57 protein-coding genes (1 of these 57 running past the window's edge) are annotated in these 57,671 nt (G+C 37.4%); 39 read left to right on the forward strand and 18 right to left on the reverse strand.

The genetic code is table 11. The annotated features are described in order from the left end of the window. The coding region (locus DRF60_RS15605; protein ID WP_238640224.1) for a DUF5686 family protein at positions 1-665 on the forward strand (665 nt) is incomplete at its 5' end. Positions 666-819: 154 nt separating this feature from the next. Here DRF60_RS15605 and DRF60_RS21960 read toward each other — a convergent pair. The 3 genes from DRF60_RS21960 to rplU all read right to left on the reverse strand — a co-directional run bounded on the left by DRF60_RS21960 (position 820) and on the right by rplU (position 2,034). Further along, positions 820-987 carry a bacteriocin-like protein gene (locus DRF60_RS21960; RefSeq protein WP_449384870.1) on the reverse strand — a complete coding sequence of 56 codons (168 nt, stop codon included), beginning with the start codon at positions 985-987 and terminating at the stop codon, positions 820-822. A gap of 201 nt (positions 988-1,188) precedes the next feature. Further along, the gene (gene rpmA / locus DRF60_RS15610) at positions 1,189-1,446 is read right to left on the reverse strand and encodes a 50S ribosomal protein L27 (RefSeq protein WP_111953703.1); all 258 of its coding nucleotides are present in this window, start codon (positions 1,444-1,446) and stop codon (positions 1,189-1,191) included. 12 nt (positions 1,447-1,458) lie between these two features. Further along, entirely contained in the window at positions 1,459-2,034 is a 576-nt protein-coding gene (gene rplU / locus DRF60_RS15615) for a 50S ribosomal protein L21 (protein WP_116012935.1), read from the reverse strand. Positions 2,035-2,229: 195 nt separating this feature from the next. Between rplU and DRF60_RS15620 the strand changes: the two genes are divergently transcribed. From DRF60_RS15620 to DRF60_RS15655, 8 genes are all read left to right on the forward strand, one after another. Then, positions 2,230-3,117, forward strand: coding sequence for a neutral zinc metallopeptidase (locus DRF60_RS15620; protein ID WP_116012936.1), 888 nt, complete (start codon positions 2,230-2,232; stop codon positions 3,115-3,117). A 112-nt stretch (positions 3,118-3,229) separates the two neighbouring features. After that, the gene (locus tag DRF60_RS15625) at positions 3,230-4,318 is read left to right on the forward strand and encodes an acyltransferase family protein (protein WP_116012937.1); all 1,089 of its coding nucleotides are present in this window, start codon (positions 3,230-3,232) and stop codon (positions 4,316-4,318) included. A gap of 75 nt (positions 4,319-4,393) precedes the next feature. Further along, entirely contained in the window at positions 4,394-4,972 is a 579-nt protein-coding gene (gene miaE, locus DRF60_RS15630; protein ID WP_116012938.1) for a tRNA-(ms[2]io[6]A)-hydroxylase, read from the forward strand. 24 nt (positions 4,973-4,996) lie between these two features. Continuing rightward, a complete protein-coding gene (locus DRF60_RS15635) occupies positions 4,997-5,614 on the forward strand; it encodes a DUF502 domain-containing protein (protein ID WP_116012939.1) in 618 nt (205 codons plus the stop codon). A gap of 93 nt (positions 5,615-5,707) precedes the next feature. Continuing rightward, a complete protein-coding gene (locus DRF60_RS15640) occupies positions 5,708-7,084 on the forward strand; it encodes a tryptophanase (protein WP_116012940.1) in 1,377 nt (458 codons plus the stop codon). A gap of 241 nt (positions 7,085-7,325) precedes the next feature. Beyond that, entirely contained in the window at positions 7,326-8,405 is a 1,080-nt protein-coding gene (locus DRF60_RS15645; RefSeq protein WP_116012941.1) for an FAD-dependent monooxygenase, read from the forward strand. A gap of 2 nt (positions 8,406-8,407) precedes the next feature. Further along, positions 8,408-9,565, forward strand: a complete 1,158-nt coding sequence (locus DRF60_RS15650) for a pyridoxal phosphate-dependent aminotransferase (protein WP_116012942.1) — start codon at positions 8,408-8,410, stop codon at positions 9,563-9,565. Between the two features lie 162 nt (positions 9,566-9,727). Further along, positions 9,728-12,160: a TonB-dependent receptor plug domain-containing protein gene (locus DRF60_RS15655; protein WP_116012943.1), complete on the forward strand. Its 2,433-nt coding sequence runs from the start codon at positions 9,728-9,730 to the stop codon at positions 12,158-12,160. A gap of 82 nt (positions 12,161-12,242) precedes the next feature. Here the strand turns inward: DRF60_RS15655 and DRF60_RS15660 are convergent, their stop codons facing one another. Then, positions 12,243-13,460: a PQQ-dependent sugar dehydrogenase gene (locus tag DRF60_RS15660; protein ID WP_116012944.1), complete on the reverse strand. Its 1,218-nt coding sequence runs from the start codon at positions 13,458-13,460 to the stop codon at positions 12,243-12,245. Positions 13,461-13,566: 106 nt separating this feature from the next. Here DRF60_RS15660 and DRF60_RS15665 point away from each other — a divergent pair, with 106 nt between their 5' ends. The 3 genes from DRF60_RS15665 (at position 13,567) to uvrB (ending at position 17,523) form a co-directional block, all read left to right on the forward strand. Beyond that, on the forward strand, positions 13,567-13,938 hold the full coding sequence (locus tag DRF60_RS15665) for a BlaI/MecI/CopY family transcriptional regulator (RefSeq protein WP_116012945.1): 372 nt from the start codon (positions 13,567-13,569) through the stop codon (positions 13,936-13,938). Positions 13,939-13,940: 2 nt separating this feature from the next. Further along, positions 13,941-15,383, forward strand: coding sequence for a M56 family metallopeptidase (locus DRF60_RS15670; RefSeq protein ID WP_116012946.1), 1,443 nt, complete (start codon positions 13,941-13,943; stop codon positions 15,381-15,383). Between the two features lie 148 nt (positions 15,384-15,531). Next, positions 15,532-17,523 (forward strand): excinuclease ABC subunit UvrB, encoded by a 1,992-nt coding sequence (gene uvrB, locus DRF60_RS15675; protein ID WP_116012947.1) that lies wholly within the window; start codon positions 15,532-15,534, stop codon positions 17,521-17,523. A gap of 76 nt (positions 17,524-17,599) precedes the next feature. Here the strand turns inward: uvrB and DRF60_RS15680 are convergent, their stop codons facing one another. The 4 genes from DRF60_RS15680 to DRF60_RS15695 form a co-directional block, all read right to left on the reverse strand. Next, on the reverse strand, positions 17,600-17,827 hold the full coding sequence (locus DRF60_RS15680; protein WP_034701224.1) for a DUF3820 family protein: 228 nt from the start codon (positions 17,825-17,827) through the stop codon (positions 17,600-17,602). 2 nt (positions 17,828-17,829) lie between these two features. Further along, positions 17,830-18,912, reverse strand: a complete 1,083-nt coding sequence (locus DRF60_RS15685; RefSeq protein ID WP_116012948.1) for an AI-2E family transporter — start codon at positions 18,910-18,912, stop codon at positions 17,830-17,832. A 19-nt stretch (positions 18,913-18,931) separates the two neighbouring features. Beyond that, the gene (locus tag DRF60_RS15690; protein ID WP_116012949.1) at positions 18,932-19,669 is read right to left on the reverse strand and encodes a beta-carotene 15,15'-monooxygenase; all 738 of its coding nucleotides are present in this window, start codon (positions 19,667-19,669) and stop codon (positions 18,932-18,934) included. Positions 19,670-19,741: 72 nt separating this feature from the next. Further along, on the reverse strand, positions 19,742-20,464 hold the full coding sequence (locus tag DRF60_RS15695) for a hypothetical protein (RefSeq protein ID WP_116012950.1): 723 nt from the start codon (positions 20,462-20,464) through the stop codon (positions 19,742-19,744). Between the two features lie 46 nt (positions 20,465-20,510). Between DRF60_RS15695 and DRF60_RS15700 the strand changes: the two genes are divergently transcribed. Together DRF60_RS15700 and DRF60_RS15705 are read left to right on the forward strand one after the other, a co-directional pair. Then, positions 20,511-21,488, forward strand: coding sequence for an aminodeoxychorismate synthase component I (locus DRF60_RS15700; protein WP_116012951.1), 978 nt, complete (start codon positions 20,511-20,513; stop codon positions 21,486-21,488). Then, positions 21,472-22,098, forward strand: coding sequence for an aminotransferase class IV (locus DRF60_RS15705; RefSeq protein ID WP_116012952.1), 627 nt, complete (start codon positions 21,472-21,474; stop codon positions 22,096-22,098). The genes DRF60_RS15700 and DRF60_RS15705 overlap by 17 nt, the downstream gene beginning before the upstream one ends. On the opposite strand, the gene menD is transcribed toward DRF60_RS15705, so the two are convergent. Next, positions 22,095-23,771, reverse strand: a complete 1,677-nt coding sequence (gene menD / locus DRF60_RS15710; protein ID WP_116012953.1) for a 2-succinyl-5-enolpyruvyl-6-hydroxy-3-cyclohexene-1-carboxylic-acid synthase — start codon at positions 23,769-23,771, stop codon at positions 22,095-22,097. The genes DRF60_RS15705 and menD overlap by 4 nt on opposite strands. A gap of 84 nt (positions 23,772-23,855) precedes the next feature. On the opposite strand from menD, the gene DRF60_RS15715 reads away from it, so the two are divergent. Beyond that, positions 23,856-24,806, forward strand: a complete 951-nt coding sequence (locus DRF60_RS15715) for an isopenicillin N synthase family dioxygenase (RefSeq protein WP_116012954.1) — start codon at positions 23,856-23,858, stop codon at positions 24,804-24,806. A 381-nt stretch (positions 24,807-25,187) separates the two neighbouring features. On the opposite strand, the gene DRF60_RS15720 is transcribed toward DRF60_RS15715, so the two are convergent. After that, positions 25,188-25,460, reverse strand: coding sequence for a bacteriocin-like protein (locus DRF60_RS15720; protein WP_116012955.1), 273 nt, complete (start codon positions 25,458-25,460; stop codon positions 25,188-25,190). Positions 25,461-25,705: 245 nt separating this feature from the next. Here DRF60_RS15720 and DRF60_RS21395 point away from each other — a divergent pair, with 245 nt between their 5' ends. Further along, on the forward strand, positions 25,706-25,867 hold the full coding sequence (locus DRF60_RS21395) for a bacteriocin-like protein (RefSeq protein ID WP_167443742.1): 162 nt from the start codon (positions 25,706-25,708) through the stop codon (positions 25,865-25,867). 90 nt (positions 25,868-25,957) lie between these two features. Here the strand turns inward: DRF60_RS21395 and DRF60_RS15725 are convergent, their stop codons facing one another. Both DRF60_RS15725 and DRF60_RS15730 read right to left on the reverse strand, forming a co-directional pair. Beyond that, positions 25,958-27,004 (reverse strand): PA0069 family radical SAM protein, encoded by a 1,047-nt coding sequence (locus DRF60_RS15725; RefSeq protein WP_116012956.1) that lies wholly within the window; start codon positions 27,002-27,004, stop codon positions 25,958-25,960. Positions 27,005-27,124: 120 nt separating this feature from the next. Then, positions 27,125-27,319, reverse strand: coding sequence for a hypothetical protein (locus DRF60_RS15730; protein WP_116012957.1), 195 nt, complete (start codon positions 27,317-27,319; stop codon positions 27,125-27,127). Positions 27,320-27,493: 174 nt separating this feature from the next. On the opposite strand from DRF60_RS15730, the gene DRF60_RS15735 reads away from it, so the two are divergent. Continuing rightward, positions 27,494-27,844 carry a hypothetical protein gene (locus DRF60_RS15735; protein WP_116012999.1) on the forward strand — a complete coding sequence of 117 codons (351 nt, stop codon included), beginning with the start codon at positions 27,494-27,496 and terminating at the stop codon, positions 27,842-27,844. A 54-nt stretch (positions 27,845-27,898) separates the two neighbouring features. On the opposite strand, the gene DRF60_RS15740 is transcribed toward DRF60_RS15735, so the two are convergent. Both DRF60_RS15740 and DRF60_RS15745 read right to left on the reverse strand, forming a co-directional pair. Beyond that, positions 27,899-30,544 carry a hypothetical protein gene (locus tag DRF60_RS15740; RefSeq protein WP_116012958.1) on the reverse strand — a complete coding sequence of 882 codons (2,646 nt, stop codon included), beginning with the start codon at positions 30,542-30,544 and terminating at the stop codon, positions 27,899-27,901. A gap of 37 nt (positions 30,545-30,581) precedes the next feature. Then, entirely contained in the window at positions 30,582-31,376 is a 795-nt protein-coding gene (locus DRF60_RS15745) for a DUF2797 domain-containing protein (protein ID WP_116012959.1), read from the reverse strand. Positions 31,377-31,462: 86 nt separating this feature from the next. Between DRF60_RS15745 and DRF60_RS15750 the strand changes: the two genes are divergently transcribed. From DRF60_RS15750 to msrA, 9 genes are all read left to right on the forward strand, one after another. Continuing rightward, positions 31,463-32,485 (forward strand): GDP-mannose 4,6-dehydratase, encoded by a 1,023-nt coding sequence (locus tag DRF60_RS15750; RefSeq protein ID WP_116012960.1) that lies wholly within the window; start codon positions 31,463-31,465, stop codon positions 32,483-32,485. Positions 32,486-32,626: 141 nt separating this feature from the next. After that, positions 32,627-32,848: a DUF2795 domain-containing protein gene (locus DRF60_RS15755; protein WP_002662059.1), complete on the forward strand. Its 222-nt coding sequence runs from the start codon at positions 32,627-32,629 to the stop codon at positions 32,846-32,848. 127 nt (positions 32,849-32,975) lie between these two features. Beyond that, positions 32,976-36,050 (forward strand): preprotein translocase subunit SecA, encoded by a 3,075-nt coding sequence (gene secA / locus DRF60_RS15760; protein ID WP_116012961.1) that lies wholly within the window; start codon positions 32,976-32,978, stop codon positions 36,048-36,050. A gap of 155 nt (positions 36,051-36,205) precedes the next feature. Beyond that, a complete protein-coding gene (locus DRF60_RS15765) occupies positions 36,206-38,371 on the forward strand; it encodes a TonB-dependent siderophore receptor (RefSeq protein WP_116012962.1) in 2,166 nt (721 codons plus the stop codon). Positions 38,372-38,411: 40 nt separating this feature from the next. Continuing rightward, on the forward strand, positions 38,412-39,608 hold the full coding sequence (locus tag DRF60_RS15770; protein WP_116012963.1) for a PepSY-associated TM helix domain-containing protein: 1,197 nt from the start codon (positions 38,412-38,414) through the stop codon (positions 39,606-39,608). Then, on the forward strand, positions 39,608-41,725 hold the full coding sequence (locus DRF60_RS15775) for a TonB-dependent receptor (RefSeq protein WP_116013000.1): 2,118 nt from the start codon (positions 39,608-39,610) through the stop codon (positions 41,723-41,725). The genes DRF60_RS15770 and DRF60_RS15775 overlap by 1 nt, the downstream gene beginning before the upstream one ends. A 51-nt stretch (positions 41,726-41,776) precedes the next feature. Continuing rightward, on the forward strand, positions 41,777-42,988 hold the full coding sequence (locus DRF60_RS15780; protein WP_116012964.1) for a PepSY-associated TM helix domain-containing protein: 1,212 nt from the start codon (positions 41,777-41,779) through the stop codon (positions 42,986-42,988). 84 nt (positions 42,989-43,072) lie between these two features. Continuing rightward, the gene (locus tag DRF60_RS15785) at positions 43,073-44,041 is read left to right on the forward strand and encodes an ROK family protein (protein WP_116012965.1); all 969 of its coding nucleotides are present in this window, start codon (positions 43,073-43,075) and stop codon (positions 44,039-44,041) included. Positions 44,042-44,344: 303 nt separating this feature from the next. Next, complete coding sequence (msrA, locus tag DRF60_RS15790; RefSeq protein WP_116012966.1) at positions 44,345-44,899, forward strand: peptide-methionine (S)-S-oxide reductase MsrA; 555 nt, start codon at positions 44,345-44,347, stop codon at positions 44,897-44,899. Between the two features lie 49 nt (positions 44,900-44,948). Here the strand turns inward: msrA and DRF60_RS15795 are convergent, their stop codons facing one another. Further along, the gene (locus DRF60_RS15795; RefSeq protein WP_116012967.1) at positions 44,949-45,803 is read right to left on the reverse strand and encodes a hypothetical protein; all 855 of its coding nucleotides are present in this window, start codon (positions 45,801-45,803) and stop codon (positions 44,949-44,951) included. Between the two features lie 400 nt (positions 45,804-46,203). Between DRF60_RS15795 and DRF60_RS21400 the strand changes: the two genes are divergently transcribed. The 10 genes from DRF60_RS21400 to DRF60_RS15830 all read left to right on the forward strand — a co-directional run bounded on the left by DRF60_RS21400 (position 46,204) and on the right by DRF60_RS15830 (position 53,935). After that, complete coding sequence (locus DRF60_RS21400; RefSeq protein WP_167443741.1) at positions 46,204-46,347, forward strand: hypothetical protein; 144 nt, start codon at positions 46,204-46,206, stop codon at positions 46,345-46,347. A gap of 45 nt (positions 46,348-46,392) precedes the next feature. Beyond that, on the forward strand, positions 46,393-48,054 hold the full coding sequence (locus DRF60_RS15800; protein ID WP_116012968.1) for a tetratricopeptide repeat-containing sensor histidine kinase: 1,662 nt from the start codon (positions 46,393-46,395) through the stop codon (positions 48,052-48,054). Between the two features lie 13 nt (positions 48,055-48,067). Further along, positions 48,068-48,733: a response regulator gene (locus tag DRF60_RS15805; RefSeq protein ID WP_116012969.1), complete on the forward strand. Its 666-nt coding sequence runs from the start codon at positions 48,068-48,070 to the stop codon at positions 48,731-48,733. A 123-nt stretch (positions 48,734-48,856) separates the two neighbouring features. After that, entirely contained in the window at positions 48,857-49,306 is a 450-nt protein-coding gene (locus DRF60_RS15810; protein WP_116012970.1) for a hypothetical protein, read from the forward strand. 19 nt (positions 49,307-49,325) lie between these two features. After that, positions 49,326-51,029 (forward strand): hypothetical protein, encoded by a 1,704-nt coding sequence (locus DRF60_RS15815; protein WP_116012971.1) that lies wholly within the window; start codon positions 49,326-49,328, stop codon positions 51,027-51,029. 10 nt (positions 51,030-51,039) lie between these two features. Then, positions 51,040-51,213 (forward strand): hypothetical protein, encoded by a 174-nt coding sequence (locus DRF60_RS21225; RefSeq protein ID WP_157967973.1) that lies wholly within the window; start codon positions 51,040-51,042, stop codon positions 51,211-51,213. After that, the gene (locus tag DRF60_RS15820; RefSeq protein WP_116012972.1) at positions 51,213-51,728 is read left to right on the forward strand and encodes a hypothetical protein; all 516 of its coding nucleotides are present in this window, start codon (positions 51,213-51,215) and stop codon (positions 51,726-51,728) included. The genes DRF60_RS21225 and DRF60_RS15820 overlap by 1 nt, the downstream gene beginning before the upstream one ends. A gap of 2 nt (positions 51,729-51,730) precedes the next feature. Then, on the forward strand, positions 51,731-53,281 hold the full coding sequence (locus DRF60_RS15825) for an AAA family ATPase (RefSeq protein WP_116012973.1): 1,551 nt from the start codon (positions 51,731-51,733) through the stop codon (positions 53,279-53,281). 118 nt (positions 53,282-53,399) lie between these two features. Next, positions 53,400-53,570, forward strand: a complete 171-nt coding sequence (locus DRF60_RS21405; RefSeq protein ID WP_167443743.1) for a hypothetical protein — start codon at positions 53,400-53,402, stop codon at positions 53,568-53,570. Positions 53,571-53,635: 65 nt separating this feature from the next. Further along, a complete protein-coding gene (locus tag DRF60_RS15830; protein ID WP_116012974.1) occupies positions 53,636-53,935 on the forward strand; it encodes a hypothetical protein in 300 nt (99 codons plus the stop codon). Between the two features lie 39 nt (positions 53,936-53,974). Here DRF60_RS15830 and DRF60_RS15835 read toward each other — a convergent pair whose 3' ends face one another. From DRF60_RS15835 to DRF60_RS15845, 3 genes are all read right to left on the reverse strand, one after another. After that, entirely contained in the window at positions 53,975-54,424 is a 450-nt protein-coding gene (locus tag DRF60_RS15835) for a GNAT family N-acetyltransferase (RefSeq protein WP_116012975.1), read from the reverse strand. Continuing rightward, positions 54,417-55,040 (reverse strand): ribosome biogenesis GTP-binding protein YihA/YsxC, encoded by a 624-nt coding sequence (gene yihA, locus DRF60_RS15840; protein ID WP_116012976.1) that lies wholly within the window; start codon positions 55,038-55,040, stop codon positions 54,417-54,419. The genes DRF60_RS15835 and yihA overlap by 8 nt, the downstream gene beginning before the upstream one ends. Before the next feature lie 66 nt (positions 55,041-55,106). Continuing rightward, positions 55,107-55,868, reverse strand: coding sequence for an alpha/beta fold hydrolase (locus tag DRF60_RS15845; RefSeq protein WP_116012977.1), 762 nt, complete (start codon positions 55,866-55,868; stop codon positions 55,107-55,109). Between the two features lie 272 nt (positions 55,869-56,140). Between DRF60_RS15845 and mraZ the strand changes: the two genes are divergently transcribed. From mraZ to DRF60_RS15860, 3 genes are all read left to right on the forward strand, one after another. Next, the gene (gene mraZ / locus DRF60_RS15850) at positions 56,141-56,599 is read left to right on the forward strand and encodes a division/cell wall cluster transcriptional repressor MraZ (RefSeq protein WP_116012978.1); all 459 of its coding nucleotides are present in this window, start codon (positions 56,141-56,143) and stop codon (positions 56,597-56,599) included. Positions 56,600-56,641: 42 nt separating this feature from the next. Then, on the forward strand, positions 56,642-57,535 hold the full coding sequence (gene rsmH / locus DRF60_RS15855) for a 16S rRNA (cytosine(1402)-N(4))-methyltransferase RsmH (RefSeq protein ID WP_116012979.1): 894 nt from the start codon (positions 56,642-56,644) through the stop codon (positions 57,533-57,535). Positions 57,536-57,655: 120 nt separating this feature from the next. Then, positions 57,656-57,671: the start of an FtsL-like putative cell division protein gene (locus tag DRF60_RS15860; RefSeq protein WP_040992842.1), read on the forward strand. Its footprint extends 350 nt past the window's final position; the window shows 16 of its 366 coding nt (coding positions 1-16); the start codon lies at positions 57,656-57,658; the stop codon falls past the right edge of the window.

The following is a 57,671-nucleotide window of genomic DNA, read 5'->3' on the forward strand; positions in this document are numbered from 1 at the left end:
TTACTTTAAGTTTAATTGCAAGACCCGGAGCAAAATTCTCCCAGACAGGAGTTGACCGCTACGAACACGGAACACTGGCTCCAACTATTATCCTGAAGTACACTAGAGGAATTGAAGGGCTTTTTAACGGCGATTTCAACTATAACCGCCTTCAATTCATGTTCTACAAGCCTATTCTGATCGGAAGCTGGGGTAAAACTATTGTTAACTTTGAAGCAGGAAAAACTTTTGACACAGTTCCTCTGGCACTGCAGAATGTAATCCCGGGAAACCAGTCATACAGCCTTGCGCAGAATACATTTTCACAGCTTAATTATTATGAATTTGTAGCAGACACCTACTCAACGCTTCATCTTGAACATCATTTCAATGGAAAAATACTTTCATTCATTCCTTTGATTAAAAAGCTGAAACTTAGGGAAATTGCATTTATCAGAACCGCTTACGGAACTTTAAGTGATGCCTCTAAATCCATTAATGTAGACGGGTTCAAATATTCAGCGCCAAGCGAACAGATCTATTTTGAATATGGTTTCGGAATTGAAAATATCGGAATCGGAAACCTCAGGATATTCAGGGTAGATTTTAACTGGAGAGGAAATTATCTTGACAGACCCGATATTTCCACATTCGGAATAAAAGCAGGATTCCAGGTAGGATTTTAAAATACAGCTCTTTATCCTAGTTGACAAGAGATTTTTTATAATCAGATAAAAGGTATCTGCAAAACATAACAGGTTTTAAACTTTTACTGGTATATTCTTTAATACAAAAACCTCAGCGTTGCTGAGGTTTCCTTTTTCAATAACTTTATTTATTTTAACATCCACATGGTTCCGGATCTATAATCATATTACGGCACATTAATCTCTGTTGTGGAGTCCATGTGCACCATTCTACGCAGGTAGTTGCTGGAGGAGGACATGCTAAAGCACCACCATCAATTGTTCTCAATTCTTTTTTAGATAGCTTTTTTAGATTTTTCATAGTATTTTGTTTTAATTTGTCGCCTACTCTATCTGCTTTTCGGCTTCCGCAAATGATTTGTTAGTTGATAGTTAACAAATATATAAATATTTCACTACAATAAGAATATTAGCGAAAATATTTTTCTTTTTACAAAAATTAAACACAAAAAAAAACCTCAGCCATTGACTGAGGTTTAAATTTTATAAAACGCTTAAATAATTACGCGTTTGGCTCTACAGATACGAAAGATCTGTTGTTTGCTTTCTTTCTGAAAACTACTTTACCGTCTACTAATGCAAACAAAGTATGGTCTTTACCAATACCCACGTTTTCACCTGGGTGGTGTTGCGTACCTCTCTGTCTGATAATAATATTTCCGGCAATAGCTTCTTGTCCTCCGAAAATCTTCACACCTAATCTCTTAGAGTGAGACTCTCTACCGTTCTTGGAACTACCGACTCCTTTCTTGTGTGCCATTTTATTACTGGATTATTTGTTAAGTGCTTTAAATTGATCAATATTCTTAACGATAGCAGCATCCACTTCTTCGTGAGTAAGAACATTCTTTTCTAATTCAACTTTAACCGCCTTACCTAAAGTAATTAAAGTTTCTCTGTTTTCTTTAGACTGAGACAGGTTGTTTTTCTTTAAGTGATAGTTCAGTTCGTGATCTTCACCAAAGTTAACAGTTGCATGGTCTGAAAGAACTTCAGCTTTTACAGTTTCTTTTTTAGCAGCTTTCTTAGTACTTCCGTCAAAACCAGTGATACCAGTGATTTTAATTTGAGTTAAAGATTGTCTGTGACCGTTCTTTACCTGATAACCTTTTCTTCTTTTCTTTTTGAAAACGATTACTTTATCAGCTTTTACGTGGTCTAGGATCTCTGCATCTACAGTGATTCCGTTTACAGCTGGGGCGCCAACAGTGATTGAACCGTTTACAGTAAGAAGAATTTTGTCAAAAGAAACTTTGTCTCCTTTTTCTCCTTTTAAACGGTTTACAAACAACTTCTGGTCTTGCTCAACTTTGTATTGAAGCCCTGCTATTTCTACAATTGCAAACATTGTTTATAAATTTTTAGTTATTTCGAGGTGCAAATATATGAATAAAATTCTAAATACCTTACAATCAGTCCCGTATTTTTTTAGTAAAAACATGATAAAAAATCATTTCACTATGATTTGAATAATTTTCCATATTAATATGCTCATAATTAAGAGATAATTTTATACCTTCGTTATCACCAAAAAATATTTTATATGAAAAGAAACTTTAAATTCTGCTTATTTGCAGGAGCCATTGCCGCTTTTTCATTAACAGCGTGCCGTGATGACAAAATGGAAGAATCTGTCCTTCCCGAATCTCAATCTGTAAGTTCAAAGATCGAGCAACCCGGAGAACTTCAAAAGAGCTGCTCTTATGTAGATCAGTACTGGAGCTCAACTGCAATACTCAAAACCGGCCTTCCGAACACAGCAGATACCAACTTCATGAACTCCCAGATGACTAAAATCGCCAGTCTTTGGGGAAGAAGCAACCCTACTCTTCGTTTTGTAGACGATCCGTCCAATTTCAACTCTACTTACAATGCAATCTCTTATTCCACAGGAAAAATTTATTATGGTTACGCAATCTATGCAGACGCAAAGAACAAAGGAGGAGATATCGTGAATGCCATGATCCTTGCTCATGAATATGGCCACCAGCTACAGTACATTTTCGGTCTTCCCACTGTAAGCGAATTTACAGCAAGGCCGAACGAACTGGAAGCGGATGGTTTCGCAGGATATTACTTAAGAAGGCCAAACGGATACAACAAAACCAGTTTCGCTGAAATTGCAGCAGCTTATGAGTTCGCACAGAGTATCGGAGACTACCAGACCACCAGCGCTAATCACCACGGAACTCCCCCTCAAAGAAGATCTGCCGTACGGTTAGGCTTCCTTCTTGGGCAGTACGATCTTAACGCAGCCAATTTTGACTACAATTTCTTCTACTATTATCAGGGCGTATTAAACGGCACATACAAAATGGGGAAAAACACTATGAACCCTGAGATCGATGCATATATGAGCCAATATATCGATGAGCTTAGAAAGATCCAAAGCGGAGAGATTTCTGAAGAAGAATTTAAGCAACTTAAATAACATTCATTTTTAGCATATTTAACAAAGGAGACAGGCAGCAATGTTCTGTCTCTTTTAATTTATTCAATAAATATCCCAAAGTTTATTACTTTTGAACCATATCCTACAATAAATGAATAGAGATCTCTACATCGACTTTGCAAAGGGAATGGCAACCCTCTCCATTATATTCATCCATACCGCTTTTTGGTCCGGGCAGTTTTATATTCCTGCCGAGGTCAGAGTATTTTCCCTGGTATTTGACGTAGCCCTCTTTTATGCTTTAAGCGGAATTACTTCAGGATCGAACATCGAAAAAACATTCTACAGGTTATTAAAACTTCAGATCACTTATATGATCTTTGTAACATTTCTGTTTTTTCTGGATTATTTTTTCAAAGTCTTCGGATTAACATTCTTTTCTATGGAATGGCTCCAGAACTTCTATTCAACCTTTGGCTCAAAATATGCAGCGACCAGCGTATCAGATATTCCGCAATGGCAGAATCTGGGGAACTGGTTTCTTCATCAGTACACCAACGCAGACACTTTTCCGGTTGTCATGGGAAGCTTCTGGTATCTGAAAGTATATTTCATTCTGGCGGTTTTCGGAGTGCTGATTTTAAGATTCTTCCCAAAACATGTCAACTGGTTTACAGGACTATGCCTGGCTCTGACTTTAATATTCAATATTTTTCCGGAATATTATCCTGGAGGGCAGGTAGGCTATGTCGCCTTTTATCTTGCCATCTTTTTAATTGCCAACAGAATGCGTGGTAAAAAAATCCCCGCAAAAGTAATTCCTGTTCTATATGCAATAGTCGCAGCAGCCTTGATCTGTATGTTCTGGTATTACGGAAACGACATCTTTTATAAAATCAATAAGAACAAATTCCCACCAAAAATCCCTTATATCATTTGGTCATTATTTTCGTTAACGACATTATTTGTACTCTATAACAGACTAAAAATTACAAAAGAAAATTTCGTTACCTACATTGGTAAGAATGCTATATTCTTTTATTTCGCACAGGGTATAAGCTCATCTCTCGTATATTTTATTGTGGTTACTTTACAGGAAGACATACCGTGGTGGATGCTCATGATCTTAATTTATATCATCAATGTAATCCTTGCTTTCATTATTGCGTTCGGATTGAAGAAAGTGGATGATATGGGCTGGAAAATTCTGGAATTTTTAAGAAAAAAAACAACTTCTTAAAGCTTTAGCAATCAATTTGAAATAAAATAATTTTTCTTATCGCAATTTATTTTAATTTTACAGAAAATTCAAAGCATGTTTAAGTTGAAACTTCCCACCGATCCAAGATGGGCAAATATTGCAGAGGAAAACATTGAAGAAATTTTAACGGATCACGCGTGGTGTGAGCAGAAAGCAGCAACCAATGCTATCGGCTTAATCACTATGCTTCCCGAATATCCTGAAATCGTTACGGAGCTTCTCGCCATTGCGCAGGAAGAGCTTGATCATTTCAATCAGGTGCACGAAATCATAAAAAAAAGAGGCTATGCTTTTGGAAGGCCGAGAAAAGATGATTATGTGAATGAACTGGCCAGATTTATCATCCAGGGAAGCAGGGAAGATCTAATTGTAGACAAAATGCTTTTTGCTGCTATGATAGAAGCCAGAAGCTGTGAAAGATTTAAGGTTCTTACTGAAAACATTAAAGATGAAGAGCTCAAGACTTTTTATAAAGAGCTTATGATCTCTGAAGCTAACCACTATACAACATTTATAGGATTTGCAAGACAGCTTGGAAATCCTGAAAAAGTAAACAAACGCTGGGACGCGTGGCTGGAATATGAAGCCAATATCATTAAATCTTACGGAAACAAAGAAACAATCCACGGTTAAAAATAAAAAAGTAAAGAATCCGCGTTGAAAAAACTGACCTTCGAAAATATTGCCAATTTTTTTCTGAAAAACTTCTTTCAGGGGCTGGTTATTATTGGCCCAATCGGGCTTACCATCTTTGTGATCTGGTATGTTGTAAGCGCTGTTGACAATATTATTCCCTCTGTCGCAAAAGAGATTCCGGGTCTGGTTTTTGTTTCAACACTCCTCATTACAGCAGTTCTGGGATATCTCGGAAATAAATTTGTAGTAGGGAAATTCTTTGTCGATACCATGGACAGCCTTCTGGAAAAAATTCCGGGAGTAAAGCATATTTATACCCCTACAAAAGACGTCATGTCATCATTTGTAGGAGACAAAAAGAAATTCAACGATCCTGTCTGGGTAAAGACGAATGAAAATCCTGAGATCTGGAGAATCGGCTTTCTGACCCAAAAAGAAATGTCGGACGTTGAAAAGCACAATTACGTTGCGGTATATCTGCCCCATTCTTATGCTATTTCAGGATGGGTAATTGTTACTGAAGAAAAAAACATCAAACCTGTAGTGGGAATGACAGCTGCTTCTGCCATGAAGTTTGCGGTAAGCGGCGGTGTCGCAGGATTCCATTCAGATGACAATATATTTAAAGCTCCGGAATAGCTTTTTCTGTTCCTTTTAAATATACATTGATGGATTTGAAATTATTTTCAAACAGATTTTCTTTACAAACAATCTAATAAAATATTTTAACGCATGAAATTACCGTACGCGGAACCATTCCGTATTAAAATGGTTGAGGAGATCTACCAGTCCACAAGAGAAGAAAGAGAGCAATGGCTGAAAGAAGCCAATTATAATCTTTTTAATCTAAAATCATCACAGGTTTTTATTGACCTTCTTACCGATTCCGGAACAGGAGCCATGTCTGACAGACAATGGGGCGCACTGATGACCGGAGACGAAAGCTATGCTGGATCCCGCTCTTTTGAACAGCTTCACAACACCGTTGAGAAGATCACCGGTTTTAAATATTTATTACCCACCCACCAGGGAAGAGCCGCAGAAAATGTTCTCTTCTCAGTTCTTGTTAAAGAAGGTGATATAGTTCCCGGAAATTCCCATTTTGACACCACAAAAGGTCACATCGAGTTTAGAAAAGCACATGCTATCGACTGTACTATTGATGAAGCTTTTGACATTAACGACTTACACCCTTTTAAAGGAAATATCGATTTAGAAAAATTAGAAGAAGTTTATAAAAGCTATCCTAAAGAAAAGATCCCCTTCTGCCTGATTACGATCACCTGCAACTCTTCAGGGGGACAGCCTGTTTCATTGGAAAATATGAAAGCGGTAAGAGAACTGTCCAACCGTTATGGAATTCCAGTTTTCTTTGATTCAGCGAGATTTGCAGAAAATGCTTATTTCATCAAAAAAAGAGAAAACGGTCAGGAAAACAGAAGCATTAAAGAAATCTGTAAAGAAGTCTTCTCATATGGAGACGGAATGACGATGAGCTCCAAGAAGGACGGCTTGGTTAATATCGGAGGATTTATTGCCTTAAACAGTGAGGAAATTTTCAGAAAAGCGTCCAATTTTACAATTATATATGAAGGGTTCATCACCTATGGAGGAATGGCCGGAAGAGATATGGCCGCTTTAGCTGTAGGTTTAAATGAAGCGACTGAGTTCACCTACCTTGAAAGCAGAATTTCACAGGTTGAATATCTTGGAAACAAGCTAATGGAATATGGAATTCCAGTTCAGAAACCAATTGGTGGTCATGCGGTATTCATTGATTCTCTAAATTTCCTTCCAAAAGTATCCAGAGCGGAATATCCTGCACAAACCCTAGGACTAGAGATCTACAAAGAAGCCGGAATCAGAACGGTAGAGATCGGTACGCTACTAGCAGACAGAGATCCCGAAACCAGGGAAAACCGTTATCCAAAACTGGAACTGGTACGCCTTGCCATTCCAAGAAGAACATACACGAACAATCACATGGATTATATTGCGGCAGCAATCAAAAATGTTTATGAAAGGCGTGAGGAAATCTCAAAAGGATATAAAATTACTTGGGAGCCGGACCTGTTAAGACACTTTACAGTACAGCTTGAAGAAGCATAAAAATAAAACCGGGATTTATTTCCCGGTTTTTTTATCTACTACTATTGAATAAAATATTAATTCCACTTCTTCAAAAACACATAAAACGTCATGCTTTTTATTTTATTTTCAAATAATTTTAAGCCAAATTCAATTATCGCCTTAAATTAATTAATGTTTTTACTTTACATTTGCACTTTCCAAAAAACGATATTAAGAAATATAACAGAAACACTAACTGAAAAAATCCATTATTCCGAAAGTGAAGAAAATTTCCGTCGTGGGCGCCGGCATCTCCGGTTTAAGCATAGCGAATTACTTAGAAAAACACCAATTAGATTACCACATTTACGAAAGGAGAAAACAGGATGATCTTACCGGTCATGGCTTTCTTCTTCCCAAAGAAGGGATAGAATATCTTTCACAGATTATTGACCTTTCCTTACTCTATAAACAGGGTAAGTTTTTAAAGAAATACATCCGGTACTCACATACAGGGAAAATACTTGCAGAAAAGGATCTCCATGATGTTTTTGTTATCTCTAGAAACTCTCTGATCAAGATTCTCGCCCAGAATATTCCGGCTGAAAAGATCTCATATGAAGAAACAATATCTCCATGCAATCTCCAAAAAGGGAAACTAAAAAAGCATGACGGAACCTATTTAGATTCTGATTTGGCAATTATTTCAGACGGCTCAAGAAGCAGAATCAGAAGAAAAATTTTTGAGGATGAAAAAATGAAAGCCGTTTTAGAAAATGAAGTGGTCAATATTATCGAAAATGAAGAAATTGCCAGCAGACTTGAAAACAATTTTTTGAAATTTCATCATGAAAACGGCGGACTTACTTTCGGAGTATTAAAACTTTCCTCTACAAAAATCCTTTGGTACTGCCAGTTTGATATAACCAGATTCTTCATCAATGACGATTATACCCCAGACTGCATCAAACAGTTCATTGTAGATAATTTCGGAGACTGGAATCCTCTTATCTCTTCGATCATCAATGATTCCACCTATGAAAATGCACACATATGGAGGGTGTATGAATTGGAAAAACTCAACCCTTTTTATTACGAAAACGTTGTATTCATAGGTGATGCAGCTCACCCCCTGATTCCTTTTACAAGCCAGGGTGTTACTTCGGCTCTAAAAGATTCTTATGTTTTAACAAATCTCTTACTGGAAGGGAATAATCTCCCGGAAACTTTTCAAAAATATGAGGAAGTGAGAAAAGCAGAAATTGAGATCCACATCAAAAACGGAAGAGCATTACTGAACCAGTTTCTGCTGCCATTAAACGAGCAGCAAAAAAACACCTTACCAATTTCATACAAATAAAAATGTTTACAAATAAAGATATCAATTTCGAAGCCCTGAAAAGAAAAGCGTATAACGGAAGATGGGCGACTCTGGAAAACGGGATTATTCCTTTAACAGCAGCAGATCCGGATTTCAGAATGTCTCCCGAGATCGAGCAAGGAATTATTGAATACATTAAAGACGGATACCTCAGCTATGGACCGTTTTCAGGAATTCCCGAATTCAAAAAAAGCGTTACAAAACATTTTAATACGGAAAAAAACGGAAGTTTCAAACCGGAAAATATCTTAGCTGTAAACAGTGCCGCCCAAGGGATGTTTCTGATTGCCAAATATGTTCTGGGGCCCGGGGATGAGGCTATTATTTTCGACCCTGTTGATTTCCTGTTCAAAAAAACAGTGGAAGCAGCGGGTGGAAACATCAAATTATGCGCTGTTGATTCCAGAACAGGAGAGATAGATTTTGAAATGCTGACTTCTTTAATCTCATCAAAAACAAAACTGATTAGCATCTGTAATCCTCACAATCCGGTGGGACGAGTTTATTCAAAAGAGGTTTTAGTAAAAATTTCCGAAATAGCTGAAACTCACGATCTGTGGGTAATGAGTGATGAGATCTGGAGTGATATTATTTATGATAAAAAACAATTCAATACCTATTCTTCAGTATCAGAAGCTGCAAAGAAAAAGAGCTTTACTATTTTTGGTTTTTCAAAATCATTCGGAATTGCCGGCTTAAGAATTGGAGCTGTTTTGTGTAATGATCAGGAACTTTTAGATGATTTCACCGAAAAATCCCAGTTCAACTCTACCATTGAGGGTGTTTCCACATTATCACAAATTGCAGCAAGTGTAGCTATTGAAAAGGCTAAACCCTGGTTTAGTAACTTCCTTGATCACCTGCAGCACAACAGGGATCTTGCCTATAGTATATTGAGTAATTCCGGTATTTTAACCCCTAATTTACCCGAAGCTACTTTTGTTATCTTTCCGAAAATTGAAAATGGATTTTCAAGCGAAGCCTTTACACAGCACGTTTTAAAAGAGGGAAAAGTAGCAGTTGTTCCCGGCTCTGAAAGATGGTTTGGAAAAGGTGCTGAAGGTCATATCCGGATCTGCTTTTCTACTTCCACGGAAATTCTGGAAGAGGGACTTAACCGCATTATCAAAAGTTTTTAAAGTTAAAAAATTTCGTGTTTTTTATATTATTAATTAAAATTTTTCTTTATTTGGTGAAAATTTAACGTAATTTAAATAATTCTTACACAATAACATATTTTCGTATTGATTTAACAGTTAATTTCAATATTTTTGATACAATCACTAACATAAATACGAAATATGAAATTGAAGTACACAAGTGTTCTTTTTTTAGGAACAGTATCCATGCTGTATTCGCAAAATACAAATGATACAATTTCTAAGGAATCAAAAATAGAAGAAATTTCTATTACCGGAAGCCGGAATAAAAAAAGAACTGTTACCAACACTCCTGTTCCCGTTGATGTAATTGATATCAAACAGGTTAGCCAGTCGACGGGGCAGATAGAAGTGAACCAGCTTCTTCAGTTCAGTGCACCTTCCTTTAATTCCAATAAGCAGTCTGGGTCAGACGGCGCTGATGCAACAGACCCTGCAACCCTCCGAGGACTTGGGCCAGATCAGACCCTTCTTTTACTGAACGGAAAAAGATATCATCAGTCCTCACTGATCAATGTCTTCGGAACAAAAGGAAGAGGAAATACAGGATCGGATATGAACACCATTCCGATCGGGGCAATAAAAAGGATTGAAGTACTTCGGGACGGAGCTTCTGCACAATATGGATCTGACGCAATAGCCGGAGTTATCAATGTTATTCTTAATGACCGTAACCATGGTTTTGAGGGGAATGCTTTTTATGGAATGAATCTTTTTAAAAGCCCGGGGAACAAAGATGTGGTGTCGGATCATAAAGTAGACGGAACTACTTTTGATTTCAGCGGAAATCTGGGAACCCAAATAGGCAACAAAGGAGGTTTCGGTAATTTCACTGTTGAATTTGTCAATAAAGACCGTACCATACGGAATGCCAATCCGGAAAAGTATTCATCTCCGAGAGAAAGGTTTGGGGATGCAAAATCTCAGAATATTTATTTCTTCGGAAATATAGAGCTTCCTCTGTCTGACGGCTTGAAATTCTATTCCCGCCAGGGATTTTCCCATCGTAAGACGAATGCTTATGCATGGACAAGATCAGCAGATGCGGACGGAAACGTTCCGGAAGTATATCCCAATGGATTTAATCCTATGCAAAATACCAGCATTACGGATTTCACTTTCGACAATGGACTGAAATTTAAAGTCGCTGACTGGGATGTCGATTTTTACAATGCATTTGGAAGCAACAGATTTACTTATCAGATCGACAATACCATCAACGCAACTCTGGGAATAAAATCTCCTACGAGTTTTAATGCCGGCGGACATTCTCTTTTGCAGAATACAACCGGTTTTAATGCTTCAAAACAGTTTAAGGTATTGGAGGGGCTAAACGTTGCTTTCGGATCCGAGTTCAGGTATGAAGAGTTTGGGATCATCAAAGGAGAAGAAGCATCCTATGCAATGTATGACATTAACGGAAACATTGTAACAACCGATACTCCTGAAGACCTGCTTGTTACCAATCCTTTATCAGGTGATGTACGTCCCGGCGGTTCTCAAGGGTTTCCGGGATATTCACAGGAATTTAACAAAAACAGGAATAATTTTGCGGCTTATGTAGACACTGAACTCGACATTACCAAAGACTGGATGATCAGCGTGGCAGGAAGGTTTGAAAACTACAGTGATTTCGGAAGTACTTTGAATGGTAAATTTGCGACACGGTATGCTATTACTCCCCAATTTGCATTCAGAGGTTCGGTTTCTACAGGATTCAGAGCTCCTTCTCTCGCACAGAAGTATTACAGTCTTCAATTTACAAACTTTCAAGGGGGAAACCTTGTAACGATACAGCTTGCAGCTAATGATAGTGACCTGGCACAAACAGTTGGAATTCCACAATTAAAGCAAGAAACCTCGTTAAATGGAAGTGCTGGCTTCACTTTCAATACAGGAAAGTTCACGGCAACAGTGGATGGATATTACATTAAAGTAAAAGACCGAATTGTATTGACAGGAAATTTCACACAGGATGATGATGCTATAGGCCAAATACTAGCTGATAACCATATCGACCAGGCCCAGTTTTTCACCAATGCAATAGATACCAGAACAAAAGGTGTTGATATTATCTTAAGCTACACGGAAAATATTGGTTCGGGAAAGCTTTCCGCTACTTTAGCAGGTAACTACAACGAAATGGAAATCACCAGGATAAACACTTCAGAAAAATTAAAAGGAAAAGAAGATGTCTATCTGAGTGCGAGAGAAAGAGCATTTATTTTAGCATCCGCTCCTAAAACAAAGGTCAATCTGAATTTAAATTACAAAATTGATAAGTTCAATGCCAATCTTCAGCTGGTAAGATTTGATAAGGTAAAGCTGATAGGCTACAACGGTGCAGATGACTACCAGCTTTATGGTGCAAAAGTGACTACCGACCTGTCCTTCGGCTATGAGTTTTCTAAAAGCTTTAATCTTACAATAGGAAGCAAAAACCTTTTTAACCGCTATCCTACTCTGCAGACGGCACATGTAGATGGTAATACAGAATCCGGAGGTATTTTCGATCCTGTACAGATGGGTTTTGCAGGAAGGCAGGCTTTCGCAAGACTTAATTTTAAGTTTTAAAAATAATATAATGTAGCTGTATCAGTGTAAATAATAATCACCAGTATGATTTTGTTGAAATAATCTGCTGATACAGCCACTTTTATTTTTTAGAAATCTTATAGAGTTTTCCGCTGTCTGTGACGGCATACAGGCTACCATCAATTCCATCCAGCACATCTCTGAAACGCTCTTTCTGGTCAGCAAGAAGGCGTTCTTCCCCCACCACCTTATTATCTTTCATAACAATCCTGTTAATGTGTTCGCCACTTAAACATCCGATGATAAGATTTCCTTTCCATTCCTCAATATTTCCGGTATAGAAAGTGACTCCACTCGGAGAAATTACAGGATCCCAATAATAAACGGGCTGTTCTGTTCCTTCTTTTTGGGTAATACCATCTCCCACTTTGGATCCGGAATATTCAATTCCATAAGTCACATCTCCCCAGCCATAATTTTTTCCTGGCTGTATCAGATTGATTTCATCACCACCTCTGGGGCCCATTTCAACATCCCAAAGAGTGCCGTTCGGGTCTATTGCCATTCCCTGCGGATTTCTTATACCATAGGCATGAATTTCCGGCTTATATCCCTGTTTTCCAATAAATGGATTCCCGGGAGCCGGCTTTCCGTCTTTGGTGATTTTTACTATTTTTCCTAAATAATTATCTGTTTTCTGGGCATACACTCTTGTTTGTTTGTCTGATCTTTCGCCGGTACTTACAAATAAATTGCCGTCCCTGTCAAAAGCCAGCCTGCTTCCATAATGCTTATCACCATCATAGGAAGGTTCTGCACGGAAAATAACTTTAACTTCTGAAATATTTTTAAGATCTGCTGAGAGTCTCCCTTTCGCTACCGAAGTCAGATTTCCTTCGCCAAACGGTTCTGAAAAACTGAAATAAATAATATTATTCGTTTTAAAATCCGGATCAAGAGCTACATCCAGCATTCCTCCCTGTCCTTTTGAATCTACTTTTGGAAATCCTTCAATTTTAGAAACCTGTTTTCCATTTGTTGAAACTACATTCATATGGCCGTTTTTATCAGTAATAAGAAACCTTCCGTCAGGAAGATTAACCATTCCCCATGGCCTGCCAAGGTCTTTATTAAGGACTTCAACTTTATAGGCTGTTGTGGTCTTTACAGCTTTAATTCTGGTTTGTCCATCAAAAGCGGGCTTATAATTCGTATTCGGTTTTTCGGTTTCTACACTACCGTCTTTTCCTGTCTGCTGGGCATTTGCATTGTTCTTCTTACATGAGGATAAAAGTAAAAAAACACTGAGTGCCGGTACATAAATTGGGTTGATTTTCATAGTATTGTAATTAGTGATAACAAAAATAATGGAAAAATAATGCCACAAAAATTTGCAGATGAAAATTTTTATTCTACATTTGTAGAATAAATTACAACGTTGTAGAATGAAAGAGATAAAATTAACCGATTCGGAAAAAAATCTTATGGAAATCCTTTGGGAAAAGAAGCGAGTTTTCATGAAAGACATTCTTGATTCGTATCCTGAACCCAAACCTGCCGCGACAACCATCGCCACTCTGCTGAAAAGAATGCAGAATAAAGACCTGGTAGGTTATACATTGTATGGAAATTCCCGTGAATACTATCCAAAAGTGGTGAAAGAGGAATATTTTAATGAGGAAATGACCTCCATGATTGACCGTTTTTTCAACAGCTCGGTGACTCAGTTTGCATCATTTTTTACTTCTAATGCAAAGTTCAGTCAGAAGCAGTTGAAAGAACTCCGTGATATAATAGATCAACAGATAAAAGAATAAAAATGTTCATCATTGTTCTAAAAATGTTGCTGTGTTCTTCAGCATTCATCTCTGTATATTATCTGTTTTTGGAAAAAGAAAAAATGTATCTGTTTAACAGGTTTTATTTGATTTTTTCTTTGATTTTCTCCCATGTAATTCCATTCATTTCCTTCACAGTACAGTCACCAAAAACAGAGAATAAGTCTAGGATCATATTTGAAGATACGGCACAGCTGATTATCCCCATCCAATCTGCCCAGGAAAGTTTTGACTGGATGAACATTGCATGGCTCATCTATGGAGCCGTTGCTCTTTTCCTTTTAATAAAAAGCATCCTGTCAATTATAGCCATCAAAAAAATACAGGCTGAAAAAAGGATCTATCAGAATTACAAGGTCATGGTAACCCGTGAAAACCTTCCTCCTTTTAGCTTTTGGAATACTATTTATTTAGGTGAAAATTATCTAAGAAATAATGTAATCGACCCAAGAATATTTCTTCATGAAAAAACTCATATTGACCAAAAGCACAGCATAGAGCTTATTTTTATAGAAATCCTAAAAATTTTCATATGGTTCAATCCCGTGCTTCTTATTTATAAAAAAGTGATCATCACTAACCATGAATTTCTTGCAGACGAAGCTGTTTTGAACAGCAGATACAATATAAAAGAGTACCAGAATTTAATTCTTGATGAGATTATCAGTATCCAGAACCTGCCTCTTACCCATTCATTTAATTTTAGCAACACCAAAAAACGATTTATTATGATGACAAAGACAAAACCCAGATTCATTGTTCTGAAAAAAGCAGCCAGCATCACGGCTTTGATTGCCGCTACAGCTTTATTTGCAGAAAGAACATACGCGGTCAAACCGGAAAATAGCAGCCTCAAAAATCACAACACCTCTGATTTTTCAAATGTTTTCACCAATGGAGTCAGTCAAAATGCAAGAACAGCAAAAAAACAGCAACACTATCAGGTTTCTTTAATGCCCTATAGTGATTTTGAAAAAAGAACGGAGAAAAAACCCCATACAGCAATGGAATTCAAAACGGAAAGCATAAAAGCTGTTACAGATACTATCTCCCCAAAGAAAACAGCACAAATAAATAGTAATGAGGGTAATAACACAAATGTAAACCAACAACAGGATAGGGATTTTGTTCAAGCAGAATTTCCAGAAGGAGCAAAATTACTTCGCTCAAAAATTGGGTCAATGCTTGATACAAGTATATTTGACGGAAAAGAAAAACTGGTAAAATCAACAGCACATATACATGTTGATGAAACCGGAAAAATAAGTCAAATAACAGCTTCCGGTGATAATGAGGCATTCAATAAAGAAATTATTAAAACCGTTACAGCAGTAAATAACGGAATGGTATGGAAGCCCGCAACAAGAAATGGAAAAGCGACAGCAAGCGTCTTTACATTGCCTATGACCATGAGTTTTCAGTAAGATTAATTAACAAGCGCTATAAGTTTAGCGCTTTTTTATTTTATATATATTATGGATGGATGAAAACCCACCATCAAAATATTCATCTTCAAATACTTTATGAAGGCTAAAAATTTCTTTCGTATTTTTGTTGTATACATCATTTCCTATGAATTTTAATCTTCAATCAGAATATAAACCTACAGGCGACCAGCCACAAGCGATCGAAAAGCTTACCCAAGGCATCGAGATCGGGGAAAAATACCAGACCCTTCTTGGTGTAACGGGTTCCGGAAAAACATTTACTGTCGCCAATGTGGTACAGAATGTGCAGAAACCTACTTTGGTTCTTGCCCACAACAAAACTCTGGCAGCCCAGTTATTCATGGAGTTTAAGGAATTCTTTCCCGATAACGCGGTTGAATATTTTGTCAGCTACTATGATTATTACCAGCCGGAAGCCTACATTGCAACAACCGGAACTTATATTGAGAAAGACCTCAGCATTAATGAAGAAGTAGAAAAACTACGCCTTTCTGCAACAGCCAGTCTGCTTTCAGGAAGAAGAGATGTACTGATCGTAGCCTCTGTTTCATGTATTTACGGTATCGGAAACCCTTCAGAATTTCATAAATCACTAATTACATTAGCTATTGGGGAAAAAGTGACAAGAACCGCACTCCTCCATTCTTTAGTTAACGCATTATATGCCAGAACACTGGGAGACTTCCAGAGAGGGACGTTCCGTGTAAAAGGAGACGTTATTGATGTTTTTCCGGCATATGCTGACAATGCAGTAAGAATTCAGTTTTTTGGAGATGAAATAGAAAAAATTCAGAGCTTTGATCCTGTAAGCGGAAATGTGGAAGCTAATTTTGACCAGATTCAGATTTATCCCGCCAACCTCTTTGTGACATCAAAAGAAACTCTAAACGGAGCTATCAGAAGCATCCAGGACGATATGGTAAAGCAGGTAGATTTCTTTAATTCTATTGAAAAACCCCTGGAAGCTAAAAGACTTCAGGAAAGAACAGAACTGGATCTTGAAATGATCAAGGAACTGGGCTACTGCTCAGGGATTGAGAACTATTCAAGATATCTTGACGGAAGGCTTCCCGGTTCAAGACCATTCTGCCTGATTGATTATTTCCCGAAAGACTTTTTAATGGTTATTGATGAAAGCCATGTTACCGTTCCCCAGGTTCATGCCATGTACGGTGGCGACCGGAGCAGAAAGGAAGCTTTGGTGGAATATGGCTTCCGACTTCCGGCCGCCATGGACAACAGACCTCTTAAGTTTGAGGAATTTGAAGCCATGCAAAACCAGGTGATCTATGTTTCCGCAACGCCGGCTGATTATGAACTGGAGAAAACCGGAGGAGCTTATATTGAGCAGATCATCCGTCCTACAGGTCTTCTGGACCCCATCATTGAGGTAAGACCAAGCCTGAACCAGATCGATGATCTGATGGAAGAGATCCGAAAAAGAGCTGAGGCTGATGAAAGGGTTCTGGTTACTACTCTAACGAAGAAGATGGCCGAAGAACTTACCAAATATTTTATGAAATTCGGGATCAGAACGAGATATATCCACTCAGATGTAGAAACGCTGGAACGTATCCAGATTATGCAGGACCTGCGTTTGGGAATTTTTGATGTACTCATCGGAGTCAATCTTTTAAGAGAGGGGCTTGACCTTCCGGAAGTGTCTCTGGTAGCCATTCTGGACGCTGATAAAGAAGGAATGCTTAGAAGCAGAAGGTCGATGATCCAGACAGTAGGACGTGCGGCAAGAAACGTTAACGGAAAAGCAATCATGTATGCCGATAAGATCACAAAATCCATGCAGGCCGCTCTGGATGAAACAGAATACCGTCGTAATAAACAAATACAGCATAATGAAGCCAACGGACTTGTTCCTCAGGCCCTAAATAAAAAGATTTCAGAAAATCTTGTGGGAAGGAGTAAAGATTTCCCTGATCCAAAATACACCCAGAAAGAGATTCTTCAGAAAGCTGCTGAAACAAAAGCCAGCTATGGGGGCAAAGACATTGAAAAAATCATCGGACAGAAGCAGAAAGAAATGGAAGCTGCCGCTAAAAATCTTGACTTTATAAAAGCGGCTAAACTTAGAGATGAGATCGCAGCTTTGAAAGAATAATTGATTACATTATAATAATTATTGGCGGCATCTTCGATGCCGCCAATAATTATATGTATAGTCAGAAAGACCTTTTTTATCTCAAAGAAGCCCTGATCGGTATCAGAAGGTCCATCAATCCATTGAGCTTAATTTCGTAAACGGTTGAAAGCTGCATTCCTAATTTTCCTTTAGGCATTCCTTTTCTGTTGAACCATTCCAGGTAGCTTACCGGAAGGTCAGCAAGCACTGTTCCTTCGTATTTTCCGAAGGGCATCTTTACAATGCAAATCTCTTTTAATATTTCTGAATTTACGCCTTCCACTTTTATACAATTAAATTAACCTTTTCTTCCTCATCATTATCCGGCAGTTTAAGGTCTGGGTGTGTATCTTCATCTGAAAATTCATTCCTGTAAACCTGGATCAAAAGCAGAGTAAACGAAATAAGTATAGGTCCGAAAATAAGGCCCATAAACCCGAATAAATTCATTCCCATGATAATTCCGAATACGGTATTCAGCGGATGGATATTTTCAAGCTTCTTCAAAAGCGTAAACCTGAGGAGGTTATCTGTAAGTCCTACCACTATTACACAATAGGCAGCCAGACCAAGCCCCTGAGCCGTATTTCCCTCTGCAATCATAAATATACAGACCGGAACATAGACAATAGCCGCTCCTACAACCGGAATCATCGAAGCAGCAGCTGTTAAAGCAAAAAGAAGGACTGGACTCGGTGCACCAAAGATGAAATACCCTATAAGCGCCACAATCCCCTGTCCTAATGCTACAACAGGAATCCCTATGGCATTCGCCATGATCAGCTTTCTCAGTTTATCGCCTATTAAAGAAATATTAGCCCTCTTTAATGGTGCGGAAGAACTAAGGATCTTCTCAAACAGTCTTGGCCTATCCAGCATAAAATAAAGAATAAAATACATGGACATCACTACAGTTAGTGTGTTAAATGTACCACTGACGGCTGAAGTGGAAAACTTTCCGGCAGAATTCTTCACTTTATCCATATTCTCTTTACTGAGAATGTCAAAACTTGTTTTTGAGTAGATGTATGAATGTATTTTATCCAGAAATACATTGAATTTGGTCATATAAACCTGAGCATTTCCCAGTTTATCGATCAGAAGGTCGGCAATAAAATAGATTGGAAGAATAAGGATAATAAGACTCGCCAGCATCAGCACAAGTGATGCCTGCCAGGATTTCCACTTTTTTTCTTCCTGCAGATAGAAATTATATCTTCTGCAGACTACATAAATAGTGACCGCCCCAAGGACTGACGGTATGAACAGTGAAAGATTAAAACAGATTAATCCGGTAAGCACCAGAATTATAGCCAGCAGGGCAACTTGTTTTATCGCAACATTGCTTATCTGTTTATCTTTATCCATTGCGTTTCTATCTTATTATTTATTTCTTAAATTCGATTTGTCTCGGTTTTCCTAAAAAAGCACAGTAAGCAGAATACATAACGATCATCATAAAAGGAGCTGTTAAAATAATACCAATCCCGCACAGAACAATTCCGGCAATAGAGATCAGTCCTCCCAATACGGTAGTACCAAGAAACGTTCCGTAATTTTCTTTGGCAATGTTAAAAGATTTCCCTAATGCTTCAGTAGCCGATGCATTTTCGAATAATAGAATAGGATATCCCAATAAAAGGAAAGGATAAACAAAAATAAACGGGAAGAAGCACAGCGCCATCGCAACACTTGAAATAATCCCCGAAAGAATACTGTAGATCAGGATATTCACAAAATTCTGTTTGTACCCAATGAACAAATCTGCAAAATCGATCTGATTTTTAGTATTATATTTATTTACAATGTAAATCAGCCCTACATATAATGGGGCAAGTAAAATCCCCAAAAGACCGGACAGTGAAAGATAAAGCGAGAATCCCGGGGCATTCCAATAGCTGAAGTTTGAGTAATCTCCACCTGCATCTCTCATTTCCTCCATCATGGAAGCAGAATTGAATCCACTGACAGACTGTATAATGAAGCCTCCTATAAGGTAAATTATCATTGCGACAATCCCATAAAGAAAAACGCCTTTATACATTTCAAAAGAATGCGAAATAATAGATCCTGTATCCCTGTTTGGAACGGATCCCTGCTGATCAAATTCATTAAATTCTGACATAGTTTAATATTTTAATGGTTTCACCAAATTTAACTTTTTTTGCCATAAAAACATATTAAACCTTTTTAAAATTTAACTTTTTTCCGAGAAAACTGTTTTATATAGTGAGTAAATCATTGCGTTCCAAAACGGGAACGTAAAGAGCCCGCCTATAAAAAACAAGGCAAATCCTATATACCTAAAGAAAATCGCAACAATAACACATACCAGTATTTCTAAAAAATATTTCCTTAATACCTGAAGGTTCAATGAAATTGCTTCAAAAATTCTCTTATTGGTAAAAAACATGAGCGGGGCTACGAAAATGGTAACAAACACCCATACAACGGCAAGTATAACGGTCTGAAATGTATAAAGATAGACAAATGACCAGAAAATATAATAGCCTATATATTTGAAAAAATTAAATCCGTTGTATCCTACAAGCAGATCTCCCAATTCCAGTTTTTCGTTTAGATCTATTTTTCTGTAAATCTGATAAAACCCGATATTTAGAGGATAAAGAAAAATAGAGGTTCCGATAACAGCCCAGGAAAAATATTGAAATCCCGGAGTGGACTGCATTTTTACGACCTGTGCAGAATACGCTTCTATGCCATCTTTTGCATATTTCGCCGCTTCTGCATATTGGGCTAAAATACCATACTTCCCATCAAAGAAAAAAAGCACTGTAAAAAAGATTCCAAAATAAAAGATTGAAAATATTAATTGAAAAAAAAGAGTCTTATTCCAATAGAAAAAAGCCTGCTTCAGTATAAAATCTATTCCCGGTTTCTGAGGATATTTGCTCTGCATTAAAAATTTTTACACAAAAGTAATCATCATTAATTATTTTTGCAGGATGTTTTCAATGAATCATCAAAAATTTATGGAAATGGACGAACTTTCCCTCCAGAAGGTTCCCTACTTTTTCATAATCGATTTCCTTTCGGAAAATGTAGAAATCTACAAAGAAGATGAGATTAATAAATCAGGCTTATTAATTGATTTTCAACAATTTTCAAACTCAGAGAAGCAACACAATCTCAATAAAAAAATTGAATGGACATCATTTCCCGAAACGCTGGAGAGCTTTAAAAAAGGATTTGACAAGGTTCAGAAAAATATCCGTCTTGGAAATTCTTATCTTGTCAATTATACCAGAAAGACTGAAATTCAGACCAATTTAAGCCTCAAAGAAATTTTTTATCACTCAAATGCGAAGTATAAAGTTTTTTATAAAGATTTTTTTGTATTTTTTTCTCCTGAAACTTTTGTAAAGATTATTGACGGCAAAATTTTAACCTATCCGATGAAAGGGACTATTGATGCATCATTTGAAAATGCAGCTGAAGTTTTAAAAAACGATAAGAAAGAGAAAGCGGAGCATTATACCGTTGTGGATCTTCTGCGGAACGACCTCAGCATGGTTGCAGATGATGTGAAAGTTGACCAGTTCCAGCATATAGACCTCATCAGGACACAGCAGAAAGACCTGTATGCGATGAGCTCTGAAATTTCAGGGAATATAAAACCTGAGTTTGCCGGGAAAATAGGTAGTATGATGAAAAAACTGCTTCCCGCCGGATCAATTCTAGGAGCTCCTAAACCGAAAACGCTGGAAATAATCTTAGGTGCAGAAGGATATGACAGAGGATATTATACCGGAGTATGCGGCTGGTTTGACGGTGAAAACCTTGACAGCTGCGTGATGATCCGCTTTATTGAAAAAGAAGGCGACCGGCTTTATTTCAAAAGTGGAGGCGGTATAACACATATGAGCAGGTTAGAAGACGAATATCAGGAAATGAAAAATAAAATCTATGTCCCAATTCATTGAAAGTGTAAAAGTAGAAGATCAGGAGATTTTTCTTTTGGAACTACATCAAAAACGTATCAACCAGACCTTTGCCCATTTTGGGAAAGAAGGCTCTATTGATCTGGCCAAGATCTTCAAAAACCTCGAGCATGATGAGGACGGTCTTTTCAAGCTGAGACTTTCTTATGACCTTGATAAAAAGGTACGGACAATGATGATCCCATACGCCATTCCTGAGATACAGAGCTTCCAGCTGGTTGAAAACAACAGCTTCGACTATTCTTTCAAGTTTGAAGACCGTAAGGAATTGGACAAAATGAAAATGAAATCAAAAGCTGAAGAGATCATCATTGTTAAAAACAACCACATCACCGATACTTCCTTTTCCAACATTCTTTTCCTAAAAGGCAAGGATTGGTTTACACCGACTACTTATCTCCTGAACGGAGTACAGAGACAGAGTCTGCTGAAACATAAAAAGATAAAAGAAACCGAAATCAGCCTTCAGAATATTAAGCAATTTTCTCATTTTCAGCTAATTAACGCTATGAATGATTTTGATGATATGTTTATTTATCCTATTGACCGGATTACGAATTTACCGGGAAACGAAGAATATCTTGATCTTTAATTTCCTTTCATGAACTCAAAATAAGCTTTCTGAACATCTGCACTGTTTTTCCCGTACGTATTAACCTCCAGGATTTTTGGATGAAGGTCCGGTTTGAAGAAATTTTCCAAAACTCTGTCCAGTGTAGGTTCATCTTCCACTTTGATATAGGAGAAGCCAAAATGTTTTGCTAAATGTTCAGCATTCTTACGATGCTTTGTTGCTATAAACTCGTCTAACGTATTAGGGTTGGCATTGCCCGGCCCCGGAATAATTTTAAAAATATTCCCTTCACCGTTATTAAAAATAATTATTCTTACAAATGGCGGGATATATTGGTTCCAAAGCCCATTGATATCATAGAAGAATCCAAGATCTCCTGTAATTAGCAGAGTCGGATTTACATTTTTTATGGCAAAACCCATTGCCGTAGAAGTAGAGCCGTCTATACCGCTGGTTCCTCTGTTGCAGTACATTTTCCTTTTTCCAAAATCAAACAGCTGGGCATATCTGATCGCTGAGGAATTACTGAAATGGATATTGTAATTCTCAGGAATGGTCTGTGAAGCTTTATTAAAGAAATAAAAATCCGAAAATTCAGCCTTATTCAGGAACTGTTCATGTCTTGCATCTTTTTTATCCCTTAAAACGTCCCAAAGATTAAAATAGGGTCTCGGCTCAAGATTGATGAATTTCAGAAATTTTGAAAAGAAAACCTCCGGCTTCACTTCAATCTTTTCAGTAAGAGAAAAGTAGGTATCCGGCTGCCATACTTCATCCAGGTGCCAATGCTGCTTCGGACGGGCATTTCTCAGGAATTGTTTTACTTTTTTGGAAACTACATTCTGGCCTACCGTAATCAGAAGATCCGGAGCATAGGTTTTATAATCCTCTTCAGTAAAATTAAAAATATAACGGTCAATATGCCTGAAAAACTTCTCATGATACAGATTAGAGTTAGCTTCACTCAATACAACAACAGAATGGTTTTTCACAAGCTGTGTTAATTGGTTTTCCAGCTCCGGGCTATGATCTTTGGTTCCCACCAAAATCATAATTCTCTGAGAGGTATGCCAGTCTGCGATTAAATTAGATGGCACCTCATACTCCTTCTGCCTGATGGTCTTTTCAACGGTAGGAAAAGAAGGAAGCTCTGAAATCAATTCGTACAATGGCTCCTCTAAAGGAATATTGATGTGTACCGGTCCCTGTTTTTCAAAACACAGCTCGATTGCTTTTTTAATAATGTCAAAATTAACGTCCTCCGCATTTTCTTTACTGTCTTCCAACAGCTGAAAGTCACCATAAGAATGCTGATGAAAAATATCCTTCTGCCTGATCGTCTGCCCGTCAAAAATGTCTACAAAATCTGTAGGCCGGTCTGCAGTGAGGATCAGAAGCGGAACATTCTGATAAAAAGCTTCTGTTACTGCGGGGTAATAGTTTGCTGCTGCAGAGCCGCTTGTACACGTTATTGCTACAGGTTTCTTCTCACTTTTAGCCATACCTATTCCTACAAAAGCTGCACTTCTTTCATCCACAATACTATAACAGTTGAAGGCATCAATTTCTGAAAAATGAATCGCAAGGGGTGCATTTCTTGACCCCGGGGAAATGATGACATCTGAGATTCCGTACTGCTGAAGAAGATGGGCAAGTATCTGAATACTTCTCTTCGAAGAATATTTTTTCATACAGCAAATTTAACTGATAAATACTTATTTTAAAATCATTTCATTTAAAAAATATGTAATTTTGTGATTCGTAAATTTCTAAAAATGGATAAAATACCTAGTGTAGACCTGCGTGATTTCCTTTCGGACAACCCGGAACGCAAACAGAAATTTGTAAATGAAATCGGAAAAGCTTATGAAGAAATTGGTTTTGTTGCCCTAAAGGGCCATTTTCTTGATGACAAACTAGTAGATGAACTCTACGGAGAGGTTAAAAATTTTTTTGAACTGCCTGTAGAAACGAAGCAGAAGTATGAAATTCCAGGAATCGGCGGCCAGAGAGGTTACGTAGGATTCGGTAAAGAAACCGCAAAAGGTTTCAAAAAAGGTGATTTAAAAGAATTTTGGCATTTCGGACAATATGTGTCTGATGATTCAAAATACAAATCCCAATACCCCGACAACGTGACCGTTGACGAGCTGCCAAAATTCAACAAAGTAGGTAAAGAAGCCTATCAAATGCTTGAAAAAACAGGCCAGTATGTATTAAGAGCTTTGGCCCTGTATCTTGGTCTGGATGAATTTTATTTTGACGACAAGATCGCTGAAGGAAACTCTATCTTAAGACCTATCCATTATCCGCCAATTACTCAGGAGCCGGATGACGCGGTAAGAGCTGCTGCTCATGGGGACATTAACCTCATCACTCTTTTGATGGGATCTCAGGGAAAAGGCCTTCAGGTTCAAAACCACAACGGAGAATGGATCGATGCGATCGCAGAACCGGACGAATTAATGATCAATGTTGGAGATATGCTGTCAAGACATACTAACAACAAACTGAAATCCACGATTCACAGAGTGGTTAACCCTCCAAGAGAATTATGGGGAACTTCAAGATACTCAATTCCGTTCTTTATGCATCCGGTGAGCGAAATGCCATTGAATGCTCTTGAAAACTGTATTGACGAAAATAATCCTAAGTTATATGAAGATACGACTGCAGGAGAATTTTTACATGAAAGACTTATTGAATTAGGGCTTATCAAAAAATAATATAAAAAGTCAATAATTAATCTGTATTTGGATATCAATATCATAAGATAACCTCAGATTAATTATTGACTTTATTCTATACAGGCAGGCTAGAATCCAGGTCCGCAAGGCGTCACCTCACAGGAAAAACTACAACTGTTAAACCAGTAACACGCCATACCCATATTATTTCAATTCTGCACAGGGATCTTCAAATGTATCTCTTATTTCAAAACATTTTTTTGACCTCCAATGATCCCTTTCAGATCTTTCTCACAATTTTCTTTAAATTTTTCATAGTTATAGTTTGTATTAATTACTGAAGATGCCGGCAGAACTGTTATTTTGATAGATTTAATCTAACCTTCAAAATAAACCATCAAAAATTCTTACTTATTAAAATTATCCTGTTATACAATAAAATTCCGGACATGGAGTGGTTTGCGTAAAAGTTCCCCATGGACAAATACATGTATAGGTATCACCACCTGATCCAGGGCCTCCACCGCCGTTTCCCGGATCTACATATGGTACGCATTTCCCGCCGGAACATATGTGTCCTGCAGAGCATCCTCCTGATCCAGGGCCTCCACCCTCAAAACAGAAAGAAGGAGTGAGATCTCCGGCAGAAATCCTCTTCTGATCTCCACGCGAAAGTTTTTTTAAGTTTTTCATAGTTATTTGTTTTTATATTTCCTACTCTATCGGCTTTTCGGATACCGCTTTGATTTGTCTAAATTAAATATTTTTCATTAAAAATCAAACACTTAAGCAATATTACTCACCGTAAAATGAAATTTAAGACATATTATTTGGTTAATCCTTTATTAAACAAAAATTTTACTATTAAAATCTACCACATTTTAGTTAAAAACATTTTGATTATCTTTATGTTACTATCAAATTTTTAATTAAACAGTATGAAAAATTTAAAAAAACTAAACAAAAACCAATTAAAAAGCATCTCAGGAGCAGGAGGAATTAAGCTTCCGGAACCGGAATTCTGCATATATTATTGCAGTGGAACTGTAATCTGTGCAGCTTGCGGCGAGGATTTCCATTGTCCGGATGACTCTATGTAATTTTGAAATCAAAACGAATAAGAAAACCGTTCCTTTTTGGAGCGGTTTTATTTTAAAAATGTTTTTTAGTTGAAGACAGTGTTTTTAGACTCAATCAAACAACCTCAATTGCTGATCTTTAGTCCCGGTAAAATTTGCTGTAGAAAGCTTTGGAAATTCTTTCCCGTCAAAAAACTTTTTCTTCCCGATTTTGAATGTATTATGAATCATTTCAGCAATATTTCCCTCACCTCTCTGCCTTTCAAAATATCTTTTATCACCTAATTTTCCGCCACGCATGGAGCGGATAAGATTTAAAACCTTTTGTGCTCTATCCGGAAAATAGATCTCAATCCAATTAACAAAAACAGGTTCTACCGTATCATTCAGCCTTACCAATGTATAACCGAAACTTAATGCTCCTGCATCTGAAATAGCTTTTAAGATACTTAACGGCTCATCACTGTTCAAACCGGGAATAATGGGTGCCACCATGACATGTACGGGAATTTGGTTTTCTGTAAGAATCTCCACGGCCTTCAATTTATTAGGAGCCGAACTTGTTCTCGGTTCCATTTTCCGTCTAAGATCTTCATTAATAGTAGGAATACTGAAAGACACAGAAACCAGATTTTGCTCTGCCATAGGTTTTAGAATATCCAGGTCTCTCAGAACAAGTGCATTTTTTGTCAGAATATTAACCGGATGTCTGTAATCCAAACACACCTGAAGCAGTTTTCTGGTGATTTCAAACTGCCTTTCTGCAGGCTGATAGCAGTCGGTATTTCCCGAAAGAAGAATGGGCGCTGGTTTATAACCTCTTTTCTGGAAAAATTTCTCTAGCAGTTCAGGAGCATTTTTCTTTACCATGATTTTCCTTTCAAAATCAATTCCGGCGCTGTAGCCCCAGTATTCATGGGTGGGTCTTGCAAAACAATAGGAGCACCCGTGTTCGCAGCCCTGATAAGGATTCATGGAATACTCCATTGGCAGGTCTTCACTTTTTACCTGATTTACAATGGTTTTAGGAAAAACTTCCGTAAAAGAGGTCTTTACGGTTTCGAAATCTTCATCATCCGGTTCATAGGTATACCTGTCGAAACGGTTGATCACGTTTCGCTGTGCTCCCTGTCCTTTTATGAATTTTTCGTCCTGCATTGTGATGTAAAATTAAAATGGATTTCTTATAAAATAATAAGTTTTAACACTAAAGTTATCCACAAAAAATCCGACCTCTTTGAGAGAGCCGGATTTAACATAATTAAATATATTCTTTTACTACTTCAGTGCATAAAATTCCACTCCGTGATATTCATCGTCGTGGTTTTTTTCATCAAAATGTCTGTGATAATCCGAATAGGTATCACTATATTTTTTATCTTTTTTAGTCAATATTTTTTTTAATCCAATAAAACCCAATACTGCCAAAAGACCAACTCCTCCTGCCAGTAAAACGCCAACTTCTTTTTTCATATTTTGTCCGATTTATTAACGTAACTATTGCAAAAAGTATACCTATTTCCTTTTTTTAAATTATAAATTTTGTTAACATTACGCATTATTTCAATGAAAGATGTAATTGCTTTTTATTTAGATTTAGCAAATCAATGGTTTAATTATTGTAGTACTTTTAGGAAAAATAATATTATGGATAATTCAGAAAATATAGACAGGATGACAACTTTGAGCCAGGTCATGAATACTCTTTCAGGAAGAGGAATACATAGAGAGTTCAGAATGAATGAAGCCTGCGAGATGAAATTTGAAAATTCAGAAAAAGTATACCAGCCTTCCGAGCTGACCATTTTAAAAACATATCGTTTTGAAGGGGACAGCAATCCGGACGATAATGCAGTATTATATGTTGTAAAGGACAACGCCGGAAACCACGGAATGATCATAGATTCCTACGGAGCGGAAAGTAATTATCCTGGAGAAAAATTTGATGAGTTTTTAAGAGACATCCCTATCCAGGAAAGCGATGAATTTAATTTTTAAGAGAATTATTTCAAATTTGAATCTGGCTTTAGGCTTTAAGATATAATCCCGGAATTACTCAGTTTCGGGATTTTCTTTTTTCCTGAAGACATTCTTTAGAAAGTTTTTCTTTTCCTTTTTCTGGGGTTCAGATTCTTTCCTTGCCTTTATCTCCTGTTTCAGTTCCTTTACAGTCTCTTTCACATCTTTCACTGATGAAACTGCATTTTTTACGGTTTTTTCTGTTTTATCAATATTTTTTCCTATCAAGGTTTTCTTCAATCCCTGCTCAATTCCTTTCCAAAACAGATTGAAGAACGATTTTGTAGGGTCTCGTTCAACATTTTCCACCGCCACAGCTTCCGGAAATTTTTCAGAATTGGATTTTATAAAAAGATTAGCAACAGCTGTCAACACTCCTTTTTTCTCACGATTATCCTTATTCAGAACAGCAATTTTGAGGTCTTTATGCTTCAGGTTAAATGTTCCGTTTATTCCTGCAGGATTCCCTTTGAAGTTAAATAACATTTCCTGGATCGTGCCTGAAGTGGCTGTGACATGAAGGTAAGGCCTTATGAACGGATTAATTCCGCTTACAGGAAGATCAGATGTTTTCCCGGAAATTGAAAATCCATCATTATGATCTGCCACATCAAAGCCCCAGTTCACTGAAAGCGGTGCAAGGTTCATGAATGAGCAGTTGATCCTGATGTCTACTTTTGTAGATTTTCCTTTTGTTTTAGCAGAATTAAGGTTTTTAACATTCATATTAAAACTGCTGAACGTTAGTTTTCCGGGTCCAGCACTTTCCGGAGTATCTTCTTCATAGACCAGAACTGAATTTTTAAGATCAAGATTATTGACGGTCATTGGAATTTTTATAGACCAGAGCAGTCTGGAATACAGAGGCTTTATTTTAGGGTCATCTTTCGGTATCTTACTTCTGAAAATATTGGCATCTGCAGCAAGAACAGTCACATTGGAAGCATTGATCGATTTATTATCCGAAAACAGATCCCAGCTTCCATCTGCGGTTATCTTCACCGCCTTGAGGTCATACAGATCACGTTCAACAGGTATCATCCTGATAAACTGGGCTCTTGAAACCAGAGGCTTCATGGCAAAGTTATTAACCTGGATCTTATTTTTATTCAATTTTAAAAGACCCACGCTTAAATTATAGAATTGTGTTTTATAGGCAAAATTCCTGGTTGTGAGAAAATAGTCTTTAATTTTCAAAGAAAGCCCTTGGCTATTAGATTTCCGAGCTATTTCAATGGCATTGACCGTTGCATTAAGGTCATGAAGTGCCAATGGCTGCATTCCTTTATCATAAACAATATCAGAATTTTTAACGGTCATTTTCCGGACTATTACTGACTGTATGATTCCGGGACCTGTTTTCTTTTTAATCTTGTCTTCAGGAGCCTTAATTGTTCCGTTTATATTCTCAACAAGAAGATCTTTAAGATCCAGATTAAGTTTTCTTTCAATAAATTCAAATTTATTGATGTTAAATGCGATATGACGGGTTCTCAGATCCATAGAGCCCCTTTCTACCGCCGGGGTTCCTGGGGAGAGGATCAAATTCCTGATTTCACCACTTGTTGGATTTAATGCAAAGCTCTCAACAGCAAAGTTCCGGTGATTTGAATACTGTATATCTTTCCCTGAAAAATGGAAATCTTTATATCCAACAGGAATCACTTCTTTCGCAGTGATTTTATCAAACTTCAGCTGGTTGACTTTTACATTCAGTGTTTTTGCAAAAAACAGTCTGCTTCCGTCAGGTTTATTGACCAATACGGAGAGGTTGTTAAGTCTCACATCTTCCAGATTGACCTCAAAATTCATTTTTCTCTCAGCCTTTTGGGGTCTTATTCCGGTATTATGTACAGTAAGAACTGGATTTTGAAAATCGGCATTGGCAAGTGAAATCTTGTTCTTCTTTAAAATCACATCTTTAAAATCCATCTTTGGAATGGAAAACTCAAACAGTTTAGGTTTCTTCGGATAGAATCTCTTAAACTGTTCAAAAGAGAGCAGTGGAATCAGACGGAAATTCCCGACCGACATTTGTCCGTTTGATGTTGCAACATTGCTGATCGTAATGACATAAACATTATCCGGGCGGAAGAAAAAATTCTTTCCTTTGATATCATAACGGTCAAAAACCACCGGAAGCTTATCTTCTACAGACTCTTCGGTCATCTGAAGGTTTTCTACAAAAAGATCAAGTTCCTGAACGGACAGAAATTTCTGTTTGGTATGCTTGAAAATATTGATGACTCCTTTATTGATCCTTATATTTTCAAACAAAACCGGGTTTTGTTTTTTTCCCGTTTTACGATCTACTGGTTTTGCAAGGCTGATATTTAAATTGGGTTTTGCCAGCAGAAGATTAGATGAACTGATTCTTTTATTGAAAACAGCATCATAAATCCCTAAGCGGCTGATTTTTAGAGTATCAATTGTTCCCTGAAGACCAATCACATTTGTATTTTGGGGGTCTTTGCTATTTACGGTTATTCCTGACACAAAAATATTTCCCGAACCAAGATCTACATCCAGTTTTTTATAGGAAACTTGATAGTCGGTATTATTCTTTATATATTCAGGAAGCTGGGTTTTAAGCCAGATATTCAACCCGAAATTTGCAGACAGAAGAATGAGCAGCAGAATTCCAAGGCTTATCAATAGCTTTTTAACCCATTTTTTCATATTTGTGATTTGGTTTTCGTTATCTTAAATATAACAATTAATTTATTTCCAATTCAATAACATAGCCTTCATGCCCTCTTACGTTCATAAAATATCCACCACTAAAACTTAGATACTGTCCTTTAATTCCTGTAAGCTTTCCGCTAAACTCCGGCTTTTTGTCTAGTGTGAAAGAAGTTATTTTGGGAGGTTTCTCAAAAGGATAATCGAATTTCCATAGATTTTCCCCCTCGCTATAGAATTTCTGAAAATCTTCGGGAAAATACTGTCTGATCTTCTGCTGAAAGTCGGCAAGATCCATTTCTCCCTCAAAATCATCCTGAAGCATTTTTTTCCAGTTTGTTTTATCAGGAAGATGCTCTTTTAGGGCAACTTCTATCATTCCTGCTTCATAACGGTTCTCTGTTCTGGCAATCGGAAGGGCAAAAGTAGCTCCCTGATCGATCCATCTTGTCGGGATTTGGTTATTTCTCGTTACACCAACTTTTACATCCCCGGTATAAGCAAGATATACGGTATGTGGCTGTAGCTGGATTTGCTTTTCCACTTCCAGGTTACGTTCTGCAACCCCTAAATGGGCGGTGGAAAGCTCGGGACGGATAATTGTATCACTGGCATAAGGACTTTCAAAGAAGCAGTTCTTACAAAACCCCATTCTATAAACAGGTTTGTTTTCTCCGCAGTTAACACACTGAAATCCGGTATGTTTTATCCTCAACTCTTTTCCGAATAGCTCATTCATATGGATAAGATCTCCCGAAAGATTCAGATAATATTGAATTGGCTGTGCATCGAAACTTGTCATTTTTAAAATTTGCCCTTGAAACTGCATACTATTTATATTACTTTTTTAAGTAAATTTAATGATTATATTTTCAAAAAGTAAATTTATATTTTTGTCCCATTAAAAATCCACAAATGATTTATCTTGTAACCGGAGGAAGCGGCTTTATAGGCTCACACTTAATAGAACGATTATTAAAGAATGGACATTCTGTCATAAACGTTGACAATTTTGATGATTTCTATAATTATCAGACAAAAATTAAAAATACATTAGAGTCTATTGATAAAATTTCGGATTTTGAGTTTTCAGACAAAGAGACCGATATAAGACGCTTAACTGCTATATCCAAGTCGGACAGGTATCAGATGTATTATCAGGATATCCGTGATAAAAAAGGACTTGAAACTATTCTTAGAAATCACAAAATCGACCTTGTTATTCATCTTGCAGCCCTTGCAGGAGTACGTCCATCCATTGAAAGACCTCTGGAATATGAAGAGGTGAATGTACGTGGAACGATGAATCTTTGGGAACTCTGCAAAGAATTCAACATTAATAAATTCATATGTGCATCTTCGTCAAGTGTTTATGGCAACAATGAAAAGACTCCGTTTTCAGAGACAGATAATGTAGACCATCCTATCTCACCTTATGCAGCAACTAAAAAAAGTGGTGAAATTTTAGGACATGTTTACCATAACCTGTATCATATAGACATGGTCCAGCTTAGGTTTTTCACGGTATATGGCCCCAGACAAAGGCCGGATCTTGCCATTCACAAATTTACAAAACTGATCTCGGAAGGACAGGAAATCCCATTCTATGGTGATGGAAATACAGCAAGAGACTATACTTATATTGATGATATTATAGACGGAATCACGAAGTCTATCCTTTATTTAGAGACTCATTCCGGGGTTTATGAGATTATTAATCTTGGGGAAAGTGAGGTGGTTACTTTATCCGAAATGTTGCGCACAATAGAAACCACCCTTGGAATTTCTGCCATAAAGAAAAATCTGCCAATGCAGCCGGGAGATGTCCAGAAAACCAATGCAGATATCACAAAAGCAAAGACATTAATTGGCTACAAACCAGACACAGACTTCCAAAATGGCATAAAAAAATTTGTGGAATGGTTTTTGAGAAAATGACATCATGAAAGTTGCTGACACAGCTGTAATGCAGTCTATGACGGCCAATGAACAAAAATTAATCAAAAAGAATTGAAAATCAAGTATAAAAAAGCGTATAATATAAGCTAATTTTATACTTTTGCAAAAAATTAGAAAATTATGTACTGGACATTAGAATTAGCCTCATACCTAAGTGACGCACCTTGGCCAATGACAAAAGCAGAACTTATTGACTATGCAATCAGAACTGGTGCACCAATGGAAGTAGTTGAAAACCTTCAGGCAATTGAAGATGAAGGAGAGATCTATGAATCTATCGAAGAGGTTTGGAGTGACTATCCTACCGACGAGGATTTCCTTTGGAACGAAGACGAATATTAATGAAAGCAATAAGCTTTGAGCGTCATGCTTAGAGCTTTTTTGCCCTTTTTTATATATAACATTCACACGATAAGCGTGTCAGTAAAACGCTTAAAGCATATTGCTTTAAGCATAAAGCAAAAAATTTATGAGTTTTTTAAACAAAGTTCTTAAAGGGTTTTTGGGAGACAAAAAAGCGCAGGACCTAAAAGAAGTAAAAAAAGTTGTAACAAAAATCAAAGCTGTAGAACCAGCCATTCAACAGTTAACTGATGATGGTCTGAGAGAGAAAACTGCTGAATTTAAAGAGAACATAAAATCTTCAACCAGCAAAATAACAGCGCAGATAGAACAGATAAAAGAGCAGGTAAAAAATTCAACTAACGTAGATGAAAAAGAAGCTCTTTTCTCAAAGATTGAATCTCTGAAAAAGGAATCATACGATATTGAAGAGAAAGTTCTTGCTCAGATCCTTCCTGAAGCTTTTGCTCTGGTAAAAGAAACAGCAAGAAGATGGGCCCAGAACGGAGGCATCCGTGTTAAGGCAACTGATTGGGACAGACAATTGGCTGCAGCGGGTAAAGACTTCGTAGAGATCCAGGGAGATATTGCAATCTGGAAAAGCTCATGGGACGCAGCCGGAACTCCTGTAGTTTGGGATATGGTCCATTATGATGTTCAGTTTATCGGAGGGGTTATTCTTCACAGTGGTAAAATTGCTGAAATGGCAACCGGTGAAGGTAAAACTTTGGTAGGAACATTGCCTATTTACTTAAATTCACTTCCTGAAAGAGGCGTTCACGTAGTAACTGTAAACGACTATCTTGCGAAAAGAGACTCCGCATGGATGGGCCCTTTATATCAGTTCCACGGAATGTCGATCGACTGTATCGATAACCATCAGCCGAACTCAGACGGAAGAAGAAAAGCATACAATTCAGATATTACCTACGGAACGAATAACGAATTCGGATTCGACTATCTGAGAGATAACATGGTAACTTCACCTACAGAACTTGTGCAGAGAGAATTGAACTTTGCCATTGTGGATGAGGTTGACTCCGTATTGGTAGATGATGCCAGAACACCATTGATTATTTCAGGTCCGGTTCCTCAGGGGGACAGACAGGAATTTGATGTTCTTAAGCCTTCTATCGACAGAATTGTTGAAGTTCAGAAAAAAACTGTTTCTGCCATCTTTAATGAGGCGAAAAAATTAATCGCTGCAGGAAACACAAAAGAAGGAGGATTCAAATTACTTCAGGCATACAGAGGTCTTCCTAAAAACAGACAATTAATCAAGTTCTTATCGGAAAGCGGAAACAGAGCATTGCTACAGAAAACTGAAGCGCAGTACATGCAGGACAACAACCGCGATATGCCGATTGTAGATAAAGATCTTTACTTTGTAATAGAAGAAAAGAACAATCAGGTAGATCTTACAGATAAAGGCGTTGAATACATGTCTCAGGGAAATGAAGATAACAATTTCTTCGTTCTTCCGGATATTGGGACAGAAATCGCTGAAGTTGAAGCAAGAAACTTATCCAAAGAAGAAGAATTCGAAGCTAAAGAAAAACTTTTCTCTGAATTCGCTGAAAAGTCTGAGCGTGTACACACAATGAGCCAGCTGCTAAAAGCGTATACATTATTCGAAAAAGATGATGAATATGTGGTAATTGACGGCGAAGTAAAAATCGTTGACGAGCAGACAGGCCGTATCATGGAAGGGAGACGTTATTCAGACGGTCTTCACCAGGCGATCGAAGCTAAAGAAAATGTAAAGATTGAGGCGGCTACGCAGACCTTCGCAACAGTAACGCTTCAGAACTATTTCCGTATGTACAACAAGCTTGCAGGGATGACAGGTACTGCTGAAACTGAGGCTGGAGAACTTTGGGAGATCTACAAATTAGACGTTGTGGTAATTCCTACGAACCGTCCTATTTTAAGACATGACAGACAGGATTTGGTTTTCAAAACTAATCGTGAAAAATATAATGCTGTAATTGAGGAAATTGAAAAACTAACAGCAGCAAAAAGACCTGTACTTGTAGGGACTACTTCTGTTGAAATCTCTCAATTGCTTTCTAAGGCACTTCAATTAAGAAAAATCCCACACCAGGTACTGAACGCAAAGCTTCACAAAAAAGAAGCAGAAATTGTTGCCGGAGCCGGACAGCCGGGAGTTGTAACGATTGCAACGAACATGGCTGGGCGTGGTACGGATATTAAGCTCACAAAAGAAGTAAAAGATGCTGGCGGTTTAGCTATCATTGGTACAGAAAGACACGACTCAAGACGTGTAGACAGGCAGCTTAGAGGTAGAGCCGGACGTCAGGGAGATCCTGGTAGCTCTCAGTTCTATGTGTCTCTTGAAGATAACCTGATGCGTTTATTCGGTTCCGAGAGAATCGCAAAAATGATGGACAGAATGGGTCATAAGGAAGGTGAAGTTATTCAGCATTCTATGATCAGTAAGTCTATTGAAAGAGCTCAGAAGAAAGTGGAAGAAAACAACTTCGGGATCAGAAAAAGACTTCTTGAATATGATGACGTAATGAACAAGCAGCGTGACGTAATCTATAAAAGAAGAAAGAATGCCCTGTTCGGGGATCACCTGAAATATGACATTACGAACATGATCTTCGATGTTTCCAATTCAATTGTTGCTAAAGGAAAAGCTACAGGAAACTATAAAGATTTTGAATTTGATGTCATTAAGTTCTTCACTATGGAATCTCCGGTTTCTGAAAATGACTTCAAAAGCAAGCAGATTCCTGAATTAACAGATCTTCTTTTCAAAGCAGCTCAGGAAGATTACAAAATGAAACTGAACTTACTGAAAGAGAAATCATTCCCTATTATTGAGAATGTCTATCAAAATCAGGGTTCCATGTTCAAAATGATCCAGGTTCCTTTCACAGACGGGCACAAGACAATGACAATTGTTGCCGATCTTAAAGAAGCTTACGAAACTCAGTGTGAAAGTCTTATCAATGATTTTGAAAAGAACATCACCTTATCCATCATTGATGAAAACTGGAAACTTCACCTTCGTGAAATGGATGACCTGAGAAGATCTTCACAGGGAGCTGTTTACGAGCAGAAAGATCCATTGGTAATTTACAAACAGGAATCTTTCCACCTGTTCAGTGAAATGGTAGACAAAATGAACAAAGAAATTATTTCGTTCTTATACAAAGGAGAAATTCCGGCTTAAGAATTCAATAATAAAATCTCATAAAAACCCCGCTCTGGCAATGCCTGAAGCGGGGTTTTGTTATTCAAGACCTAATAATTTTATGACAAATATCAATTCAATTATTTATTTAGAACAATTAAAAACAATATATTTGCAGAAAATTAGACTTATTCATGAAAAATGTACTGATCTGTGCCTCATTGTTAGGTTCTATCCTGGTTTTTTCTCAGGAAAAAGATACTATTAAATCTAATGATATCGAAGAGATTGTTGTCAACGGAAGATATTATCAAAAATATAAACTCAATGAAGTTTCCGGATCATTAAGACTGCAAACTCCTCTTATTGAGCTACCACAAAACGTGCAGTCTATAAACGGGCAGGTTCTGGCTGATCAGATTACATTAAACATGTCCGAAGGAATTGTCCGTAACGTAAGTGGTGCCAGAAAAGTAGAGCATTGGGACAATGTTTACTCAAACGTTTTCATGCGAGGAGCAAGTATCGCAACTTACATGAACGGAATGAATGTTTCTTCAACATGGGGACCTATTAATCCGGATGCATCTATCATCGACAGAATAGAATTCGTAAAAGGCCCTGCTGGTTTCATGGGATCTATGGGAGATCCTGCCGGGTTTTATAATGTAGTTACAAAAAAACCTACCGGAAAATTTTCCAACAGCGTAAGATTCACAACGGGAAGTTACAACCTTTTCAGAGGTGAGGCTGATCTTGACGGTGTTATTGTGAAGGACGGTGTTTTGGATTACCGTTTAAACTTAATGGGAAGCTCTAATAAATCATGGTCAGAAAATGATAAAACAAGTAAAATAATCATCGCTCCATCTATTACATTCAGACCTACAAAAACAACGACATTCACGGCTCAGTATAATTATCAATATTTAAAATTCAACCAGCCGGGAGCATACTTAATGTCTAACGATGGTTATGCTTCATTGAATGTTCATACCAATTTTAATGATCCGAACTTCAAAAAAACAGAAGTGAAAGATCAAAGTTTATTCTTAAGCCTGGATCAGAAATTATTCAAAGACTGGGTTTGGAGTACACAGTATACCTACATGGATATGAATTATGACGGTGGCTCATGGTGGGGAACTTTTGATCCTGCTGATAAAAACATATTTAACAGGACTTTAAGCAATTGGCAGGCTACCGGGAAAAACCACATATTCCAGACTTATTTAAGAGGAACACTGAATACAGGAAATATCGTTCACAAAATTATTACAGGATTTGACTACGGAGACAGAAAATACAACGCAGATTTCTCCGGATATGGACCTGGAGTTTACCCTGTCAATATTCAAAATCCTCAATATGGTGTAAATCCTTCTACATTACCGCCGGACAGTTTTTATACTTTAAACTCTACAGCTCCTTTCTATAATGACCAAGGCGTAAAATATACCTCATATTATGCACAGGATCAGATAGAAATGTTCAATAATAAACTTCGTCTTACATTAGCAGGAAGATACACAAGCGGAACCACTTTCGCAGGGTATCCTTACTACTCAGAAGGAAATATAGTTCCTAAAGATACAGCTGGTGAATTTACACCAAGAGTAGGATTAAGTTACTCTTTCAGTGATGATTTTTCTGCATATGGAGTTTTTGACAAGACTTTCGTACCACAGTCGGCTATTCAATATTCAGAAATAAACCCTAAAGGTGTCCCTCTTACCACGCCTTTCAGAGGCCAAAACCTTGAAATCGGTATTAAAAAAGACTGGTTTAGTGGGAAATGGAATTCAACATTTGCTGTATATGATATAAGAAGACAAAATATATTTACATCTGATCCCGCCCGTCCAGGCAGTGGTCTTTCAGTAGCTACCGGCGAACAGAGAGCAAGAGGTTTCGAAGCTGACATTAAAGGAGAAATTATCAAGGGGTTAAATGTTGTTATTAATTATGCCTATACAGATGCAAAAACAATTAAAGACAGTGATGCTGCAAAAATAGGTCAGCAATCTCCCGGAAATGCCAAAAATGTACAGAATACCTGGTTAAGCTACAGATTTGAACATGGCAATTTAAAAGGATTCGGTATTTCAGCAGGTTATCAATATCAGGGAGGGAGACAGTCCTGGTTTGGAACAACGGCAAAATATGATCAAAGCCTTGAAGATTACTTTGACACCAACTTCGGGATTTCTTATGTAGCAAAAAAATTCGATGTCAATCTATTGCTGAACAACGTTTTAAACAGAAAGCTTTACAGCGGGTATAGATCAGATGATGGTTCATATGCATGGATCTACAATGCTCCACGCAACTGGAGACTATCAATCGGGTATAAATTTTAATTAATTAAAAGTTAGCCTTTGCGGAGGTTAACTTTTTTCTATGAAGAAAAAGCACCACCATAAAAAGAAACCTTCTTTCACAAAGAAATGGTCTGCCAAACTGCATCTGTGGTTTGGTTTGTCCGTTGGCATCATTGTTTTCATTGTTTCGCTTACAGGGACCTTATACGTTTTTAAAGATGAAATACAGAACGGTCTCCGGAAAGAAGCTATGTACGTACAGAAAGCTACGGAAACTCCACTTTCTATAAATGTTCTGAAAGAAAAAGTCCGCCTGGAACTTAATGAAAAATATCCCGTAAATGCTGTGGAAATTTCTTTAGATCAGAATAAATCCTACCGTTTCTCCTATTACGAAAAAAACAAAAAAGGCTGGAATTATTTTGATGAGGTAAAGATCAATAAGCTGGTGTATGTAGATCAGTACAGCGGGAAAATTTTAGCCGTTTACAATGAAAAATATGACCTTTTCCCAATTTTAAAAGCCATTCACTGGAGTTTATTATTAAAATCAGATTGGGGAAAATATGTGGTGGGAATTCCTACCGTGCTCTTCATCTTCATGCTGATAACTGGAATTATTTTGTGGTGGCCAAAGAACAAAAAAGCAAGAAAAGGACGCTTCTGGTTCAGCTGGAAAAACGTGAAGACCTGGAAACGTAAAAATTACGACCTTCATAATGTATTAGGTTTTTATGCTTCATTCTTGGTTCTGCTGATGAGTATTACTGGAATTTACTTTGCCTATCCGTACGTCAAAAACACCTTCAATCTTACACTTTCGGGCTCTTTGGAGCTGCCAAAAGAAAAAGAAATTAAATCTCCGGATTCCCTGATGATCAAAAGCACATCCGTTTTTGATCTTACAGCTCACGAAACCAGAAAATTTTATCCCACATCTTCCAGTTTCAGAATTCCCTTAAACGGAAAGAACAAGAAAGGAAAAGAATTAAAAAACATTCCGGTTACTATATACGGAGAAGAAGGGAGGTACAGTGAAAGAAATATGATGGTTTTCGACAAATATTCAGGAAAACTTCTGGCAGAGAAACCTCATCGGAAGCTGAGTAATGCAGAAAAATATGCCAATGCCAACTATGATATCCACACAGGATCCTATTTTGGGCTTTTCGGGAAAATTTTATGGTTCATTACGGGCCTCATCTGCACATCACTCCCCGTTACCGGCTTTTTAGTATGGTGGGGAAAACAAAAGAAACAAGGAAAGAAAATATAATGAAAAAAGCGCTTTTATCAGCCGCATGCTTAGGGTCGGCAACAGTTTTTGCACAGGTTAAAGACAGTCTGCAGACCAACAATGTAGATGAAGTTGTGATGACTGCTTCCAGAAAAAAAGAAAACATTAAAGAAATACCAAGCTCAGTAACGATTGTTGCAGAAAAGCAGATCCAGTCTCAGCTTACCGTCAATTCCGACATCACCAGCATCCTTCAATATACGGTTCCCAGTTTAGGGACCAACTCCGGCCAGACCTCCAATACAGGCCAGACTTTAAGAGGCCGTCAGGTTCTTGTCCTTATTGACGGGATTCCTCAGTCTACACCACTAAGGAATGGCGCAAGAGACATCAGAAGCATTGATCCTTCTGTTATTGAAAGAATTGAAGTGATCAAAGGAGCCTCTTCTATCTACGGAAACGGAGCAGATGGAGGAATCATCAACTATATCACCAGAAGAAGTAAATCAGATAAAAAAATTTCCGGACTTACCCAGGTTGGTTTTACTGGCCAGACATATGGAGGAACCTTAGGAGTAAGAGCCAGCCAGCTGCTATCCGGAAAGGTGAATAAATTTGATTATGTTTTCTCTCTTGCCTATGAAAGAACCGGCTATATGAAAGATGCCGACGGAGTGAACCTTACTCCAACCTACAGCCCAGCAAAAATGGATAACTATAACGGAATGCTTAAAGTTGGTTACAATATCAATAATAATCAGAGAATTGAAGCTTCTTACATTGGATATTCCTCCAGATCTGACCTTAACTTAGGGCTGGTAACCGGAAAATATGGTTTTAAACCGACCATTGGTGAAGGCGTAGGAAAAAATCTTGAAACCACTCCTCAGGGAACACCTAGAAACCACAATTTCAGAATTAATTATGATAACCAGAATCTTTTCGGAGGAACCACTTCACTGAACTTCAATGCTTATATGCAGGATTTCAGGACGGTATACGGATACAGCGACACCTTCTTCGGTGGTGGACAATCTAATGTGATTTCCAAAAAGTATGGCGCCAGATTCAACTTTGATACAAAGCTTTGGAACACTCAAAACTCACAGGCTGAAGTGATGTATGGAATGGATATCCTTAATGATCAGACTGTCCAGAAGCTTGAGGACGGACGTTACTGGACGCCGGACATGAATATGACCAACCTGGCCCCTTTTGTGTTGGTTAAAATTGACTTACTGAAAAAATTAACCATTAAAGGAGGTCTTCGCTACGAAAACATGCGCGTCAAAGTCGGAGATTTTAATACTCTTTCTACGGTTAAAAGTGACGGAACCTTCACCAAAAGTATCTTTGTTACCGGTGGTGATCTGAAATACAATGCATTAGTGGCTAATTTAGGGGTCCGTTACAATATCGAGCCTTTCATTAACCTGTTCGGAAGCTTTTCACAGTCCTACTCTATCAATGAGCTGGGAAGAATTCTGAGAACATCTACCCAGGGAACCATTCAGAATCTTGAAACCAAGCCTATCATTGTCAACAATTATGAATTCGGTGCTACAGGACAGATTTCAAAATGGGTCAACTACGAAATCACGTCTTATGTAAGCACTTCAAAACTGGGGGCTTCATTTGTACAGAGTGCAGACCGGGCATTAACCATACAGAGGTCGCCGGAAATTGTTTACGGTGTGGAGGGGTTTCTTCACTTTACCCCTGCAAAATGGATCAATTTCGGAGGAAGCTACAGCTGGATGGAAGGAATTACTTCCATTAAAGACGATGGGGATTATTCTGCAAAAATCAATAACAGCCGGATTTCTGCGCCTAAAGTGCTTGCTTACATTCAGGCAAAGCCCATACAAACTTTATCCATTGGTTTTGATATGCTGCATGCCTTTGAGCAGGACAGATTTCAGCCAAATGCAAAAACCGGATTATTTGTATACGGAGAAGGTTACGTTCCCGAATACACTGTTTTTAATTTTAAATCAAGCTACGAAATCAATACAAACTGGAGAGTTTCGTTGGGTATTGAAAACCTGTTCAACAAAATGTATCAGCCAGCCATTGCATGGTGGTCAGCACGTGACAGCGAATTCGTGAATTCATTAGGAAGAAGAGGTACTCTGATGCTTGAATATAAATTTTAATTAAACTAAATAAAAAGATAAATTTATCTTTGTGATACTTTGAACTGCGATATGAGAAAAAAACATCATCATAAGAAAAAACCGGGCTTTTTCAAAAAATGGTCAGCCAAACTGCACCTGTGGTTAGGTCTGGGAATTGGCTTTTTGATTTTTATCATTTCCATTACAGGAGCGCTTTATGTTTTCAAAGACGAAATAGAAAATTTCACCAGAAAAGATGTAATCTATCACAACGAGCAGAATATAGCACAAAAGCAGGTTCTCCCCATCAGAGTAATAGAAAAAGCTGTTGCAGAACAGGTAAAAGAAAAGTATCCTATCCATTGGGTAAATGTCCCTATCGATAAAAAAATGTCGTACATATTTTATTGGTATGAGCATAATACGGATACCTGGAATTATTTTGATGAATTTCCGATCTATAAAGCGGCTTATGTAAATCCTTATACGGGAAAAGTCCTCAGAACATATGATGAAAAGAACGGATTCTTCAATATTGTAAAAATGATCCACTGGAGCTTTTTACTGAAACAGGACTGGGGAACCTATGTAGTGGGAATCCCTGTTATCATATTTATCATCATGCTTATTACCGGAATTGTTCTCTGGTGGCCTAAAAATAAAGCAGCAAGAAAGCAACGTTTTTCTTTTAAATGGAAAAACATCAAAAGCTGGAAAAGAAAGAATTATGACCTTCACAATGTGCTTGGCTTTTATTCCTCCATCTTCGCTCTGATATTCGCAATTACAGGACTTTTTTACGCCTTTTTTGTAGTACAGGCTATGATCTACGTGATATTCTCCGGCGGGGAAACAAAATACCCGGATTTCTCCCATATAAAAACCAAAGCTCCGATAGAGCTACGAACTGAAGGGACACTGGATAAGGTCATTAATACTGTACAGCAGAAATATCCTGATGCATTCGGTTTTGCGATTGACCTTGGCCATGAACATATGGATGATCATGAGCATCCTAATTTTGAAGTGTTTGTAAAGCACCTTTCTTATTCTTATCACAAAAACAGCAGCCTGATCTTTGATGAAAACTCCGGTGAACTGCTCCACACCCACGATCCTAAGGACAAAAACTTCGGGGAAAAAGCAGTAGCAGCCAATTATGATATTCATGTCGGGGCTATTTTAGGACTTCCTACAAAGATCATTGCATTTATTGTCAGCCTCCTGTGTGCCTCCTTGCCTGTCACCGGATTTATGATCTGGTGGGGAAGAAGAAAAAAGAAACCGGCAAAAGCTGCTTAAAAGTTTTTCAAATAAAAGTTTGTTAATAATTCATTAATACAATCTTTTTTATAATTTTAACCCTTTAGAATTTATAAACAGGAAATGTCATTAATAGATTTATCAAAACAAGTTGCTCTAGGAATTGATATCGGCGGAACCAATACAAAGTTCGGAGTAGTAAACCATCGCGGTGAAGTTCTGGAAAAAGGAAGTCTGAGAACTGATGAATACGAAAAAGTGGAAGACTTTATCGATGCTTTGTATGAACAGGTTCAGCCCCTGATCGAAAAATACGGTACAGAAAAAAACTTTGACGGAATTGGGGTAGGTGCTCCTAACGCCAACTATTATAAAGGAACCATCGAGCAGGCTCCTAATTTACCATGGAAAGGTATGATTCCTTTCAGCGAGCTGATGAAAGCTAAATTCAGCCTGCCATGCACCATTACCAATGATGCTAATGCAGCCGCCCTTGGGGAAATGCTTTTCGGAGCAGCCCGTGGTATGAAGGATTTCATTATGATCACTCTGGGAACTGGTGTAGGCAGCGGAATCATTTCCAATGGAAGTCTGATTTACGGGCATGACGGCTTTGCAGGAGAACTTGGCCATACCATTGTAAAACCTGGCGGAAGAAAGCACTGGAGTACAGGATCTGAAGGAAGCTTAGAAGCTTATGCCTCGGCTACCGGAATTGCAATCACCGCAAAAAAAATGAGAGCTGAATTTCCTGAATCTTTATTGAATCAATATCCTGAAGAATCTATTAACTCAAAAACGGTACATGAATGTGCACTGAAAGGTGACCCGATTTCTATTGAGGTTTTCAGATATACGGGGCAGAAACTGGGTGAAGCTTTGGCAAATTTCGTCATGTTCTCTTCACCGGAAGCCATTCTTTTATTCGGCGGCGTGATCAAGGCCGGTGACTTTATTTTGAAGCCCGCAAAGCTTCATATGGAAAGAAATCTTCTTCCGATTTTCAGAAATAAGGTGAAGCTGGTTTTCAGTGAACTTGATGAAGCAGACGCTGCCATTCTTGGAGCGAGTGCTTTAGTCTGGGAAAAATAACTGAAAACAACATTAAAAATAACAGAAGCATCCTTTTGGGATGCTTTTGTGTTTTCAAAACAAGGATTGCAAATTGATTTTCTTGCACCTTAAAAACAAATTTTAAATATTAGTCTTGCTCCTTTTCGTATATCCAACTTATAAGGTTTATTTTCCAATAATAAAAAAGCAACGTATCAATTCTGTTTTAAATCATTGGATTTCTCATCCTAAATGAAAAAGTTTTTCTTACTTTTGATTGGTTTTTTACTCATTTTCTGCAAATGCAGAGAGAAGAAAACGGCAAATAAATAATTAAAAATAATGGATAATAATAATTTAGAACAGATTACTTTCGGCGGCGGATGCTTCTGGTGTGTGGAAAGCTGTTTCAATATGCTTAATGGCGTGCAATCTGCTATCTCCGGATATTCAGGAGGCCACAAAGACAATCCAACCTATGAGGAAGTGTGTACAGGAGAAACGGGACACGCTGAAGTGGTACAGATTACTTTCGACCCTAAAATCATTTCTTATGCACAGCTGATGGATGTATTTTTCTTCCTTCATGATCCTACCCAGCTAAACAGGCAGGGTAATGATATTGGAACACAATACCGTTCTGTTATTTATTATAAAGATGGTGCAGAAAAGGCTAAAGCTGAAGAAGCTCTTAAAAAATCCGAAAAATCGGGAAAATGGCCCGGAAAATATGTGACAGAAATAACTCAGTTCGAGAAGTTTTGGCCAGCAGAACAGTATCACCAGGGCTATTATAACGAAAATCCTACACAGCCATACTGCAGCGCGGTAGTAGGCCCGAAGATACAGAAGTTTAAAAAACATTTCGGAGAGCTGGGAATGCTGAATGAAGCGTAAAAAATATAAAGCGAATATCTATTGGATGTTCGCTTTTTTTTGTGAAAATTTATTCTTCTGCTTCTATAGAATCTTTTTGTTTGCCAGCGTATTTATAAATAATAAGAGCCGTTGATTTTCGCAATTCTCTTCCGTTATCCGGATCTATTCCATCGTCCGTAAAAAACTCAACCTCATTATAATATTTTGAATACCACGTCCTGCCAAGAGCATTCTGGTCTGTAAGAGTATCTTTTCTCATAATCTTTTTAAAATGCTGAAACCGATGTTTATTCATAGCTACAACATCAAGCCCAGGCCTAATATAACCACTGTCTGTCGCAACATACCTTTCCCCATCCCAATACATATATTTCTTTTCATCATCAGGTTTCATCCCTGCTATTAAGCCTAAGGTAAGAGATCCACTATTAATTTTCTTATTGTTGGAGAACACAATATTTCCAGTGACAAGGCATACCAGCAATGCAATTTCCATAATACCCAAGCCATTTTGCTTCATAAATTCAGGCATTTTGAAATACTGTTCATTGGTAATATTGATAATGAGTTTTGAAAACCTATCCGTTATTGATTCTTCATCTTCATCAATATTAATCTTTACCGTTGTTTTATTGGCATCATCATCTCTTTTAATATAGGTTCTGGAAAAATGTGCAAAATCATCATACCCAACATACTTGCTTAGTTTATCCAACTTATAGGGTTCAATGCTTATTTCATTTCTCGTTCCGGCAATATAAGCATCATAATATCTAACAAGAGTTCTCTCATCGATATCAAAATTCAAAGTTTCCTCTAAATGCACACTTAAGAAAAGGGCTATCCCATTCTTTTTATTTTTCCCTGAATCAATTCCCCCCTGCTTGAAAACCTCATGAATTAGTAGTTTTATTTTGGACATAATTAGTTTTTAAAGGCAATTACAAAATAGGTGATTTTCGACCATGTCGCATTACGGGTTTCCGCAATGAAATTCCTGTCCATTTCCTGTCTATCGATGTCCATGTTTTGTCTAACACATGCGTCATCATTTGTCGCACCTTTGCTTCAGAAATCAGTGACAAACAAAACATTACAAAAACAAAAATACGAAACTGATTTCAAAACTCACCAGATAAAACGGAGGAAAACTCCGGGTTGGGAAGCAGATGTTTCTCCTCCGTTTTTGAAGGTTTACTTCCCAAAAATTTAAGAAGCGCTTCGAAATTTTTAACCGTGTAACACTGCTTACGATCTGTTTCGTGAGGAAGAACACCAGTGCCAAATTTTAAATTTTTAAACCAATGTTAGAATTAATATTGATGCTACTGGGATTAGCATTTTCAAATAACAACGCAAATACTACATCAGATAATAATAGTAATCAGGGGCAGACAACAGTTCAACTGACAGATCCGGGGGATACGGGTGGAGATACGGGACCAATTCTTCCTCCAAAAAAATAGAATGTAAACCACTCATTATAGAGTGGTTTTTTTTATTTTAGTAAGATGGTAAGATATCTATTATTCTTTCTCGTTATTATTCTTTCTTGCAAAGAGAAAGTATCAATAAACAGCAATACTATCAAAGGAAATATATTATATGACGAAGGAGAGCAACTTCTTCAGAAAAATAGTATTGAGGCTTATTCAAAATTCCAACAGGCTTTGAGCTATTACCACAAAGAAAAAGATTCATCAAATATTTCAAAAAGTTTGATATGTCAGGCAATCACACAAAAGCAGATAGGAGACGTGTTTGGTGCCGAAACTACATTAGTCGAGGCCATTGGCTTTATGAAAGATAATGACGAAAGCCTTTATTCCTTGTATGGTAACATTGCAGAATTAAAGTATGATCAGAAAGAATACAGTGATGCAGAAAAATGGTATAATAAAGCCCTTGCTCAAAAAATAGATTCTCTACAAATACGATATAACGTCATTAACAGTAAAGCAGCGGCCGAATATCGGCAAGGAAAGTATTCATCTGCGATAAACACTTTACAAGAAATCAACTTTTCAAAAATTACTGATATAAAGCTTCTAAACAGAATCAAAGAAAATATTGTTTACATTAAGTGGCTGCAAAACAAAGATTACCCTGCGCATAGAGAGTTTAAAAAAATTTTAGATTCAAAATTAAAGAGTCAAGATGACTGGGGCGCAAATTCAAGTTATTCTCATTTAGCAGAAATATATCAGCAAACTAATCCAGATATTTCATTGTTTTATGCAAAACAAATGCTTAGCACTGCAGAAAAAATAAAAAGCCCTGAAGATCGCCTGGAAGCCATTGAAAGAATTTCTTTTGTAGACAAACCATCTAACGCTATCTCCAATTTTATACAGTATAAAACACTTTCAGACAGTATTCAAAATTACAAAAATGCAAATAGAAACCGTTTTGCCTATATTAAATACGACAGTGAGAAGAAAGAAACAGAAAACCAACGGCTAAAAGTTGATCAGGCTCAAAAGGAAAATCAGTTGATACGTCAGCAAGCTGCTCTGGCGGTCGCCATAATTGCCATCGTAGCCATCATTATTTTGTACCGTAGAAGACAAGCCAGGCTTAAGCGGGAGAATGAAATCAAATTAAAAAATGATCAATTAAGAATCTCAAAAAGAGTTCATGATGTTGTAGCCAACGGCATCTACCAGGTCATGACCAAAATAGAAAATCAGGAACATTTTGATAAGGAAAATGCTCTTGATGAGCTGGAATTTGTTTACGAAAAGTCCAGGGATATTTCCTACGAAAAACCTGATCCGAGGCATGATAAAAAGGACCATAAAGATAGAATATCCAATCTTATTGCATCTTTTAAAAATGAAACGATAGATACCTATATAGTAGGGAACGAAAACGAAATATGGACCGGAATTTCTCAATCATCATTTGAAGATATCTATCAGATTATCCGCGAGTTGCTCGTTAATATGAAAAAACATAGCCAGGCTTCACGTGTTATTTTTAAATTTGAAAGGATAAATAATTTAGTTAAAATCCAATATACAGACGATGGAATCGGAATTCCGGGTGATATGATCTACAAAAATGGACTGACAAATACGGGAATCCGTATTGCTGCTATCCAAGGAGAAATTATTTTTGACAATAAATCCGAAAAAGGATTGAAAATTAATATTTCATTTCCTGCTTCTTAAAAAGACCTAAAGAATGTTCAAAAAAATTTTAATAGCCGAAGACCACGAAATGGGTAGTTTATCTGTCCAAAAAACATTAGAAGAGCTCAACATTCCTAATGTTGACTATGTATATTATTGCGATGATGCTTTAGCAAAAGTTCAAAAATCTATTAGGGAAAATGACCTTTACGACTTATTGATCACTGATCTTTCATATGAAGAAGACCACCGCCTACAGAATATTAAAGATGGAAAACAACTGATTGAAGAGGTAAGAGACTTACAACCATCACTAAAAGTCATTGTCTTTTCCGGTGAGCATAAATCAGGAATTATAGACTCCCTTTTTAATGACTGCAAGATCAACGGCTTTGTCCGTAAAGCCAGAAATGATTCTAAAGAATTGAAAAAAGCGATTGCAGCCGTTTACGCCAATGAAAGTTATCTGTCTCTCGATTTTAAACAGGAAGTGAAAAAACTCAATAGTTATGAGTTTACATCTTATGATATTACACTTGTTTCTCTTCTTTCTCAGGGAGTACTGCAAAAAAATATACCAACCTATCTACAGGCTAATAATATTAAACCCAACAGCCTAAGCAGCGTGGAAAAAAGGCTCAATAGCTTAAAAGAAAACCTCAATGTAGCGAGCAATGAGCAGCTTGTCGCTTTCTGCAAAGATCTGGGAATTATTTAATCTTGTTTTATTTTCTAGACAGGCCTTTCAATTTTTGGAAGGCTTTCCTATTTACGGGAATCCGTAAGGAAAACTATTCCCTGTCCAATATTTTTGTCAGTATCAAATTTAAAAACTCAGGCAATGGCGAAAATAATTTTTCAAAATGAAACACTGGCCGGTACATCCGAAATCAGGCCCGCTTCTACTCAAATTTTAAGTGACAGGGATATTCTAAAAAAACGTTCGGAAAAATATCTGAACTTAATTAAAACAATGGATACAGAACTCCTTAGTGAAACAAGAGGAAAGGAAGACATGGTGGCAAAAATTCATGAAGAATTTGGCACCGCTCAGCTGGCTGATCTTCCCATAGGAATTTTAGCTAAATGCTATCTGGGGCATCCTCATGAAGTTCACACTTTAGATTTAAGTGCCGGGCAAATCATTAAACATTATACCATAGGAGAACCCCTTCCCGAACATTTTGAAAAAGCAAGAACCCTAGCTAAACACAACGCTTATCTTTTTGTAGAAGTATATAAAGATAAACTCATACTCATCCGCGAAGACGGAACAGCAGCCAAACTATAACCCCTGAAAAATCAATACAATGTCACAAAAAGTAATTTCATACGCAGACCTTTCAAGGATCAACAGTGCCTTGAACTCGCTCAAAGCAGATATGCGGGAAGTCAATATAGAATTGGGAGGCCTTAATACAAAGCATGACCACCTGAAAAGTGATTTATTACAGTTGGCCCTTTCCTTTTCTGATTTTGTAGAGTCGGATATAAAACATAAAGCGCTGCAACTCGCAGAAACGCGGCAGGGAAATCTCAAACAGGACCTTCAGATAAAGTTTGGATATTATGCAGAAATCCGCAGAATGGCCACCGGAATTCTCCAGGGTGTAGATACAGGAATTATAGGCGATGATACATTACGCCACACAACCGAGGAGGTTATGATAAAAGCCCCCAATTATTGGCTAGCTCCAGCTTTGGTTGTACTTGCTTCCTGGATTCGCGATGATAAAAACACCACTGAAAAAGCACTGACCGAAAGCTTAAAAAGGGACGATTATAAAACAACTCTTTTCCTTATGCTTATTATGAGAAGATTAGGACGAAATGATGCTTGCTTCCAATGGATGAAAAGATATTTTCTTCATCAGAATCCACACAATCTGGACAGGGAGTTTATCATTATTCTGGAAGCCATCACAACCGGAATTTTTCAGCCTGCTTCTCACCAGTTGATGATTACCAATGTTAAAAACTGGATCGATCAGCTTACTCAAACGGACAACTATATTGATAAACAGAAAGTTCAGTGGATTCATTTTTTTGAAACAAAAGGCTCCTTATCCTCGAAAAAATACCCGTTACTTGAAAAGTTTGCCACGAATTGGGAGAAGCTGAAAACCTCTGTAACCCAGGCAAGATCTCATCATGCATTAGATGTACACTTTAAAAGTATTTTTGAAACTACAACGGATTATTCTAAAGCAACAAAGATTCAGCTTGATGAAATTCTTTCCTTATTGGTTACCAATTTTGACGATGAAGAACTTCCATTGCAAAATGAAGTCAGGCTCAATCAACTTATTATTCTGAAAGATGGAGATAAAAAAGCAGCGCAATCTTTAATGAATGAAGAGAAACACATTTTTGACGAAAAAGTAGATTTCCTTCAGATGTTGACAAATGCTGCGTTCGACCCAGAATTAACTGGTGCCACAAAAGTTACACAGGCTCTTGCTGTTTCCATCAGTCAGCCCTGGATTGTAGAAGCTCATGACACTTTTACCGCAAAATACAGAAATGAGGTAGAAGAAAAAGTTGAATTAATGATCGATGGCTTTAAGACCTCAACACCTGATGGATCCGACGAAACAGAACAACTACAAAAACACGATCAGTACTGGACTGATTTTCTCGAAAATGAATTAAAAAAACTAACCTCTCCCTTAGTTGCAATCCTGGTTGGAATTTTAATTTCTGCGGCAAGTTTGCTCATTTTTAAATTTGGAATTATAGGAATAATCGGGGCCTTGATTGGTGGATTAATTATTTGGAGCTCTATCAGTAATTATAAAAAAGCAAAGAAAAAAACGATAGAAACCATTACAGAAAGAAAGACCAAATCCAAAGAAGTTCTACGCGGATGCATTGCTGAAACCGTAGATTACAGAAAAGAATTTACCCACGAAGATGCAAAGGCTGAGATTTTAAGACAGACCTTAATGTCTATAACTCCCGAAGATTTTTCAAGCACATCCAGAGATACAAGAACCATTTTACAACCTTCCTAATAGTCACAACATGAAAGATATTAAAAACCATTCTGAAGAAAACAAAAACCATAGCCCGCAACAGCCACCACAACCCAATTTATTCCACGGAAGAACCGAAGGTGATAAAACAAATGCAAAGTTTCCGGATTGGGATATTCTTCCTCCTAATCGGATTATTAATCCAAGAGTAAAAACCCAGTAATGAAACCTCCTGTTACTTATGCTGATTGGGCTGATCTGTTTGACCGTTTCAGTAAAGGTGAAGATGTTGTATTGGATGAAATGAATTCCGGGCATTTTGATCTTGACTCCGGAACAGCTCAACGTTTTTACGTCAGAGCTGAAGAAGCCTATAAAGCCAGGAAAAAAATGTGGCTGGATCAGTATCAGAGGAATTTTATCCTTCACAATGTGAAAACCATTGAAGAACTTGAATTTGTACTTCATAATAATAAGAAAACAATATCAGTTTTAGCAAAATTTGCCTATTCAAAAGGTCTACCCAATGATTTGAGAGAGAGTTTTGTAAAAGATTTTACAGGTTTTGTGAATGACTTTAAAAAAAATTTAAAAGACAATACCCCAAAAGACAATCCGCAGAGAGAACAAATGCTGATAGTGATTAATGAGTTCACCGTCAGTGAAATCCAACAAAATCAATCTGTTGAAGAGATTCATAATCCCAATTCCTCAACAGGAAGAAAAATTATTTTTTAATTATGGCAAACAAAGAAGAATTTAAAAATTCTTTATCCAGAATGTTCCGGGCGAGAATACCTTTTATCTCAATCCGGAGTATAGAAAGATCGAGAGTTTTAGAAATAATACAGCAACTGTCGGAAGAAATTAATATTCCGATATACATCCATAGCCTATCACATGGAACCATGGATATTAAAACAAGAAAAACAGTCAACGATGACCGTTCCGTTGCAGGCGGAATCGATTTTGCCGTTCAGAACATTTCACAAAGACAAAACCTTACTTTTATTTTCACGGAAGTAAGTAATATTGAGGATGATAATATTGTATCGAGGCACATCTATGATTGCGTGGTCCAAGCTATTGAAAAAGGCGGAAGCATTTGTATCATTTCTACAAAAAGTGTCTGGTCACAGTTACAGCGTTTAGGGATGACCCTTACTCTGGATCCTCCTAACGAAGAAGAAATGCTGACTGTTGTCAAAGACTGTGTAGTACCCTACAAAGGTTCTATCCCTATTGACTGGGATGAAAATGACCTAAAAATGGCGGCAACCATTTTAGCCAATATAACCAAAATAGAAGCTGAAAATGTTCTTGCAACCCAAATGGCAAAAGGTTCTCTTACAAAAGATGATATCAAAAGCCTAAGCATGGAAAAAGATAAGCTTTTCAGCGATATTTCAGGTCTTGAAAAGGTAAAAGTAGACCCATCTTTGATATCTGTAGGAGGACTTACCGGATTACATCAGTGGCTTGATAATCAGAAACAATTACTAACTGCAGATTTAAAATCAAGAAAACTTCGTCCGCCGAGAGGTGTATTATTGGTGGGGGTTCCGGGTTGTGGAAAATCTTTGTCTGCAAAATTAATTGCTGCTACATGGAACCTTCCGTTGTACAGGTTAGATTTTGCATCCATACAGGGGATGTATGTGGGACAATCTGAAAACAGATTAAAAGAAGCATTTGAATCAGCAGACAATGCGGCCCCTTGCATTTTATGGATTGATGAAATTGAAAAAGGATTAGCCGCCAATGCCAACGATTCATCCGGAGTAACGACAAGAATGATTGGTCAGTTTCTTTTCTGGCTGCAGGAAAGCACCGAAAAAGTTTTTGTGGTAGCAACAGCCAATGATGTAACCAAACTGCCTCCGGAACTGCTTAGAAAAGGCAGATTCGATGAGCTTTTCTTTGTAGATCTTCCACAGGATCAGGAAAGGGCCGATATTATCAATCTTTATCTTAAAAAGAACCTTTTACCAGCGCCTTCTTCTTTAACTTTTGAAAAGCTGACAGCCATTTCGGCAGGTTTCGCCGGATCTGATCTGGAAGGAGCTGTAAGAGATGTCGCTATACAGGCCGTAATTAATGGAGACTCTTTTATCTCCGATGAGCTTTATATAAAGTGCTTCCAAAATATAGTCCCACTGAGCAAAACCAGCCCTGAAAGAATTGAAGCTATCAGAAACTGGGGCAAAGAAAGAGCCTTACCCGCTTCAGGATTGGCATGGGATTCATCCTCGAACGAAATAACTTCTGGTAGGCGCACCATCATTATATAAGAATCATTTACAACTTTATGTAAAATTTTTTTGAAAGGTTTTCGTTTTACGGATTCCCATAAGGAAAAGGTTTACAAGCTTTATACTTTTGAAATACTAAACCAATAAAAATTTTAACATGGCAAAAAAACCATTAGGAACAAAAGCAAGAACAGGAGAAAAATGTCCTGAATCTGGAAAATGGAAAGTTGTGGGGAGCCCATCTACCACTGCTCCTATAGCAGTAGGTAATACGATGCCTCCATACAATGGACAAGCTGTAACTTGGGAATTAATCGAGTACGCTTAACATTAACCAACGATCAATTAATTTGATCGTTGGTTTTAAAACTAAAATCTTATTAAATAAATACCATGAAAAAACGACTACTCACCACCCTTTTAGCCGCAGGCTTAATACTTCCGGCAAGCTTTACAGCAACAACAGCTAGTATTGCTTCCAAAACAGAACTAACCTCTAAAAAGCAAAAGAAAAAAACAAAGAAGAGTAAAAACAGTTCCAGCTCTAAAAGATCAAAATCCTTTTACTCATCAGGCAAAGGCTGTACTTATAACGGAAATAAGCTTTATGTAGGATCAAGAGGGGGCTGTTATTATTATACCGGAAGCAGTAAGCAATATGTTGACAGGTCATACTGCTCCGGGTGTAATTAAGTTCATACCACAAAAAAGCGAAGATTGTTCTTCGCTTTTCTATTTTCTTATCATTTCCGTGTGCGGAATATCATCTTCCAGGTATTTTTTCCCTGTATCTACAAATCCGAATTCGGAATAAAATCTTAATAAATAATCCTGTGCTGAAATCTTGATTTCTGAGGTATGGAAACGGTTTTCTATGGTTTCTACAGCATATTTAATCAGCTGTCTTCCTAAGTTTTTACCTCTCGCCTGTCCCGTGGTAAGAACCCTTCCAAGAGAACTTTCATCATACTTTATTCCTTTGTCAAAAACACGGCAGTACGCAAGAATTTGCCCATCTTCTTCAGCCCAGATATGAATTCCCTTCTGGTCGTAATTATCCAGATCAGGATAAGGACAGTTCTGCTCGATCACAAATACATCAATACGAGCCTTTAAAACAGCATACAACTCAGGAACTGTAAACTCATCGAAAGTTTTAATTTTCCAGATTATACTACTCATCAAAACTTACATTATTATTTTTCAGGAATTCATTCGTTTTCTGAATGAAATTTAGGATCTCATCACCACCCGTTTTCTTTTCTGCAGAAGTTACATACAGCTCAGGAAGATCGTCCCAGGTCTTATGCAGCTCATTTTTATAATTTTCTACATTTTGGATGGCAACATTCGGTTTCAGCTTATCAACTTTCGTGAAAACAATCGAAAAAGGAATCCCACTTTCCCCGCACCACTGGATAAATTCCAGATCAATCTTCTGTGGAGTATGCCTGGAATCTACCAAAACGAAAAGGTTCACCAGATTTCTTCTGTTCAGAATATAATTGGTAATCAGCTTTTCAAAATCCTTTCTTATAGATTTTGAAACCTTTGCATATCCATAACCCGGTAAATCCGTCAGATACCAGTCTTCATTTACTAAAAAATGATTGATCAGCTGAGTTTTTCCCGGAGTTCCGGAAGTTTTTGCCAGATCCTTGTGATTCATCATCGCATTAATCAGTGATGATTTTCCGACATTAGACCTTCCGATAAAAGCATATTCAGGCATGGTAGGCTCAGGGCATTCCTGCCATTTCCCACTACTCTTTACAAAATTTGCTGTTTTAATAACCATCTCTCGAATATTTTAGAAAAACAAACCATTAAGAAAAGCTCTTAATGGTTTATAATTTATTTGTTTTTAAACTTTGTCTTTTAACCAGCTGTAGAGAATCTCATTGAATTCGTCCGGCTTCTCCATCATCGCAGCATGTCCGCATTTCTCGATCCAGAAGAGATCCGAATTTGGAATAAACTTATGCATATCTTCAGCTACTTCAGGAGGCGTTACATTATCCTGTCTCCCCCAGATCAGACACGTTGGCGTGGTAATCTTAGGAAGGTCATTCAGCATATTATGTTTAATCGCGCTTCTTGCCAGCATTACCGTTTTAATTCCCTTCATCCTGTCATTTACTACAGAAAAAACCTCGTCTACAAGATCTTCTGTGGCGATAGCAGGATCATAGAAAACCTCTTCCGTTTTCTTCCTTATATAGGAACGGTCGTTTTTTCTTGGGAAACTGTCCCCGAAAGTTCTTTCGTACAATCCGGAACTTCCTGTTAATACAAGATTCTTTACCAGATCCGGTCTTGCCAGAGTCAGAATAAGTCCCACATGTCCCCCCATAGAATTCCCTACAATAGTAACAGGTCCGGAAATATGACTTTCTATAAACTTGATAATATATTTGGCAATAGTGGTAAGATTAGTATTGAGCACCGGCAAATCGTAGATAGGCAATTGGGGAACATATACCTTGAATCCCTTTTCAGAAAAAAAATCTACCATCTTATCGAAATTACTCAAACCACCCATTAAACCGTGCAATAGCACCAATGGATGTCCTTCTCCCGCCTCTACAAAAGTATATTTCTTTTCTTTTTTTGTACTAAATATCATAAAATGCCTTAATAAAGCTCTGCAAAAATACAAATTAAACCTCAAAAAAATTTTGATTACCCTAATTTAAAGTAAAAATAATATAATATCATCCTTTTTCTTTACTTTTTTCAGAACCTCTTTACTATGGCTTAAATAACAACTTTTACAAGAATCAACATATCAACCACTTACCTCTTTCAAATTGAATCTTTAATAAAACTTATTAACATTAAGTCAAAAAGTGGGAAAAAGTGGGAAATTTTGGAAATTATTATATAAATTTGTCCCAAATGAAAAGTTTCATTGGAACATATGAGTGTAAAATTGACGACAAAGGCCGTTTAAAAGTTCCCTCCTCCCTGATCAAACAGATGGAAAACTTCGACGATAAGGCGTTTGTAGTCAAGCGATCTGTGTTCCAACCTTGCCTTGAAGTTTATCCTATGAATGCATGGGACAAACTGATGGGCAAAATTAACAAGCTAAACAGATTCATTAAAAAGAATGCTGATTTCATTCGAATGTTTACGGCAGGGGTAAAAACAGTAGAACTGGACAACGCAGGAAGACTTCAGATCTCAAAAGATCTGGTTCATTTTGCAAACCTTCAGAAAGATACTGTAATTACCAGCGCAGGAGAGCTTTTTGAAATTTGGGATAAAGAAACCTATGAAAAGGTGATTTCTACCAACGAAGCTGATTTTGCAAGCCTGGCCGAAGATGTAATGGGCTCTTTTGATGAAGAATAAACCACACTTGTTGTAAAAAGCAAGGTAAAAACACAATTAAGTATGTACCACAACCCCGTTTTATTGAAGCAGAGCGTTGATGATTTGGTGACGAATCCTGACGGAATTTATGTGGACTGCACTTTTGGAGGAGGAGGCCACTCAAGAGAAATTTTGAGCAGACTTTCAGAAAAGGGAAAACTTTTCAGTTTTGATCAGGATCTGGATGCTCTTAAAAATACAATTGATGATCCAAGGTTTACATTAGTGAATCAGAATTTCAGGTTTTTGGAAAACTCTATGCTGATGTATGGAATTTCTCAGGTAGACGGAGTATTGGCAGACCTTGGCGTTTCATCCCATCAGTTTGATGAAGCAGAAAGAGGCTTTTCTACAAGAAACAACGCTCCTCTGGATATGAGAATGAACGTGATGCAGAATCTTGATGCCAAAAAGGTGATCAATGAATATGAGGAAACAGAGCTTGCCGATATCTTTTATCATTACGGTGAACTGAGAGAAGCAAGAAAGCTGGCAAGAGATATTGTCCATCACAGAAAAGCGAAAACCATTACAACGACAGAAGATCTGAAAAAGCTTTTCAGCTACCTCCCGCCTCATAAGGTGAATAAATTCTATGCACAGCTTTTTCAGGCAATAAGAATAGAAGTTAACCAGGAGCTTGAGGCCCTGAAAGAAATGCTCGTTCAGTCTCTGAATATTTTAAAGCCCGGCGGAAGGCTTGTTGTGATTTCTTACCATTCATTAGAAGATCGTCTGGTAAAAAGATTCCTGAAAAACGGGATGTTTGAAGGAGAACAGCAGAGAGATATCTATGGAAACTATAAAAAGGTATTCGAATTGCTTAAAAGTAAGGCGATCATCCCGGATGATAAGGAGATTGAGGAAAACTCAAGAGCAAGAAGCGCGAAAATGAGAACCGGAATTAAAGTATAAAAGTGAATGGTGAATAAGTGAATTGTCAATTGTGAAAAGTGAAAAGTGAATAAAGATTCATAAGAAATTGACCATTGACAAGCAAAGCGGATTCACTGCAAACAAATTGACATAAACAAATTGGCAAAAAGAACAA

Source organism: Chryseobacterium elymi, from assembly GCF_003385495.1.
GTDB classification, from domain to species: domain Bacteria; phylum Bacteroidota; class Bacteroidia; order Flavobacteriales; family Weeksellaceae; genus Chryseobacterium; species Chryseobacterium elymi.

Excerpts from the sequence above, each read along its gene's own strand:
- DRF60_RS15845 (WP_116012977.1), bottom strand. The coding sequence starts at position 55,868 with ATGATATTTAGTACAAAAAAAGAAAAGAAATATACTTTTGTAGAGGCG.
- rpmA (WP_111953703.1), bottom strand. The coding sequence starts at position 1,446 with ATGGCACACAAGAAAGGAGTCGGTAGTTCCAAGAACGGTAGAGAGTCT.
- DRF60_RS21400 (WP_167443741.1), top strand. The coding sequence starts at position 46,204 with ATGCTACTGGGATTAGCATTTTCAAATAACAACGCAAATACTACATCA.
- DRF60_RS15750 (WP_116012960.1), top strand. The coding sequence starts at position 31,463 with ATGATTTATCTTGTAACCGGAGGAAGCGGCTTTATAGGCTCACACTTA.
- DRF60_RS15735 (WP_116012999.1), top strand. The coding sequence starts at position 27,494 with ATGGATAATTCAGAAAATATAGACAGGATGACAACTTTGAGCCAGGTC.
- DRF60_RS15620 (WP_116012936.1), top strand. The coding sequence starts at position 2,230 with ATGAAAAGAAACTTTAAATTCTGCTTATTTGCAGGAGCCATTGCCGCT.
- DRF60_RS15810 (WP_116012970.1), top strand. The coding sequence starts at position 48,857 with ATGGCGAAAATAATTTTTCAAAATGAAACACTGGCCGGTACATCCGAA.
- DRF60_RS15690 (WP_116012949.1), bottom strand. The coding sequence starts at position 19,669 with ATGTCAGAATTTAATGAATTTGATCAGCAGGGATCCGTTCCAAACAGG.
- DRF60_RS15660 (WP_116012944.1), bottom strand. The coding sequence starts at position 13,460 with ATGAAAATCAACCCAATTTATGTACCGGCACTCAGTGTTTTTTTACTT.
- DRF60_RS15795 (WP_116012967.1), bottom strand. The coding sequence starts at position 45,803 with ATGTCCAAAATAAAACTACTAATTCATGAGGTTTTCAAGCAGGGGGGA.
- DRF60_RS15715 (WP_116012954.1), top strand. The coding sequence starts at position 23,856 with ATGGATAAAATACCTAGTGTAGACCTGCGTGATTTCCTTTCGGACAAC.
- DRF60_RS15775 (WP_116013000.1), top strand. The coding sequence starts at position 39,608 with ATGAAAAAAGCGCTTTTATCAGCCGCATGCTTAGGGTCGGCAACAGTT.
- DRF60_RS15815 (WP_116012971.1), top strand. The coding sequence starts at position 49,326 with ATGTCACAAAAAGTAATTTCATACGCAGACCTTTCAAGGATCAACAGT.
- DRF60_RS15740 (WP_116012958.1), bottom strand. The coding sequence starts at position 30,544 with ATGAAAAAATGGGTTAAAAAGCTATTGATAAGCCTTGGAATTCTGCTG.
- uvrB (WP_116012947.1), top strand. The coding sequence starts at position 15,532 with ATGAATTTTAATCTTCAATCAGAATATAAACCTACAGGCGACCAGCCA.
- DRF60_RS15825 (WP_116012973.1), top strand. The coding sequence starts at position 51,731 with ATGGCAAACAAAGAAGAATTTAAAAATTCTTTATCCAGAATGTTCCGG.
- rplU (WP_116012935.1), bottom strand. The coding sequence starts at position 2,034 with ATGTTTGCAATTGTAGAAATAGCAGGGCTTCAATACAAAGTTGAGCAA.
- DRF60_RS15755 (WP_002662059.1), top strand. The coding sequence starts at position 32,627 with ATGTACTGGACATTAGAATTAGCCTCATACCTAAGTGACGCACCTTGG.
- DRF60_RS15830 (WP_116012974.1), top strand. The coding sequence starts at position 53,636 with ATGAAAAAACGACTACTCACCACCCTTTTAGCCGCAGGCTTAATACTT.
- miaE (WP_116012938.1), top strand. The coding sequence starts at position 4,394 with ATGTTTAAGTTGAAACTTCCCACCGATCCAAGATGGGCAAATATTGCA.
- DRF60_RS15785 (WP_116012965.1), top strand. The coding sequence starts at position 43,073 with ATGTCATTAATAGATTTATCAAAACAAGTTGCTCTAGGAATTGATATC.
- DRF60_RS15705 (WP_116012952.1), top strand. The coding sequence starts at position 21,472 with ATGTCCCAATTCATTGAAAGTGTAAAAGTAGAAGATCAGGAGATTTTT.
- DRF60_RS15700 (WP_116012951.1), top strand. The coding sequence starts at position 20,511 with ATGTTTTCAATGAATCATCAAAAATTTATGGAAATGGACGAACTTTCC.
- DRF60_RS21960 (WP_449384870.1), bottom strand. The coding sequence starts at position 987 with ATGAAAAATCTAAAAAAGCTATCTAAAAAAGAATTGAGAACAATTGAT.
- DRF60_RS15650 (WP_116012942.1), top strand. The coding sequence starts at position 8,408 with ATGTTTACAAATAAAGATATCAATTTCGAAGCCCTGAAAAGAAAAGCG.
- DRF60_RS15820 (WP_116012972.1), top strand. The coding sequence starts at position 51,213 with ATGAAACCTCCTGTTACTTATGCTGATTGGGCTGATCTGTTTGACCGT.
- DRF60_RS15625 (WP_116012937.1), top strand. The coding sequence starts at position 3,230 with ATGAATAGAGATCTCTACATCGACTTTGCAAAGGGAATGGCAACCCTC.
- DRF60_RS15805 (WP_116012969.1), top strand. The coding sequence starts at position 48,068 with ATGTTCAAAAAAATTTTAATAGCCGAAGACCACGAAATGGGTAGTTTA.
- DRF60_RS15665 (WP_116012945.1), top strand. The coding sequence starts at position 13,567 with ATGAAAGAGATAAAATTAACCGATTCGGAAAAAAATCTTATGGAAATC.
- DRF60_RS15800 (WP_116012968.1), top strand. The coding sequence starts at position 46,393 with ATGGTAAGATATCTATTATTCTTTCTCGTTATTATTCTTTCTTGCAAA.
- secA (WP_116012961.1), top strand. The coding sequence starts at position 32,976 with ATGAGTTTTTTAAACAAAGTTCTTAAAGGGTTTTTGGGAGACAAAAAA.
- DRF60_RS21405 (WP_167443743.1), top strand. The coding sequence starts at position 53,400 with ATGGCAAAAAAACCATTAGGAACAAAAGCAAGAACAGGAGAAAAATGT.
- menD (WP_116012953.1), bottom strand. The coding sequence starts at position 23,771 with ATGAAAAAATATTCTTCGAAGAGAAGTATTCAGATACTTGCCCATCTT.
- DRF60_RS15640 (WP_116012940.1), top strand. The coding sequence starts at position 5,708 with ATGAAATTACCGTACGCGGAACCATTCCGTATTAAAATGGTTGAGGAG.
- DRF60_RS15765 (WP_116012962.1), top strand. The coding sequence starts at position 36,206 with ATGAAAAATGTACTGATCTGTGCCTCATTGTTAGGTTCTATCCTGGTT.
- DRF60_RS15685 (WP_116012948.1), bottom strand. The coding sequence starts at position 18,912 with ATGGATAAAGATAAACAGATAAGCAATGTTGCGATAAAACAAGTTGCC.
- DRF60_RS15720 (WP_116012955.1), bottom strand. The coding sequence starts at position 25,460 with ATGAAAAACTTAAAAAAACTTTCGCGTGGAGATCAGAAGAGGATTTCT.
- rsmH (WP_116012979.1), top strand. The coding sequence starts at position 56,642 with ATGTACCACAACCCCGTTTTATTGAAGCAGAGCGTTGATGATTTGGTG.
- msrA (WP_116012966.1), top strand. The coding sequence starts at position 44,345 with ATGGATAATAATAATTTAGAACAGATTACTTTCGGCGGCGGATGCTTC.
- DRF60_RS15745 (WP_116012959.1), bottom strand. The coding sequence starts at position 31,376 with ATGCAGTTTCAAGGGCAAATTTTAAAAATGACAAGTTTCGATGCACAG.
- DRF60_RS15835 (WP_116012975.1), bottom strand. The coding sequence starts at position 54,424 with ATGAGTAGTATAATCTGGAAAATTAAAACTTTCGATGAGTTTACAGTT.
- DRF60_RS21225 (WP_157967973.1), top strand. The coding sequence starts at position 51,040 with ATGAAAGATATTAAAAACCATTCTGAAGAAAACAAAAACCATAGCCCG.
- DRF60_RS15670 (WP_116012946.1), top strand. The coding sequence starts at position 13,941 with ATGTTCATCATTGTTCTAAAAATGTTGCTGTGTTCTTCAGCATTCATC.
- DRF60_RS15725 (WP_116012956.1), bottom strand. The coding sequence starts at position 27,004 with ATGCAGGACGAAAAATTCATAAAAGGACAGGGAGCACAGCGAAACGTG.
- DRF60_RS15655 (WP_116012943.1), top strand. The coding sequence starts at position 9,728 with ATGAAATTGAAGTACACAAGTGTTCTTTTTTTAGGAACAGTATCCATG.
- DRF60_RS15770 (WP_116012963.1), top strand. The coding sequence starts at position 38,412 with ATGAAGAAAAAGCACCACCATAAAAAGAAACCTTCTTTCACAAAGAAA.
- DRF60_RS15780 (WP_116012964.1), top strand. The coding sequence starts at position 41,777 with ATGAGAAAAAAACATCATCATAAGAAAAAACCGGGCTTTTTCAAAAAA.
- DRF60_RS21395 (WP_167443742.1), top strand. The coding sequence starts at position 25,706 with ATGAAAAATTTAAAAAAACTAAACAAAAACCAATTAAAAAGCATCTCA.
- yihA (WP_116012976.1), bottom strand. The coding sequence starts at position 55,040 with ATGGTTATTAAAACAGCAAATTTTGTAAAGAGTAGTGGGAAATGGCAG.
- mraZ (WP_116012978.1), top strand. The coding sequence starts at position 56,141 with ATGAAAAGTTTCATTGGAACATATGAGTGTAAAATTGACGACAAAGGC.
- DRF60_RS15695 (WP_116012950.1), bottom strand. The coding sequence starts at position 20,464 with ATGCAGAGCAAATATCCTCAGAAACCGGGAATAGATTTTATACTGAAG.
- DRF60_RS15730 (WP_116012957.1), bottom strand. The coding sequence starts at position 27,319 with ATGAAAAAAGAAGTTGGCGTTTTACTGGCAGGAGGAGTTGGTCTTTTG.